Consider the following 49,657-nt stretch of genomic DNA (forward strand, 5'->3'; position numbering starts at 1 on the left):
GTGTGGAGCATATCTGTCGTGTTGAGGGCATAGCCCAGGTGCAGCGGGCGCCCCGCCATCATGAAGAGCAGGGCATCCCCCTCTTCGGCATCCTCGACCCGCCGGAACCGCGGGCGAAGCTCATCCACGGCGCCGCGCCGCAGCGCCTCGGTCATCGTGCAGGCGGGATCAGGGATGACCACGCCGCGCCGGGCGAGGTGCAGGGCAATGAAGAGCCCGAGGCAGTCAAAAGCGGTCGGGCCCCGCCCCCGCACCGCGTAAGGCAGGCCGATCCAAGCATCGGTCCACATCGCAAAAGCTATCGAGGCATCCGCGAGTTCAGCAAGGACACCTGAGCTTTCAGGCAGCCAACTTCGTCCTGAAGGAGGAAGACCAGCTCCCGGAGCTCGCCTCCCTCACGCCGCGCGCGACAACCATGCACCACGCATGCTGCGTCCCGGCATGGGCATGACCCTGCAGAGGCGGCAGCGCTGCTACCAGTTCCGCTCGCCACCGCGTGGCGACCGATGACGTAGGGCACATCTCCGAAATCAGCGTCTTGGCCGCCCTTCATCTCTGCCTTTCGGCCAGCACGGCGCAAGCCGCGCGCCGCGAAGGCCCGCAGGTTTCTGAGCATTTGATTTTCTCCTGTGGTCAGAACAGCGCCGGCGTCGTGCCAGGCGTCATCTCCAGATAGCCAAACTGCTCTTGCAGGATCGGCTCGATTGTCATCACGCCGCTGATGGTAAGGGCGTCATATTCAATGCCGGTGATCTCGACCTCGAACGGCCCGACCTCGACGATTTCGGGATGCGAGGTTAGCACGTAGACCACCCGGCCCAGCACCTCGCCGGTGATTGCCCGGAACTGGCCGATGATCTCGCGCGAAACGTTCGACGCGGTCCACTTGAGCACCGGGAAGCCTTCGTCTTCATCATCCGGAAGAGTGATCTCGAACGGAAACGGCAGGTATTCCTCGCCGGCATGTGCCACCGGCTCGTCGTTTCGAACGAAGCGCACGGGATCGCCCCAGTCAGGATGCGAAAGCTGCACGAGCGGCACCAGGACAGCAGCGCTGGCGTCGGCATACACCGCGGCGAGGAGGCGTTCGCTGACCTGCCTCATGGCAGAATCTCCAACTCGGCGGCGACACTCACACCGAGCTTGTTCGGCGTGATCTTGTACTCGCCCGCAAAGCAATAAGTGTGCGGCTTGCCGGTAACGGGATCAGTTGCCGAGAATGAGAGCACACCGTTTCCGAGGGCGGTCCGGTAAAACTCCTCGAACTGCGCAAGCTGCGCGACGGTGAGATACCCGATTTTTCCCGAGAACGGTCGCCGGGCGGCGCTGGTGCGCAGGCGGCGCTGCGGCGGGCCGACATCCGGCTTGTAGCGCAGGATGTGCCCAGTCGGGCCACTGAGTTGGTAGCCGCTCCGAGCGGAGAAAAACGGCAAGTCTGCTGGCCAGTTGGGCATGCTCATGCTCCTCTCGGTCGGCCCTTCAGGCCGAAGGTTTGGTTCATCATGTTTTGCCCGCGCTCGCTGCGCAGGTAGCCGCCAACCGCATTCTCGACCATGCGAACATTGATACCTGCGGGACTGGCCTGCACTTCGGCGCCTGTCCCCGGCAGCGTCTCGATGTGGACGGGGATTTCGACCTTCGGGGCCGTCTCGCGCCAGGCGCCGCCGCCCGTGGACGCGCCGGGCAGCGCCCCACCTTCGGCAAACTTCGGCACCTCTCGCCTGCGCAGCGCTTCCATGAACTCAAGCCCGTAGTAATCCACCGACGCGGCGGGCTGCATGAACTCGCCCCGCGAGCCCCAGAACAGCAGGTTGTCCTGCTTCTTGCTGCCGGGGCCTCGCAGCATGCCGACCGCACGCGGAACGCTCTGGAAGCCGCCACCCCCCGCGCGGCGCGGCAGCGGTCCGCCCGTAGAGTAAAGCCCACCCGAGACCATTGCGCCGGCACTGCCGGAATAGCCGGAGGTCGCGCCAGAGCCGGAGAACGAGAGCGTGCCACATGGCCCGAACACACCTTCCATGAGCAGGGCGAGTTGCTGCCAGACGGGGTCCCAAGCGATCTGCCAGAGCTTGTCGAGCAGGTAGTCACCGAAGTCGTCGACAAAGCCTCTCCACCCTTCCCTACCGGGCTTGAGGTTTTCGACGAGCCGCGACATCTCATTGCGATAGCGTTCAAGCCGAGCGGCGCGATCTTCATCGGTATCACCGGTTTCTTCGTCGCGCTTGTCAGCCGCATCCCGCGCCGCCACCAGCTTTCCGTAGGCCTCGGCCTGCTCATTGATCACGTCGATCAGTTTCCGCCCATCCTCAGCCAGGGCGGTCTCGGGGTTTATCCCAGCCTCTTTCGCGCGGCGCACCGACTCATATTGGAAGGTGAGCCGCGCCTGCGCCTCGACGCTGCGGCCGGCCAACTCCGCCTCGAGCTGCAGTTGATCGAGCTGTTCGCTGCCTGCCGCGATGACCTTCTGCAGGGCATCGGCGCGCGCGAGCGCGGCCTCTGCCGAGCTGGTGTTGCCAAATGCCGCGGCTTCCTCGAGGCGGCGCTTTTCGTTGATGCCGTTGTTGTGCCCGGCGAGCCCGCCAATCGCATCGGCGACGCCTTGCGAGTTGCCGCCGCGAAGCGCCGAGACAACGCCGCCGAGATCTCCGCCCGCACGGAATTCGCCCGTGCCGTAGTTGTGCAGCAGCGAGGCAAGGCTGCCCTTCTGATCGTCCGACAGCGCGGCGAATGCGGTTTCGCCGATCTGCGCGGTGATGGCATCAAAGTAGTCCCAGATCCGCCGATCAAGATCGAGCTCGGCTTGGGCGCGGGTGATCGTCATGCCCTCGGCGACCCGATGCGCCTTGCCATCCGGCGTGGTGTAGGTGTCCGACCCGTAGCCCGCGCGCCAGCCGCTGTTGTAGCGCTTGCCGTTCTTGTAGGACCAATCGGGATAGGCGTCCGGCCGAAAGTCTTCCTTGTCACGGATCAGCTCTTTGGCGGCGGCCACACCGGATCGGCCGGCGAGGATCGCTGCCTGAGAGCGGCTTTCCTGATACTGCAGGTAGGCCTCCCCTGCCCGCTTCAGACGATCGACCTCCTCGGCGGCGTCACGTGCGCTCTCGGCGGTCTCGTCAAAGGGCCGCTGCGCGGCGAGGCTCTGCTGCAAACCTTCGATCTCGCCGAGCTGCTCGGTCAGTTCCTTTTGCTTCGTTTCAACCTCGACCAGCCCAGCGACGTTCTCGCGGAACCCTTCGAGCTGCTCGGAGCGCACCTGCTTGCCAGCGATCACCGCCTCGTTCATTGCCCGCAGCAGCGCCTCGAAAGCCCGGCGGAGATCGGCTTCGCTGCTGGCGTTGGAGAGCGCCGCGAGTTCCTCCCCGAAGAGACCCGTCCGCTCGGCAAGCTCGGTGACCGCCGACAGGGTCTCGCTGCCACGGATCGGGCCGCCTGATCCAAGCAGATCGGCCATCGCGGTCGAGGCCTGTTCGATTGCGGGGCCCACCGCTTGCACCCGCTCGAAGGCGGTCGCGAACTCTCCAGCGGAGATCTCGAGATCGCCCGCCTGCTCCGCCATGCGCGCAAGCTGAGTGAGGTAACGGTTGGTCGGCATGCCAGGATCGGGCTTGCCGGTCTGCAGGTTGGTGCGAAAGAGCATGCGGTAGCGCGCAGCAAAGTCGTCGAAGCCGTCGCCGTCGAGCAGCGAATCGCCCATGGCCTTCTGTGCGTCCTGCAGCTCGCGGCCTATATCCGCCACCGCCTGCACCAGCGCGGCCCGCGACTGGGTCAGCATCTGCTGGGTCGTCTCGCTGACCTTGCCGCCAAGGTTCGCCTGCTCGTCGGCCGCGCGCTTGCTGGCGTCCTGGTAGGCCAGCAGCGCATCCGCGGCCTTCTGCGCCGAGGTCTCGGCGCGACCAATCGCGTCGGCCGCGGTGTCGGTGTCGATGCCCAGCGAAATCAGCGAAGCGGCCGTCAGCGCCAGCGACAACGGTCCGCCCAGCGTGCCCATGAGCAGGCGCCCGGCCATGCCAAGGCGGGTCAGCGGCCCGACAGCGCGGCTTGCCGCGGTGCCGACGCCTGCCGTGGCCCCGGCAATCTCGATCAGCGCTGCGTGCATTGCGACGCCTTTTGCGATCGCCAGCGTCATGCCCTTGCCGACCAGGTAGACCGTGAGCGCCTGCGCGACCCGCTCCACAACTTCCTGCACCTCGTCGAAGTTCTCTGTGAGAAAGCGCAGTGCATCGGTCAGGCGGCGCACGGCTTCCTCGGCGATCTCGAGCCCACCGCTCTGCGCAGATTGCAGCTGCAGGGCTTCCCAGGCCGAGGCCAGTTCTTTCAGCGCGCCGTCGAGACCGCGCAACCTGACTGCTGCCTGCTCCTCGGCCGACACCTCAGAGATCGCGGAAGCAAGCTCGCGGAATCCCTCGGCGCCGGTTTTTGCGAGCGCCGTCGCAGTCCGGATGGCATCGGTCCCGAAGATCGTCTTGAGCGCTTCATTGCGCGCTTCATCCGACAGACCGGCAAGACCCTCCTGCAGTTCCCCGGCGATCTCCGCCATGGTTTTCATCTTGCCGCGCGCATCGAAGAACTCGAGGCCAAGTTCCTGCATCGCCGCCGCGGCCTGTTTGCTCTCGGGCGTCAGGCGCTGAACGAAGGTCTTGAACGATGTCCCGGCGTCCTGACCGGAAGAGAAGTTCGAGGCCGTGGCGGAGAGCGACGTCAGGAAATCCGTGAGCTCGACGCCGGCCGTGCCGGCCACGCCGCCGGCCTGGCCGATCGCGAGGCGCAGATCGTCGAAGCCGAACTTAGAGGTAAAGGCCGCCCCGGTGACGCGATCGACCACGTCGGGAAGCGCAGCCGCCTCGAGGCTGAACTGCGCCATGAGGTCGGTCACCAGGTCGGCCGACGGGGCGAGCTCCGCGCCGAGCGCGCTGGCCAAGGCGAGCGAGGCATCGAGCGCGCCATCGAGGATGCTCGAGACCGCAACGCCGTTCTTCGCCAGCACTTCGATCGCCTCGGCCGCCTGCATCGCGGTGAAGGCGGTCGTGCCGCCGAGCCGCTTGGCCGCCGCCTCGAGGCTGGCAGCCTCCTGCTCGGTCGCCGCCGTTGCCGCCTGGACGCGCTGCATCATCGCCTGGAACTGCCGCCCAACATCGAGCGCGCCCTTGCCGAAGGCTACAAGCCCACCGGCGATCGCAGTTGTGCCCATGTAGCGGGCCAGGCGCTGCAGGGATGGGAGCTCGGCTGCGACCGAGCCCAGCGATCCCTTGAGCTGCCGCGCAGCGAGATCGGTTTCGCGCAGCCCTGCCCCGGCCGGGCGCGCAGCGCCCTGGATGAGGCGCAGGCTGCGCTCGCCACTGGCGCCGAGCGCGCGCAGGTCCGCCTCGAGCTGCTGCTTGCCAGCCGCCGAGAAGCGGATCGAATACTGGCGTTCCGTTCGGCTCATTCGCTCTTGTCCTCACGCTGCAGCGCCGCGGCCTCGAGAAGCCCGGCTTCCCAGCGCGGCAAGAGCAGCGCTGCAATATCTTCGGGAACGCCGCGCGCCTTCAGCAGCGCGAGGCAGGCGGGCATGTCGAGCCCGGCGTAGCCGCCGGGACCGATCCGCCGCTGGTGGAAGAGCTCGAGCCCGGCCGAGGCGATGGCCCGGCCCTCGATCGAGCGTGGCAGATGGGTGTCTTCGGGGCATGCGCCCTCGCCGCCGAACCTTGCGCAGGCGAAGCCGGGAGCGTCCCGGCAGCCGGCGCAATGGCTCAGCCCTCCGCTGTGGCGGTATCTGGCGAGGGCGCGGAGACGTTTCCCTCCATCTCCAATGCGATCCAGGGCGCCAGCAGCTCGCCGTGCAGCGTGGCGGAGACACCGGGGAAGAGTCGCATGAACTCGTCGAGCGTTTCCGAGATCATCGGAGCGGCGCTGCCGTCCTCGAGCTCGACCCCGGCCCAGCCCACCCCGAACCGCAGGAGAAGCAGCTTGACCACGTATCGCGCGGCGAGGCCCCGGAGGGCTTCGTCGTGTTCCGGTCTGAGATTCTCCTCATCGTGGATCTCGGCCTCGAGTTGCAGCTCCTCAGGCAGGTTCTGCCGGGCAAGCCGCAGCGCGGCCGCCTCGGCCTCGCGATAGTCCGCGTAGCCGAAGGGCTTGCAGGAGACCGTGACGCCGTAGCCGAGGTCGATCTCGCGCGGCTCGGAGCCGCGCCGGTGAAGACGCAGGACCATCAGGCCGGGTTGGCGTAGCTGGCGGTGCTGTTCTTGAGCGTGATGGTCATCAGCTCGGCACCGTCCGCAGGCCGATTGGCCCGCCAGTTGAACGACGACGACAGGATACCGCGCCCCTCTACCGGCACGCCTGTGCGCTCGAGCCGAACGTTCGGACAGACGATCTCGAGCGAGCGGGTCGCGCTGATCTCCCACTTGAAGCCCAGCGAGAAGGACTCGCCGGTATTGGCGAGATCGTAGATCACGCGATCCTGGAAGCGGGCGCCGAGCGTGCCAGAGAGTTCCCAGAAGCCGGACTGCATGGCGGCCGCAGTGGGCAGACCGTTGAGCGCCTCTTGGTCCGGCTCGATTCCGCTGTTCAGCGTCAGCGCCGCCTGGGTCACTGCCCCGGCGACCGCGCCATCCATCAGCAGCGCCGCCTGGAAACCGACCGGCACAGGATCAGGCGCATATTGCACGGGCGTCGCGTCGAGCGTGGTAGGCTTGCCCACCTCCTGGCGACCGGCAAGATTGAAGGTGACCCGCTGGCGCTGGCCGTTCTTCTGCCCCGAGAGCTCGAGCCCGGTCATCGCCAGGCTGTCCTGCACGAAATGCTGATTGATGCCGGTGTGCGAAATCCCGTGCGTCATGAGGCGGATCACCTGCTGGCGCGGCACGTCGAAGACGTGGCTGTAATCTTCGGTCCCGGTGGTCACCGGATCGCCGAAGAGCTGCTGCAGGTGCCAGCCGATCGAGTTCAGCCCCATTGGCACCGTCATGGAGCCCGTGAGGTTCTCGAGCCCCGCGACCACATCGCCCGGCATCGAGTCGCCGTAGGCGGCTTCGTCGTTTGCGAGCTCGCCGGTGGGCGAGACGTTGTAGGAATAGAAGGGCATCAGCCGGAACGCACCATCGGCCGCCGCCTCGGCGGTGCCAAAACTCGCCTGTTGGCGCGACAGCAGCCGCGCCTCGTTTCCACGCGCAAAGGTCATGGGATCACTCCATCGGGTTGTCGGGGGTTTCGTAGTAGATCGTCACCGGCAGCACGGCGCCTTTCAGGCTCTCCGCGCCATCCATGGGCACCACGTCAGTTCCCTGCGGGGCATTAACCCGCAGGTAAGTCACCGCGCCGCCAAGCGAGCGGTCGGCAAGCAGCAGCGCCACCACGCCCTGCATCAAGGCATCGAGGCCCGCGTCGCGCTCCTCGGCGTCCGATCCCTGCACGACGCACTCGAGTTCGATGTCGCGCTCGAACTCGCGCGTCCCGGTGCCGAGATGCTGCTCGCCCTCGTCCGGATCGGCCGGCTGGACATTGATCAGGCCCTCGGCCGGACAGGCATGCGGCAGCTCCGCCTCGCGCAGCACCCGCGCGGGATGCGGGGCCAGAGCTGCGACCAACGCGGCGATCGCGGTTTCATGGGTGCTTGGCATCATTTGCGCCTTCTCTTGCGGCGACGCAGCGTGCGGAACGCCGTGTCGATGTCTTCGGCAAGGCTGCGCATGGCGAGATGCAGGTTCTTGTCGATGTTGAGCCGGCGTTTCAGTCGAACGCGCGGCACCAGGAAGAACATCGGCACGGTCATCAGCCCGTGCCCAGTCTTCAGCGCGCGCTTGCTCTTCGAGAGCGCGTAGCCGCCCCGCTTGCCCTGGCGCTGGCGCTGGTTGTCGACCACCAGCAGTGAGGCGCCGTGCTCGCGATAGACAAAGCGCAGCGGCCCGAAGCGGTGCTCGGGAAAGTTCGACGGCGTGAGCCGCTTGCGCCCCTCGCCGAGCTTGGGGGCATCCGGGGTCGGGATCGCGAGGTAAAAGCCGTCGGCCGAGCGGATCGTTGCGCCCTCATCGAACACACGCAGCAATTCGGGAGCCTTGGTGTAGATGATCGAGGCGGCCGCCAGCGAAGCCTGACCGCGTGGATAGTCCTTCTGACGCCACGACCGCGCAAGGCGCGGACCAAGCCCGCCCGCCAGCACGTCCTGGCGCAGGAGCCGCTTGGCCCGCGCCCCGGCCGAACGGACCCCGGCGGTGATCGCGCGCTCGGCGAGATCGAGTTCCTCTTCCATGAACTCCTCGAGGTTGCCGGTCAGGGCAACGCTGATCCGCTCCTTCATGCAGGCTGCTCCACGGTGTTCAGCAGCACCTTGTAGCGCCGCGGGTCCCGCGTCCGGACGTGCTGCACCTTGCGTAGCTCGGACCCGATGCCGAGGATCGTCCCCTTGGAGAAGCCCTCGAAATCGGAGGCGAGGATCTCGAACATGCCAGCCTCCGACTGCACCTGCAGGCTGCGAAAATCAGCGATCTCATCCGGCCGCGCCGGAAGCAGCCGCACCGGGCGTGCCACGCCCTCGGGATCGAGGACAGCCTCGATCCCGTGACACCGGAAGGTCTCCTCGACGCTGCGAAGAAACGGGGCCATCGCGCTCAGTCCGCGGCGCCGGTATCGGCCGCGCTGGCGCCGGTGCTGGCCGCGCTGACCTCATTTGCACCGCTCGAGGCCGGGGCCGGATCGGTGGCGCCCGCCGTGGCGGGATTGGTCTTGGCGGCCGCAGGCTTTGCCGGGGCTGCCGCCTTGGCCGCAGCCTTCTTCACGGCGTCAGTTTCGGTCTTATCCGCGGCATCGGCGCCGACGCGCGCACCCTTTTTCTCTTTCTCGATCTCATCGGCGACGGCGGCTGGCACGGGGCCCGACCAGCCGGCCGGCAGCGTGCGCTTGGAGCTGGCATCGAGCTTGTAGGTGTGATCGCCGGTCATCTTGACGCGCACCAGATCGCGCGCCTTGGTCTTCTTGGCCATGGGTCTCTCTCCGAAGGAAGGGAAGGCACCGGCGCGGGTTGCGCCGGCGCCGGTTTATCCGATCAACTCAGCCGATCAGTTCGAGGTGTGACCGCGCACCAAGGTCGCGGGGCGGGTGCAGATCTGCGCGTTCTGCATCATCGCCTCGACATCCACGTAGCGATCTTCCTGGCGATCGGGGAACACGGCCGAATAGAAATCCTGGCCGGGGGTGTTCGCCATGCCGACATAATCGGGCGAGCCGTTGAAGGTGCGGAAGGTCTGGCGCGTGCCCACCGGGAAGATCGTCGCCTCACCCGCAGGGATGAAGTTGCGCGAGATAGTGGTGCCATCCTCCTGCGGCACTTCACCCTCGCCGAGGTACTCTTTCCAGCGGATGCCGCCGAAATCGAAGCCATCCGAGACATCATCGCGCAGCGGGTCGCCGCCGTTGGTGTTCTGGAAATACTTGTAGCGCTCTTTGAAATCGGCATGCGCCATGAGCTTGTCGGTGAACTCGGGATGAATGAGTGCCATCACGCCCGACATCACGTCGCCCTTGAGGTTGGTGCGGACATGGCGCGTCACCTCTTTGCACTTCGCGGCGAGATCGGTGGTGCCGGTTCCGAGGGTGAAATCGACCGATTTGCGGGTGACTTCGAACTTGTCGAAAAGATCGATCAGTTCGGAGCCGTCCGCGTCCAGAACTTTGCCCTGCAGGGCGCAGGCGCGGTGATACTCGCGGGTGATGTCGAGCGAGCCGCGCAGCTCGATCTGGCGCTCCATCACCTCGTCCTGCGCCTGCTTGAGCTCGGTTTCCGAGCCAAAGGCGCGAATGTTGTCGATGTCGTCGGCGGTAATGCGCGACTTGAGGCCGAACCGCTCGGTGCGGAAATCGACCATCTTGCGCTTGCCGCGATCTGCGCCGGGCAGCGCAGTGCTGCGCTCGGAAGAGTTAACCAGCTGGATGACGCCGTTTTTCATCTCGACCGAAAACTTGGTGCCCCGGATCGATTTGGCGACGAACAGCCCCAGGCTGCCGATCAGGCCCCACTGGTTCGGGACAACGCGGATCGCCTCGCCGAGCGCCATAGCGCGGAAGGCATCGCCCTTGAAAATATCGATATGAGCCATCGTGGCTCTCCTTTCGTGGAATAGCGCGCGCTGGCGCGGGAGGGATCAGCGCCGGGCGAACGCGGCGCGATGTGGATTAGCCGGCGACGATGCCGACCGATTTCAGTGCCTCGCAGGCACCGTCGCGGGCCGCCTCATCTGCAAAGCTGTTATCGAAGATGAGCCCAAAGCGGCGCACGCGGGTGTGCCGCGCCTGGATCACCGCGTTGACATCGGCCGACGCGGCCTTGGCCTCTGTGCGCAGCACGGCAACGGGGGTTTCGGAGCCGTCTGCGGCACCGGAGGCGCAGCGCACGTATTTGCCGGTGGCGGTGACCTTGCCGAGCACGGTGCCGGGCTCGAGGTCGGCGCCGGCGCCGATCACCGCGACATCGCGGGAATACTGCGCCTCATCGTATTGGACGAAATCGCCGGCGGTGCGGCCTTCAGTAAGGGGAGGCATCGGGGTCTTCCTTTCTGCCAGAGGTCAAAGAAAAAGCGCGGAGAAAGCCCCCGCGCCGGATCAGTTGAAGCGGGCTGCCATGCGATCCTTCATCGAGGGCTCGGCGGCCGAAGCGCCGGGTGCCGGAGCATCAAGGTCGGTGGCCTCGGCGTCGATCGAGGCCGAGAGAGACTGCTGCGCGCCGGCTTTCGGCGAGGCGGAGAGATGCGCGATCGCCTCGGCCGAGGGGATGTCGCTGTTGAAGGCGAAGCTCTTGGCGAGGTCTTCGCGGCCCTCTGCCTCAGGCGAGGTCAGGATCGCCTGGATGCGCGCCTTGGGGTCCTCGCTCGCGGCGGGGGGCACCGGGGCGGTCGCGGCCGGGGCGGCCGGGGCAGGCATGGTCGCGGCCGGCGCACGCGTGGTCGGCACGTCGGCCGAAGGCGCCGGGGTCGGCGCGTCCGCGTTGGGGGCGGGAGTCGGATTGGTCTTGTCGGTCATCAGGCTCTTTCCTTCTGCACTGGTGGAAGGCCGCGCGGGTCTGCGGCCGTAGAGGTCGTCAGCGAAAGCCTCGAAGGCCTCGCGCGGGTTGGCGATCTCGTCGGCGAGGCCCGCCTCGACCGCGTCAGCGCCGATCAGGCAGCGGGCTTCTGTGGCTAGTGCCGCCTCGGCGGTGAGCTTGGCGCCGCGGCCGGCGCCAACCGTCTCGGCGAAAATCGAGCGCAGTTGCTCCATTTCTGCCTGCAAGTCCGCCCGCACGCTCTCTGGAAGCGGGGCATAGGGGTTGCCATCAGCCTTGTGCGCCCCAGCCGAGATCACCGTCACCTGCACGCCCATCTGCTCGAGCAAAGCGCTTTTGTCGGCATGCATGCAGATGACGCCGATCGAGCCTGCCCCGCCGGTGCGCGGCATCACGATCCGGGTTGCCTGCGAGGCGATGGCATAGGCGGCCGAGAAGGCGTGATCGCTGATGAAGGCCCAGACCGGCTTTTTCTCGCGCAGCTCGCGGATTTGGTCCGCAAGCGAAAAGCACCCCGCGACCTCGCCGCCGTGGCTGTCGATCTCGAGCGCCACGCCGCGCACCATGCCGTCACTCGCCGCCATCTCGATTTGCGCCGCGAGCCCCTCGTAAGACGTCTGCCCGGAGCTGTTGCCGATCCATCCGCCCCGGTGGATCAGCGCGCCGGTCACCGGGATCACAGCAATCCCGTCGCGGACCCGGTAGGCACCGAGCCGGCCGCTGCGCATCCCCTCCTCGAGGCGCTCGTCGAGGAGGGACGCGCGCGCCCGGCGAAAGGCCTCGGGCGACGCTTCGGCGCCCACCACCTCAACCTCGGCGCCCACCAGGCGTGGGCCGAGCCCCATGATGAAGGCCGCGGCTTTCGTCGGCGCAGCCAGAAGCGGCGTGTGAAACACACGCTGCGCGATTTGCGGATGATGCATGATGTCAGTCCTCGGGGCTCAAGCTCGGGCCGATGGTCGGGCCCAGCAGCTTCGCGAAGCTTTCCTGCGCCGGGTGCAGCGTGCCCTTGGGCATGGCCGAGACCTCGCGCGCGATTTGCTCCATATTGTCGGCGTAGTCGGTCCCGGTGAGCTCGGCCGCCTCTTCCTCGAGTGTCGAGAGCCCCAGCGACACGCGCATCGCCGCGGCCTGCGCTTCCTTGACCGGATCGACGAACCCTTTGCCGGGTCCGATCCACTTGGCGCGGGCATAAGCCGGCCAGAAGGCGTAGAAGTCAGGCGCGCCGCGTGGCAGGCGCACATGACCATCCATGATCTGCTCTTCGAGCCAGGCCATGAAGAACGGCTGGCAGAAGCCTTGAGCGAAGGCGGTGCGGCGCGCGGTCCAGCCTCGCCAGATCTCGATCATCGCCGCCCGGGCGCTCGAGTAATTCGTCTTCGACCAGTCCGAGGCGAGTTGCTCGTAGCTGATCCCCATGCCCGACGCGATGTGCCGGAGCACCGCCGCCTCGAAATCGGCGAACTGCGCAGCCGGCCGGGCGGTCGGCACCATGCCGATCTCGTCGTTGGGATAGAGCGTGCTGATCCGCGCGCCGCCGATCTTCACCCCGCCCGAGCTGCCGTAGAATTCGTTGCGTCCACTCTGGTAATTGATCAGCGACTGCATGCCCTCCTCGTCGTCGAACATGTCTTTGATCGACTCCGGGCCCATCGGGCTCTTGATGAAGGCCGCGAGCACCGCGTTGATCACCGCCGCCTGCAGCTCGACCCGGCTGTAGTGGTCCTCCATGCGCAGCCGCTCGACGATCGGCGCGAGGCGGCTGATGCCTCTGGTCTGGCCGTCACGGGTCTTGTCGAAGAAGTGGATCACCTGGGGGCGGCCTGTCGCGGACTCGCGCCCGATCCGCTTCCAGGTCATCGCGTCCGACCCATCCGCCCAGCTGGTCGCGTAGTGACCTTGCCGGAAATGGTAGGCCCGCGCGACGCCGTCGCGGGTGATCTCGACGCCGCCGCGCAACCGCGCTTCGTCCGATGCCCCGTTCGGATTGCTCAGCAAATCGGGATCAACGACGCGCATGGTCGTCTTGAACGGCCGCCGGGCCCGCCAGTTGACCAGGGCAATCGCCTCGCCCTCGACGAGATAGGTGCGATAGGCCATGCCGAAGAGCAGCGGCATGGTCTGGCTGCGCGTGGTGTCGCAGAACTTGCGCGGGTCATCCGCGTAGGTCCGCCAGCGCGCCTCGATGGTTTCCTTGAACTCCTGCGCCCAGTCCGCATCGAGCCCGAGGGCGCGCCAGTCCGGCTTCAGGAGCGGCCGGAAGTTTGCGCCGATGACGCCATCCACCTCCTTGGCGATCGCACCGGCGGCCCAGCCATTGTTGCGACCGAGATCGCGGCTGCGCGCGGTGATGCGATCGCGCCCGGGCAGCACCTCGGCGTCGACGGCGCGGTTGGAGGGCAGGAATCCGGCAAGCGTGTCGATGCCAGTGTCGGCCGCGACATAGGGGGTGGAGCCGCCGAACCCGGCATCGCGGAGCGCGCCGCGCTTACGGGGAATGCGCGGGACCTCGGTCAGCGAACGCACCGCCATGTTAGAACCTCACCGGGCGAGACGCGAGGCCACCGCGCGCCAGGCCAAGCTGGCGGCGCAGCGAGGAGATGTAGCGGTGCAGCTCCGCCGCATTGGCCGGAGTGTATTCGGTGCGGTGCCCGTCGTAGCCGACAACCACGGCCTGACCGCCGATCCGCAGCTGGTGCAGCGCTTCCTCGGCCTCGGCCAGACGTTTCGTGAGGGTTTCGTTATCCACCATTTTGCTCCCTCAGAAGATCGGCGAGCCGCGTGGCCTTGCGGGCCGGCTTGCTCTTGGGTTTCGGTTGCGCGCCCGCGAGGAGCGGCAGAGATGCATCGAAAAGGTCCGGCTGTTTGTCCGGCGCTGGGGCCGAGCGCTCGGCGGTCAAGGCATCCCACTGATCGTCGGTCATCGCAGCCCAGCCCTTCCGGAGCGCGCCGGCCTCGGCGTAGTTCATCGTGTCGAGCGCTTCATTGCGGCGCGTCGGCTCGACCAGGACCCAGCGGCTGGTCATCACGCCTTGCTTGTTCCGGCTCAGCACGCGGTTCTCGGCGGTGATCATCCGGTAGTATTCGTCGCCAAGCGCCCGGGCGAACTGGATGAAGCCGCGCTCTTCGGGGTCTTCCTTGCGCAGGTGCGCATAGAGTCCCGCTTTCAGAGACGAGACGTTGAGATTGAAGGCGCGCTTCTGCGCCTTCTTCACCTTGCCGTCCCTGCGCCGATCGAACTTCTGGAGCGCCATCAGCGGGCCGTTCTCGGTGGAGCCGCCCTTGACGATGATCACCCGGCCCCAGGGATGGCGCTTCGCCCAGCTCCACACGTCGTCGGTATAGGCGCCGCCGTCGATCGCGAGGATGTCGAGCGGCACCCGCAGCCCCAGCTCGGTGCGCCACTCCTGGCGCAGCAGCGCGTTCAGCGCGTCCCGACCGGCCTCGTCGCCGATGTGGTGCGGGATCACCTTGTAGTCGATGACCCAGCGCCTCCGGTTCGCACCGAAGGCCACCAAGTGCACTTCGAGGCGGTCATCCTGGCAGTCGACACCCGCCGAGAAGATGAAACCCGTTGCGGGCAGAACGCCGAGCTCGAGCACCGCGCCGGGCTCGGCATGCTCGGTCCGGTCGCGCAGGGTCTCCCAGTCCGGCGCATCGGTCGCCTGCTCATAGGGCAGGCCGAGCACATCGTTGAAGAACACCTGCTCGACCGCGGCCTTGATCGGCTTGGCGGTTGCCGCCTTACCAGGCGCCGCGTCGCTCCCCTGCCCTTCGGCGGCTTTCGAGCGTCCCGCCTCGAGCCGGGTCCAGCCCATCATCTGCGCGTATTCGACCGCGATCGAGGCCCAGTCCCGCTGCGGTGCATAGGCGCGCCAGAGGTGAAAGCCCGGATGATCCCCGCCGCGGTTGTGGCGCACCCACTTGCCGAGGCGGACAATCTTTTCCTTCGACCCGTGACGGATCGGTTCCCGGCACCTCTCGCAGGTAAAGTGCGCAGCATGCAGACGCTCAGGCTCGAGGCTCGCCCTGAAGTTCTCCCAGGTCAAAGGCTGCTCGAAGCCGCAGCTCGGGCACGGCACGTGGAAGAGCCGCTGATCGCTCCGCTCGAAGGCCTCGCTGATCCGGCACGTCCCCTTGATCATCGCCGTGGAGACGCGGAGGATCTTGGCATCATCGAAGCCCGAGGCGCGGCTCTCGGCCAGCTTTTCCGGATCGCCCTTGTCCGAGCTCTCGAATTTCGAGAGGTCATCCATGATCACGAGGCGGCGGCTGGTTCCGGTCAGGTCGGCGGGCGATCCGGACGAGGCGACCTTCAGTGAGCCGTTCCGATCCAGTGTCTCCTGGTTGAAGATGTTGTCGCGGTTCTCGCCGCGCCCTGCTCCGAAGACCCGGATCAGCCCCGGCGCCTGGCGGCGCATCGGCATCCATTTGTTGTTGACCCACTCGCTCGCCGCGCTGCCGGTCGGGTGCACGATCAGCGAGTCGAGCGGCGTGTACTCATGCCAGGCGCCGAGCGTCGGCTGAATGATCGAGACCGTCTTGCCCCACTGCGCCGAGCCCCGGATGGTCACTTCCCGGCTCGGGTGCTCCGGCGAGAGCACCTGGTGAATCTCGCGCAGGAACTCGAAGCGCGCGATGTCGAACAGACCCGAGATCGGCGAGCGCTCGTCAAACTCGATGTTCTCGGTGCACCAGCGGGTGATGTCAGGGGGCGGCGGCGGCGCCATCGCCGCGGCCATGGCCGAGCAGACCACATGTCGCGCCGACGCAAGAAATCCCATCAGAAATCGACCTCGTCCTCTTCGCCGTCCATCGTGGCAGCTGTGGCCTCTTCAGCCATGGCCTCGGCCCGCGCGCCCCGGTGCTCGCGCCAGAGATCGATCACGAGTTTCCGCGCTTCCTTGAAATCGACACCGAGCTCGTCGGCGATCGCTCGAGCAGCGCGGCGCAGGAAGTCTTCGACCTGTGCCAGCTCGCGCGACAGAGCGCGCGTTGCTTCGCGTGCGGCTTTCTCCGCCAGAACCACGCTTCCCTCTTCAAGCATGTTCTGCCGGCGCAAACGCCGCGCCTCTTCCTCGACCTTCTGGATCCGCGCGAGCTCGTAGCGGTCCGGATCATTCCGGGGCAGCTGCCCATCCTGCCTCGGTGTCGGCGCGCTCGCTTCGGGCGCACCCGGTGCAGCTTCACCATCTCGCAGCCGGCGCTTCGTCTCGGCGCCGTTGCCGAGCATCTGGCCGGGGTCCAGCCTCTGCTCGAGGACCGCGCGGACCCTGTCGACGTTGAACCGCCGCGCCCGCCCGGCGCCGGTGAAACACCCGTCGAGCTTGCCCTCTGACACGTACTGGCTGATGCGCCCCTTCGAGAGGCCAAGTTCTTTCGCAAGTTCGGTCGTATTCATCTGCGACCTCCCAAGTCGTTTAGCTTCATCCCCTTGGTTTAGTTAGGAGTTTAGGCTTTTTCAGTTGTTTAGAGAGGCAAAACCCATGCCCTTAGCCGCCCCGTATACGGGCGGTTTCCAGGAGGGACCCATGGATTTCGGCTAGTAGTGGCTTGTAAGCCCGCAGATCGGCCAACCGCAGCGTAGTCGCACACCCACAGGCGCGAGAACCAGCCATTCCGACTCCGAGATGCAATCAGGCGTTGTCAGCTCGGGTTAGAATCTGCCAGCATCGGAACATGAACGGCCAGTGCCGCAAAACACTCACAACCTCGAGCAGTCGATCTTTTCGCAGGGCAGCACCAGTGGAGTGAGCAATGTCGACAGAATGGACAAACATCCAAATCATGGAGTGCCAATCCGAGATTGGCGCGACGGTCACCGTGTTCAAGCAATCCGACGGAGAGCATCAACGCTACGTCTTGGGGAATGGACGCCCTATCGCCGCCCACCAGGATGGAACATTTACCATCCCGAATTCCAATACTGTTCTCAGCATCACGAGCTTCTAAACGAAAACGCCCGGGCGGAATTCTCCCCCGGGCGCAAAAACTTTCGATGATACCAAGATGGCCGGAAGCGTAGCGACTGCGGCTAGCTACTGCTCTATGCGGCTTTCGTCGTTACTCGGTCGGGGCGGTGGTGCCCATACCCGTGCCTTCGGTCCCGTTGTTCATCTCGGTCCCAGTGGCGCCCATAGCATCGCCGGTCGCCGGCGGGGGCGTCTGCTTGTCGCGATACTGGTATTCGGGAGCGGCATCAGCCTCTTCGCGCGTCATCGCCAGCTGAATGGCATCACCATCATATTGGATGTCCAGTTCGCTGTAATCGACTGCGATGTCTTTCTCACCCATGCCAAGGAAGCCACCCACGCCGAGGATAACTGCCGTGATCTGACCATCCTCGGTGATGATGAAGTCCTTGATGCTGCCGATGGTTTCACCATCCGGCGACGTCACGCTGGTGCTGAGCAGCCAGTCACCGAGCATCTCGGCACTATCCTGCTGTGAAACGACTGCATCGGAGGTCGCCACAGGTGCAGCGGCATCATCCGTCGCGTCGTCCATGGTCGCGGTGCCGTCCGTCTGCTCGGCCTGCTCGGCGGGCGCTTCTGCGGGATCCTCGGCGGCGGGCGCGTCGGTAGACATGTCAGCGCCGCTATCCGGTGCCTCGCTTTCCATCTGTTCTGCGGGCGCTTGGTCGGTCGGCGCCAAAGTCGTCTCCTGAGCCCAGAGAGGACCGGCGGCGAAGGGAAGCGCAAACACGGAGATGTACAGATACTTTTTCATGGTCTTCATCCTTCTTGGGTATACGGCAAGAACCCTGAAGCAGGCGTCGACGTTCCGGACCTCGTCGATCCCAAGCGGAATTCCACTGCATTATCCGGCTTCTGGCGGCGAAACCCTGCCCACAATCGCGCCATGCGCCGCGATCCGGAACCAGCTCTGTCATCGAGCGTTCATCGCGCCTGTCGGTATCCAGAAAGCATCGCGCCCGGAGGGATTTCTCCTCCGGGCGCGGAAACTCTCGATGATGCCAAAATGACCAGAAGCGCAGAGGCCGTCAACCCCTCCCGCGCCACACCATCGTCCGCCGCCCTGCCATTCCGTCGACGACGCACAGAAGCGCAGACAGCAGGCCGACGATATCACGCGCCTCGTAGTCGTCGATGACCACCCTGAGCGCCTCGGAGCGCGCTGCCTTGTCGGTATACCCGAGCCAGCCCTCAAGCCGCATAATGGCCGAAGTCGCAGCCCGCTGCTTCTCTTCGTCGGTGCGCTCGTCGATCGGCGGCGTCTCGGCATCAGCTGACATCGCCTCGATGGGGGTGAGCAAGCGTAGACACTTGGCGTGACGAGCCGGTGCCCCAATTGCCCGGTCATGTGCGACCTGCACGCGCCGCATATGCTGGATGGCATCCCAGAGCCTGGCGCGTTCATCGTGATCGCTCACTGCTGCTGCCATAGCTCGTCCGGCAGCGCAGCCATACCAGGGCGCTCGAGCTTCACGTCGCCCGGCGGCGTGGTGCGTCAGGCCGTTTTGACGGCAGCGCACGGCCAGCAGCGCAGCCGACGGGTCTCGATCATCTACCATTCTCTTGGCTCGACCATTCGGCTCGCGCCTCTTGACCGGCGCTAACCCAGGCATCCCGGCCAGTTCTTTCTTCGCTCGGCGCCGCGCGCCCTTGCTATAGATCTTCATCCTGCTCTCGCCCTTTTCCGGCAGTTCTTAATTTTGCGCTTGCGGCAGCAGCGCCATCGCCCGACGCTCCATGCCTTCGTACCAGCGCAGCCACTTCTCATCGCCGTCCCGAGCCATGCCCCTGCGCAACCGATCGCGCACAAGCTCGACCTGACGGTTCCATTCTTCAGCCTTCACGCGGATTGCACGGCGCTCGCCGTCGTTGATCGGCGGGCGTTTGCGCTTTTCCAGAAACCGGAACTCCGCAACCAGCACGCCCTCGAGCAGCGCTTGCGGCCCGCGGGCTGACCGAAACCAGCTGAGGATTGTCGGGTGCTCTTCGATCGGGCGCGGCGCGACGGCATCGGCAACCACGCAGATCGTCGCCATCGACGGCCAAGCATCCCGGGCCTTCCCCTCGCCACGGTACCGCAGCATGTCGCGCAGCGTCCCGAGTTGCTCATCCGTCATGTAGGTCAGCGCGTCGGCGAGCTTCACCAAGAAGGCGTCGTGCGCATTGAGCTTCACATTCCCCGGCTTGCGGAAGCCATGCTCGGTCAGCGGCTCGATCAGCAGGCGCCTCACCCTGCCCCTCTTCGTTTCGGTGGTGGTCTGCTCTTCCGTCATGGCCATCCCCTTCTCTCAGCAAATCCTGAGTTATCCACAGGCGTCAGCGGTCGGTTTGAGGTCCGAGCGGAAATCTCTTTTCATTTCTGTCTCTTCTCCTCTCTTAGAGCCGACAGAATGTCCGAAGTTCTGTCACGCTTCTGAACAGTTCTGTCACACGTGACAAAACCGGTTGTTTCTTCATCTGCGGTAATCGGTGGTCCCAAGGTGCTCCATACCCTCGAGGATGCGCACGGCGGTGCGGTTGCCGTGCGGGTAGGTATCGAGAAGCCAGCGGTGCAGCATCACGATGTAGCGTGGGTTCGAGGCCAGGTTCTTGGAGCCAATATCCTCGACGCTCTTGCGCAGGCGGCTGAGCGCCTGGCGCTCCTGATCGGCCGACTTGCGATCCTGATCCTTGTGCTTCCACTTGAGCGCGTCGAGCGCCACGCCCGTGACAAAGCGGTTCATCAGCCGGATTTCCCCCGTGCCGATGATCCGGCACCGCGTCCAGCCGTGGAGCGGGCTGATCTTCCGGCGCAGGTAGCCTTCCCATCGCGCTAGAGGGATGTCCATCATCCACGCTTGCCGCTGCGGCTCGGCGGGGATTGTGCCAACCGGGTCCTGCAGTTGACACTTGGACCAGAGCGCGAGCGCGAGGCCGATGACCTCCCAGTCTTCGATCTCTTTGCAAGCCTTGAAGAAGTCGCTCTCGAGAAAGGATGTGTGATGGAGCTTGAAGTAGCTGTGGGTCTCCAAGCGCTCGCCGGCCGGAACGGGGTACTCGGGAAGATCGGTGACGTCCGACACGCGGGTCAGGTTCACGGTGTTCATCATGCTCTCCCCTTGGAATACGCCTGAGCGCGCAGCTCCCACAGGGCCGCCATTTCAACCTCGAGCGCGTATTTCGCCGCGCCGAACGCGATGTCGTTGCTGTGCAATCGCGCCGCCATCACCTCGCGGGCGCGGGTGTGCGCAAGGGCGACGTCATCGCCAGGCGCGACATGCGGAAAGGCGTCGAGCGCATCGCTCAGCGCCATGATGGTGCCGCCGCAAAACGTCATGCCGCCCTTGTGCAGGGCAAGCGCCGTCGCGGCGATCACGAAGGATGCGCGAGCGGAGAAGGTCATTGGCCCGCCCTCCGCGCAGCGCCGCCGGTCATTCCGGCCCGATGGAGCATCCGCCAGACGGTGGTTCGCCCGACGCCCAAAGCGGTCGCGATGTCATCCAGCTTTGCGCCGGATCGCCGCATCTTCACCGCGCGGTCATCGCCGCCATTGCGAAGACGGGGCCGAACACCGTTGGGAAGTGGATCGCCGTCACGCTTGAGGGCGCGCGATAGGCGCCCCCGACTGCATCCGGCTCGATCTGCGACATGCTCGAGCGACAAGCCGGACCGCCGCAGCTGGCGGGCCTTCTGAATGTCGATTGACGTAATGTCTGCCATGGCCATCTCCGTCACCAATAGGCAGCGGACAGGTCCGCCCCTCCCTCAGCCGCTTCATCCGCCTCTCTGACGCGGTTGGTGCGGACTCGAACCTGGTGACTCGCGAGACCGCTGGACTTCGCGATTTCACCGCTGAACGTGCCGCCGGCCCGGCTTTTGACGAGTGCGAGGAGCGCCTCATCGTCGGAACGTGTCGGGGTGCGATAAGCCATGGGCGTTCCTCAGAAGAAGGCCGGGGCCGAAGCCCCGGCAGTTCCGACAGGAAAACGCGGGGCATTCAGCCGCACGCGGCCCCGCTTCGCGCCACGCACGGAGAACGGCATCCCCCGAGCGACTGAATTGACGTGCGGGCCGGACACCGCGTTTGCGATGCAAGGCGGCGTCATGCCGCCCTCCGCTCGCCCATCTCCGCCTCAAGCGCCGTCGACAGGGCCGCGCCGTGCTCGACCATGGCGATCAGAACCTTGTCCGCCGACGGGCGGTTGGTGGCGTTCCACCAGTTGCAGGCGGTGGAGAACCGCACCTCGAAATGCGCGGCGACCTCTTCCGGGTTCCGGAATTCGGCGTGCAGGAACCGGCACCAGACCTCAGGAGCTGTCACCCGAACAGCGAACCGGTCCAGAATCTTGGGTCGGGACTGGCGCGGCGTCCGCGCGGCAGGTTGGGCTGGAGACTCATTCGAAGCAACGAGGTGTAATTTCATGCTGCATTCCCTTTCGGTGCATGCGCCAAGGCCAGTTCGTCGGCGGATACCGGTATTCCCCGGGATGCAGCGCCCAAGATTAGCGCATGCCAGTACTTTGAGGGGATGCTCTGCCGCTTCACCCAACGGTGAACCGCAATCAGCGCGAGATCAGAGTCAGCAACGCGTGCATCGTCCAGGACCGCGCGCCGGTCGGGCCATTCTTCCAGAATTTCAGAGACGGTTCGTTGGATCATGACCAAGATGGTTATGACCAATTCGGTCATCTGTCCAGCGCCAATCTTGGTTATTGAGACCGATTTGGTCAGCGAGGATCGTGACCGGATGAAAACTCAGCCCAAAACCCCCCTCCCTCGCGAACTCGCTGAAGCCATGCGACCCGAAAGCATCGGGCACCGCCTCCGCCTACTTCGGGAGTCTCAAGAGCTTTCACCTGCCGAGATGGCAGACCTGCTGGGGATCGAACGCACCTATTGGTCTCGGTTCGAGAATGGGCGGCGAGCCATAAACGAGACCACGGCTGCCCTTCTAGTCGCGCAATTCGGCGTCACCTTGGATTTTCTGATACTTGGAAGATGGGACAAGCTCCCACTCGACCTGGCGACGAAGATGCGAGACCTCGGCGAGAAATAACACTCATCCACCGACGCATCAGCCTCGATGGCGGCCAGCGCAGCCCTGAGCAACCTTGGATTGCCATCCCAATACACTAACAAGCTCCCCCGGAACATTACGTGAACAATTAAGCGGCTACACAACCTGTGGCGCAAGCGATTCGAATGTGAATGACCTTTGTGGTCATTTTTCGGATTGACAGTGACCATATTGGTCATGCAATCTGATCTCCATCAATCAATGGAGACGCTACTATGCCGGACCATACCAAATCGCAGTTCAGCGCGATCGCCGCTGGCCTCACGAACCCAGAACTCCCCCAGACCCTCCCTTCCGCTGCGCACCAGCTCTGGCTGACCGCCAAGGAACTCCGCGGCGCGCCGATTGACGGCGAGCGCCTGCAGCGCCTGGAAGCGATGCCGTCGCATTACCCGATGGCTTCCGCTGGTGAGGCTACGCTTGGAGAGGTCGCAACCGGCCTCGAGCGGGCGCGCCCTGCGATCAGCAAGGCAGTCGAGGAAGCCCGCCCCAAGCACGATGCTCGGCGCGCAGGCTTCCTGACCCGGTTTCTTCCCCACCACCCGGGCGGCGACGCGGCGTGAGCCGCGTCCATCGCTCGACATCACCCCCGCGACCCCATGGCAGGCGGCATCCCGATGCAGGCACGTTCATCCTCCCTCCCATCGCCTGAGCGCGGAGAGGCAGCGAGAGCAGAAGCCACCACTCACGGACACCACGCCCTCTGTCTCTCACAGGCCCGCGCAGTCGTCGCGGATGTCGCCTGCCATGGGATCGCCGAGATCACCCGCGCCTGCGCGGTGATCGCGGATCGCACAGACGATCCCAGCGAAGCGCATTCGGCCCGCGCGCTGCGCGGCATTCTGGAAGGAGAGCAGACGTGATCAGCAACGCCATCCGCCACCGCGAGCGGTATCTCGACGATTTTTTCAGAGGCATGTGCTGGGGCCTCGGCTTCGCGCTCGGCGCGGCCTGCGTCGGAATCCTCGCGGTCGTGGTGCCCTTTCTCTGATGGGGGATCATCCGAACCCCGATGATGTCTTCCGCGCCAACTCAAAGATCGCGCGGGACGCTTTGGACAAGCTCGCCAGGGAACTGCGCACGGAAGACCAGCACGACCGCGCGGCGATCTGCGAGAGCGCCAGCCGCGTGATCGACACCACCAGCCGGGGCTACATGCTCGCGACAGAAGAGGTCAGGCGCCTAAGCCCGATCGAGGATCCGTTCTGGATGGTCTGCCGCAAGCCTCGACACCCTGACGCGAAGACTGAGCCAAAGCGCCGGTTTCCTCGCATCGAGGCTGCACGTGATGAAGCGCGCCGACTGGCATGCGCCCTTGGCGTTTCTTTCGTCATCCTGGTCGCGATCGAGGAGATCGCGCCGCAGGACACCAAACCGGGGCGCCTGCCCCACTGAATGCAGGGCATGAGGCCCACATCCCCTCGCCGCGAGCCAGCATGGATCGTCTCTGCCCCCAAAGACGAACGCGGCGAGGGGCCACAATCCCAAGAGGACTGAGCATGCTGATGCCCCACGATGCCGACTTTCAGGTAGACACCGCAGGCGCCGACATGGCGCGCGCGGCGTCGCGCAAGCGCACCCCCATGAAGGAGACCGCCGAGGACAAAGCGGTTTCCGATGGCGCCTTCGGCGTCGCCGCCGGCGAGCTGAAGCAATTCATCGAACGTTTTGAGCGCCTCGAGATCGAGAAGAAAGAGGTCGCCGACCAGCAGAAGGAGGTCATGGCCGAGGCCAAGGGGCGCGGCTACGACACCAAGGTCATGCGCAAGGTCATCGCCCTGCGCAAGCGGGACCCCAATGACGTCGCCGAGGAAGAGGCGGTGTTCGAGATGTACAAAGCCGCGATGGGGATGGCGTGATGGAGACATTCAACCATCTCCCGCCCGAACATCTGGAAGCCGTCGGACAAGCGCGTCTTGGCGACACCGCTCCCCGGAAGTCCGCAGCCTTTCCGCCCCTCAGAGACCAGGAAGGCCAGGTCTTCGGCGAGGGCTCGCAGGAGCAGCCCCGCGCCGCGCGTGCGCCGTTGCCGTCGGGCTGGTGGGCAGCGGTCCTGATCTTCGGCATCATCGTGACCGGCGGCATATGGGTGATCTGCGCCGGGGTCGAGCAGCTTGGCGTGATGATCCGCGCGATGGCGGCGTTCATCGAGGCGCCCTTCTGATGCGCGACACCTTCGATTTCCCCGAGCCGCCCGATCGCGCCTTCACCGGCCTGCCGCTGATCGTCGACAGCTTCGCCGGCGGCGGCGGGGCTAGCACCGGCATCGAGATGGCGCTTGGCCGCGGGCCCGACATCGCGATCAACCACAACCCGGCGGCGCTGGCGCTGCACGCGGCGAACCACCCCGAGACGCTGCACCTGTCCGAAAACGTCTACCGCGTCGATCCGCTCGACCACCTGGCAGGCAAGCACATCGGCCTGATGTGGTTCAGCCCGGACTGCAAGCACTTCAGCAAGGCCAAAGGCGGCAAGCCAGTGGCGCGGAACATCCGCGACCTCGCGTGGATCATCCCCGGGTGGATCGAGCGCATTCAGAAGAGTGGCGGGCGCGTCGACGTGGTGCTGATGGAGAACGTCGAGGAGTTCGCAGGCTGGGGCCCGCTGATCGAGACCGAGCGCGGCTTGATGCCCTGCCCGGTGCGCAAGGGCGAAACCTTTGACGCCTGGTGCAAGGCGATCCGCAAGCTCGGCGGTAAGATCGAGCGTCGCGAGCTGAAGGCCTGCGACTACGGCGCCCCGACCATCCGCAAGAGGCTCTTCGTCGCCATCCGCTTCGACGGGCAGCGCATCGTCTGGCCCGAACCGACGCATGGAGCGCCAGACTCGGACGAGGTGAAGGCAGGCAAGCTGCAGCCGTGGCGGACCGCCGCGGAATGCATCGACTGGTCGCTGCCCTGCCCGAGCATCTTCGACAGCAAGGCCGAGGTGATGGAAAAGCACGGCCTCCGCGCCGTGCGCCCGCTGGCCGACAACACCCTCGCCCGCGTGGCCAAGGGCCTGCGCCGCTACGTGCTCGACGCCGAGCGGCCCTTCCTGGTCAATCTGACCCATGGGGCGCGGACCGAGGATCTCGACGATCCGATGCGCACCGTTACCGGCGCGAACCGCGGCGAGAAGGCGCTGGTCACCCCGTCGCTGGTGAGCATCGCCCACGGCGACAGCGGCGGGCGCCGGGAATACCCGCTGACCGAGCCGCACGGCGTGGTCACGGCGGGCGGCATCTCGCACGCCGTGGTCGCACCAACTCTGATGCGCCACTTCGGCGCTTCGGTCGCGGCCGACATCGCGGCCCCGGCACCGACGATCGTGGCCGGAGGCGGCGGCAAGACCGCACTCGTCGCCCCGTCCATCGCCAAGTTCATGACCGGCGCCACCGGTAGCGACATCGCAGCCCCGCTCCCCACGGTCACCGCCAAAAGCTACCTAAAGCGCCCGGGTGGCGCGGCACCGCTCGGCATCCTCGCGCCGCTGCTGGCCAGCCTGAAGGGCACCACGCGCCGCATGGGCCCCGTGGCGCAGCCTCACCCCACCATCTGCGCTGAAGGCAACCACAGCGCCGTCGTGGCGCCGGTGCTGACCTACGCGCAGCAGGGCGGACGCTGCCGGTCGATCGAGAATCCGCATCACACGATCTGCGCGAGCAAGAAGGACCAGAACAGCATGATCGCCGCGACCATGGTGCATGTCGGAAACGGCGAGCGGAAGGGCCAGGCGCCCCGCGCGCTCGACATCACCGCGCCGCTGAACACCGTCGTCGCCGGCGGCGTGAAGCAATACCCGGTCGCGGCCTACCTCGCCCAGCAGAACAACGACGGGCGCCGGGCCAACGACTTCAATCCCGGCCGCCCGGCGGACGCGCCGGTCTCGACCGTCACCAGCTCCGGCAGCCACCAGACGCCCGTGGCCGCATGGTTGGCGAAATACTACGGCACCGGCGACGGCGCGCCCGCCACCGAGCCCATGCACACGATCACCACCAAGGACCGGATCGTGCCCATGCAGGCCGAACTCGCCGCGCCGCCCTTCGACGAGGCGCACGCACCCCGGGCCCGCCAGGTCGCCGATCTGCTGCGCCAGCACGGGCTCTGGGATGAACGCGAGTTCGTCACTGTAGAGATCGACGGCACATCCTTCGTCATCGTCGACGTGGGCATGCGGATGCTCACCCCGCGCGAGCTGTTCAACGCGCAAGGCTTCCCGGCCGACTACGTCATCGAGGGCGTCTGGCGCGAGCGCGGCGGTGAGTTGGAGTTCGAGGCCTTCCCGAAGGACGTGCAGGTTTCGTGCGTCGGGAACAGCGTCTGCCCGCCTCTGGCCGAGGCACTGGTGCGGTCGAACTGTGCGCACCTGGTCGAAGCTGAGGAGGTAGCGGCGTGAGCGTTTTCACCACCAAAAGCCCCGGAATGGGGCAAGTGTCCAAACCGGGGCGACTGGTAAAACATAATCAATGGCTTCAATTCATTGCCCTCACTCTCAGCACCGGCGAAATTCCGGCGTTCGTGACCAAGATGTCTGCGGGCTCGTCAGTCCACTCACGGACCTCGTTCACGCTGCGTCACTTTCTTGCCTCAGTCGAGAAGGCTCATCCCCAGATTGCTAAGATTCCTGTGGATAACAACCGCCGGAAAATCCGCTCTCTAGATGTGGTGGGGTTGGCAGCATGACCGTCTACGTCGACGACATGTATCGCTCCCAGATGGGCCGCTTCCGGCACATGAAGATGAGCCACATGATCGCGGACAGCACCGACGAACTGCTCGCCATGGCGGACCAGATCGGCCTGAAGCGGAAATGGCTGCAGAAGGCCGGAACCGCAGACGAGCATTTCGACATCGGCATGGGTCTCCGCGCCAAGGCGGTCGCCGACGGTGCGGTCGAGGTCACCATGCGCGAGCTCGCGATGAAGTGCCAGGCGCGGAGGTCACCACCATGACCGATCTCCTCGCCGCCTTCGTCATCATCTGCGCCGCAATCCGCCCGGTCCACATGCTGATGAGGCTCCCCGCCACCAAAGCGCGCCGCCGCGCGATCCAGCAGTTCTACCAGTCCAGCTAACCCCGATAGAAGGAGCCAGAGGCATGCCCCCCGATCGCATGACCCATGTGCAGCCCGCCGAGTTCGCCGTCGAGGCCCGACCTCTGGCATATGTCAGCGCGAAGACGCTTGGCGTCTTGATGGACATCTCCGAGAGCACGATCTGGGACTGGACGCGCAAGGGCCACTTGCCCAAGCCACGGAAGATGCCGAGCGGTGCGACCCGATGGAAGTGGTCGGAGGTTGAAAAATTCATCGATGGCGCGGCAGAGTCGCCCGACGATGCCGATCCAATCCTGAGGGCAAGCCGTGGCCGGTGACATCCGCCTTGAGAAGTATGTTCAGCGCAAGGTTGCGCGGGGGAGGGAGTACTTCTTCTTCCGGGTGGTGCGTCAGGGTCAGGAGCTCCGCCGCCCGCTCCCGCATCCGTTCGATGCTGAATACCGCGCAGCTTATAACGCGGCGCACCACGAGGCCTTCGGCACCGTCCCGGGAGAGTTCGAGAGCCCAAAGGCCATCGCCCGCCTCATCAGAGACCACAAGGACAGCGCGAGATATGCAAAGCTGCCCAAGGCCAGCCGCCTCCTTCGGGACTACGCTCTAGACTTGATGGTCGACCGCTGGGGCGCCTTCGACGCTGACCAAATCCGACCCATACATGTGCAGGCGGTCTACGACAGCCTTTCCGAACGCCCCGCAACTGCGAACCGCCGCCTTGACGACATGAGCGCAGTGTTCAGCTGGGGCAGGACGAGAGGCTTTGCAGACGACAACCCCTGCCGCCGGATCGAGCGCGTGCAAAGCGAAGAGAGCTACGAGCCATGGCCTGATGACCGGCTCGAAATCCTGATCGGACAAGGCAAACGACACATCGTGAAGGTCGCCCTAGTCGCGCTCTACACCGGGCAACGCCGCGCTGATGTGATCGGCATGTGCGAGACCCAGATTCGAGACGGCATCTGGACCATCGAGCAGGGCAAGACCGGCAACCCGGTGACTGTCCCGCTGCACCCAGTCGTTCTGGCGATCATTGAGGAAGAACGTGCATCACGGCGCAAGGCTCAGATCGTCGCCCCGGCTCTCCCGCTCTTGACCAACAGCCGCGGCAAACCGTGGGGAAAAGGCTTCGGCGCCTCTTGGACCAAAGAGCTGATCCGTCTGAAGCTGAGGCCACAGTCCGTCGAGGAAATCGAAGCCGGGCAGTTCCGCCCGACCTTCCACGGACTGCGCACGACGAACGCAACAGTCATCGCGAACACCGTCGCCAGAAGCCCCGAGCTGTTCGGAGGCATCCAGCGTGTTCAGGCAATGCTCGGGCACCTGTCTGAGCGCATGTCGAAGCACTACGCTAGACGCGCGGAGGTTGAGCACTTGAACCGCGAGACGGTGCTACTGCTACCAGACTTTGGGAAACAGAATCCCGAAAGTGGGAAACATGAAGACGGTGAGGCCGCTAAGTGATTGAAAATGGTGGGTGATGAGGGACTCGAACCCCCGACATCTTCGGTGTAAACGAAGCGCTCTACCAACTGAGCTAATCACCCGTGAAGCGCGGTTTAGACAAGCTTCGGGCGGCTTTCAAGTCTGATCCTTCGTCATCGCATCGATCCAGACGCGCGGCCCCGGGCCCTCTCGACCGCGGCGGTCCGAGGGATTGTAGAGCGGGCAGGTCTCCAGCGACAGGCAGCCGCAGCCGATGCAGCCATCGAGCTCGTCGCGGAGTTGTTCGAGCTGGGCAATCCGCTCGTCGAGCTGCGCTCGCCAGCCGCGTGAGACCGCCTGCCAGTCAGCCTTGGAGACCGCCCTGTCGCGCGGCAGGGCGGCGAGCCTATCACGAATTTCCGCCAGCGGGATCCCGAGCTGCTGTGCCATGCGGATCACCGCGATCCGGCGCAGCTCGCGGCGATCGTAGCGGCGATGGTTCGCCTCGGTACGCCAGCTTTCGATGAGTCCCTCGGATTCGTAGAAATGGAGCGTCGAGACAGCGACCCCCGCGCGGGCGGCAACCTCGCCGACGCTGAGGTCATTGTGGCGCGAACGGCCGGCGGCTCGGGACATAGATATCTCCTCCTGGATGAGAATGGCGCTTGACCTCAAGTGGACTTGAGGATGCAGGATCGCAGGCGTTCCGCGACTCTGCAAGGAGAGAGACAGTGACCGCACTCAGACCAAAGACGACGCAGCCCCGCCCGAGACCTCGGATTGTCGAGCTGTTCCAGCGCTGGAGGACAGCGCGCCGGATTGCACGGCGCAGCGCCGAGCTGCGCAGTGATCCCTGGCTCGCGCGCGACGCGGGGCTGGCCGACGGTGGCCCGCCGCCCCCGCCGCCGCAGCGCTACCGCGGTTGAACCGCTGTGCTGAAACGAGAAGAGGCGCACCTCGGGAAAACCGGACAGTGCGCCTCTTGGAAGAATGGTGGGTGATAAGAGATTTGAACTCCTGACATCTTCGATGTGAACGAAGCGCTCTACCACTGAGCTAATCACCCGGTAGGCGGGCTTTTACTCATATGACATGGGGGGCGCAAGAGGGATCGGGGCAAAAAACCCACAAATTTTTGGGCCTGCCGCCACGACATCCATGGCAGCTTCGGCGCTGCGGCGCACCGCCCCGGCTGGCAGGGATTTCAAGCACCCTTTCGCCGTGATGCTGATGCGGGGCCACACGGAATACGTTGTCCCAGAAGAAGCGCGCAGCCGGGGGCGCGGCTGGCATGGCGCGTGTTCGTGCTGGCGGAGGCAGCGGGTGAAACGCGAAGGGGCGGACCCGAAGGTCCGCCCCTGAAGCTCTGTGCGGTGGCGCCGGTTAGTGCGCCGTGGCGCCGGTGGCCTTGTCTTCGTTGGCGCGCAGGGCGGCTGCGGCCTCTTCGGCCTCCTCGTCCCACTCGATGGGTTCGGGCTTGCCGATGAGCGCCATTTCCAGCACCTCGGAGACGTGCTTGACCGGGATGATTTCGAGACCCGTCTTCACGTTCTCCGGCAGCTCGGCGAGGTCCTTCTCGTTCTCCTCTGGGATGAACACCGTCTTGATGCCCCCCCGCAGGGCCGCGAGCAGTTTCTCCTTGAGCCCGCCGATGGCGGAGGCATTGCCGCGCAGGGTCACTTCGCCCGTCATGGCGATGTCCTTGCGCACCGGAAGGCCGGTCAGCACCGAAACGATCGCCGTCACCATCGCGAGGCCGGCTGAAGGGCCGTCCTTGGGCGTGGCACCATCCGGCACGTGCACGTGGATGTCCATCTTGTCGAACTTCGGCGGCTTCACCCCGAGCTGCGGCGAGATGGAACGGACGTAGCTGGACGCTGCCTCGATCGACTCCTTCATCACGTCGCCGAGCTTGCCGGTGGTCTTCATCCGGCCCTTGCCCGGCAGGCGCAGCGCCTCGATCTGCAAGAGGTCGCCGCCCACCGAGGTATAGGCGAGGCCGGTGACCACACCCACCTGGTTCTCATCCTCGGCCAGACCGTAACGGAACTTCTTCACGCCAAGGAAGTCGTCGAGGTTCTCGCGCGTGACTTCCACGTGCTTGGTCTCGCCCTTGACGATCTTGGTCACGGCCTTCCGGGCGATCTTCGCCACCTCGCGCTCGAGGTTCCGCACACCGGCCTCGCGCGTGTAGTAGCGCAGGATGTCGGTGAGCGCCTCGTCGGTGATGGTGAACTCGCCCTTCTTCAGGCCATGCGCCTTGATCTGCTTGTCGAGCAGGTGGCGCTTGGCGATCTCGAGCTTCTCGTCCTCGGTGTAGCCCGAGAGCGGGATGATCTCCATCCGATCAAGCAGCGGCCCGGGCATGTTGTACGAGTTCGAGGTCGTCACGAACATGACGTTCGACAGATCGTATTCCACTTCGAGGTAGTGGTCGACGAAGGTGCCGTTCTGTTCGGGGTCGAGCACCTCGAGCATCGCCGAAGCCGGATCGCCACGGAAGTCCTGACCCATCTTGTCGATCTCGTCGAGCAGGATGAGCGGGTTGGTGGTCTTCGCCTTCTTCAGTGCCTGGATGATCTTGCCCGGCATCGAGCCGATGTAGGTCCGGCGGTGGCCGCGGATCTCGGACTCGTCACGCACCCCGCCCAGCGAGATGCGGATGAACTCGCGCCCGGTGGCCTTGGCCATCGACTTGCCAAGCGAGGTCTTGCCCACGCCCGGAGGGCCGACGAGGCAGAGGATCGGCCCCTTCAGCTTCTGGCTGCGCGCCTGCACCGCGAGATACTCGACGATGCGTTCCTTGACCTTGTCGAGGCTGTAGTGGTCGTGATCGAGGATCTCCTGGGCGCGACCAAGGTCCTTTTTCACGCGGCTCTTCACACCCCACGGAATGGACAGCATCCAATCGAGGTAGTTCCGCACCACGGTGGCCTCGGCGGACATCGGGCTCATGTTGCGCAGCTTCTTGAGCTCGGCCTCGGCCTTTTCCTTGGCCTCCTTCGAGAGCTTGGTGGCCTCGATCTTCTCGGCCAACTCGTTGATCTCGTTCTGGCCGTCCTCGCCGTCGCCGAGTTCCTTCTGAATGGCCTTCATCTGCTCATTCAGATAGTACTCGCGCTGGGTCTTCTCCATCTGCGACTTGACGCGGGTCTTGATCTTTTTCTCGACCTGCAGGACCGAAAGCTCGCCCTGCATCAGGCCGTAGACTTTCTCGAGCCGCTCGCTGACCGGCAGGGTTTCCAGAAGCTCCTGCTTCTGTTCCACCTCAATGCCGAGATGGCCCGCGACGAGGTCGGCGAGCTTGGCCGGATCGGTGGTTTCCGAGACCGCAGAGAGCGCCTCTTCGGGGATGTTCTTCTTGACCTTGGCGTAGCGCTCGAACTCCTCGCCGACGGTGCGCACCAGCGCGGTGATCGCGGCGGGGTCGCCCGGCATCTCGGAGAGATATTCGGCCTTGGCTTCGAAGAAGCGCTCGTTCTCAAGGTATTCGGTGATCTTGACGCGCGCCTGCCCCTCGACCAGCACCTTCACGGTACCGTCGGGCAGCTTCAGCAGCTGCAGCACGTTGGCGAGCACGCCGGTCTTGTAAATGCCGTCGGAATCGGGGTCGTCGACGGCAGGGTCGATCTGGGCGGCAAGCAGGATCTGCTTGTCGTCCGCCATCACCTCTTCCAGCGCGTGCACCGATTTCTCGCGCCCTACGAAGAGCGGCACGATCATGTGCGGGAACACGACGATGTCCCGCAGCGGCAGCACCGGATAGGATGTGTTGAGAGGCTGTTGCATACGCATTCCTTGCTACTGGCAGGACGGTCCGGCCCCGGATATCGGCGACCTCTGCCGTCCCCTGTCGAGGTATTCAGGTGGGGCGCATCCGTTAACTTTTCAAGCGCGCCAGACCCGTTTCCCACCAATGTGACGCTCCGCTGCGCCGGGTGCAAGCGGGCAATTCGTGGAAGGCGGGAGATTGCGGGGGGCGCGGTGCCAAAACCTTGAAACAGCCTTAACGGCAACACAGGAAAGCACCGGCGCCGCGCCCCCCGCCGGCCTCAGGCGGCCTCGGTCAGCGTCGGGTAGTCGGTATAGCCTTCCGCCCCACCGCCGTAGAAGGTGTCCTGATCGCCCTCGTTGAGCGGCGCCGCCTTTTCAAGGCGCGTCACGAGGTCGGGGTTCGAGATGAAGGGCCGGCCGAAGGCGACAAGGTCGGCCTTGCCCGAGGCGACGGCCTCGATGGCCATCTCGCGGTCGTAACCGTTGTTGCCCATCCAGACCCCCTCGTAGAGCGCCTGCAGCTTGTCGAGGCTCTCGCCCTCGTTCAGTGCGCGCGGGCCACCGGTGGTGCCTTCGACCACATGCAGATAGGCCAGCTTGTAGGCGTTGAGCTTGCCCACGACATACTCGAAGAGCGGCTGCGGATCGGCGTCGGTGATGCCGTTCGCGGGCGAGAAGGGCGACAGACGCAGGCCGGTGCGATCGGCGCCGATCTCGTCGGTGACCGCGTCCAGCACTTCGAAGAGGAAGCGCGCACGGTTCTCGATCGAGCCGCCGTACTGGTCCTCGCGCTGGTTGGCCCCGGTCTTGAGGAACTGGTCGATCAGATACCCGTTGGCGCCATGCACCTCGACGCCGTCAAAGCCCGCCTCGATGGCGGCTCGGGCGGCGTGGCGGTAGTCGGCGACGATGCCGGCGATCTCATCCGTCTCCAGCGCGCGAGGCGTCGAGGTCTCTTCGAATCCGTTCAGCGTAAAGGTCTTGCCGCCTGCCGCAATGGCCGAGGGCGCGACGGGCGCCTGCTCATCGGGCTGCAACGACGTGTGGCTGATCCGACCGACATGCCAGAGCTGGATGACGATCTTGCCGCCTTTGGCGTGTACGGCGTCAGTCACCTTCTTCCAGGCTTCCACCTGCCCCGGCGAGTAGATGCCCGGGGTCTGGATATACCCCTTGCCCTGCGGCGAGATCTGCGACGCCTCGGTGACGATGAGGCCGGCGCCGGCGCGCTGGCGGTAGTATTCGACGTGCAGCTCGTTCACCTCGGCGGTGTCATTGTCTGCGCGATTGCGGGTGAGCGGAGCCATCACCACGCGGTTCGCCATCTTGATGGCACCGGCGGTGAAGGCGGTAAACAGGGCCTCGGTCATGGAGCGTCTCCCTTGCATTGGGCCTAGGTAGCGCCGGGCTGACCCCGGCATCGGAGTGCAAAGATAGGAACGTGCTGCGCCGCGGCAACCGCGCAGTGCGCTGTGCGGAAATGCACGGAGGATATGGCTGGGAGCGGTTGGACCCACACGCAGAGGCGGCGCCACGTTCCCGCGGCGCCGCCTGTTGATCGATCCGGACCCCTTGCTTGGGGTGTCGCTTCAGAGCGGGGGAATGTCACCCTCGGCGCGCTGCGCGTGGAATTTCTCTTCGAAGCTGGCGAAGGTGCCGCCCGCGATGGCGTCGCGCATCCCCTGCATAAGCTCCTGGTAGTAATGCAGGTTGTGCCAGGTCAGCAGCATGCCCGAGATCATCTCCCCGGCGCGGTAGACGTGGTGCAGGTAGGCGCGCGAATAGCTGCGGCAGGCCGGGCAGCTGCAATCTTCGTCGAGCGGGCGCGGGTCGTCCTGGTGGCGGGCGTTCTTGATGTTGACCATGCCGTGCCGGGTCCACGCCTGGCCGGTCCGACCGGAACGCGAGGGCAACACGCAATCCATCATGTCGATGCCGCGCTTCACCGCGCCGACGATGTCGTCGGGCTTGCCGACGCCCATAAGGTAGCGCGGCTTGTCCTCGGGCAGCTGGCCGGGCGCGAAATCGAGCACCTTGAACATCGCCTCCTGCCCTTCGCCGACGGCGAGGCCGCCCACCGCGTAGCCGTCAAACCCGATGGAGGTCAGCGCCTCGGCGCTTTCGCCGCGCAGGTCTTCCTCGAGCCCGCCCTGCTGGATGCCGAAGAGCATGTGGCCGGGCCGGTCGCCGAAAGCGTCGCGCGAGCGCTGTGCCCACCGCATCGACAGGCGCATGCTCTGCTCGATGCGCTCGCGGTCGGCGGGAAGCGCCGGGCATTCATCGAAGCACATGACGATATCCGAGCCGAGCAACCGCTGGATCTCCATCGAGTTTTCCGGTGAGAGCATGTGCTTGGAGCCATCGATATGGCTTTTGAATGTGACCCCCTCCTCGGTGAGCTTGCGCAGCCCCGAAAGGCTCATCACCTGGAAACCCCCGGAGTCGGTCAGGATCGGACGCTCCCAGTTCATGAACTTGTGCAGCCCGCCAAGCCGCGCCACGCGCTCCGCGCCGGGGCGCAGCATCAGGTGATAGGTGTTGCCGAGCAGGATGTCGGCGCCGGTGGCGCGCACGCTCTCGGGCAGCATCGCCTTGACGGTGGCGGCGGTGCCGACGGGCATGAAGGCGGGGGTGCGGATCTCGCCGCGCGGGGTAGAGATCACCCCGGTGCGTGCGGCCCCGTCCCGGCCATGAAGGGTAAAGGAGGTCAGGCTCATGCAGTTCCTCTGCCCCAAAGCGGGGGATTTGCCAAGGGGCCAGCCCACCTGCGCGGCGCAAACCAGCCCGCGCGGAGCGTATTCGGCCGTCTCGGGTCCGGCCCGCTCACCCTTCGCCCTCAGGCGCGCGGCACGGCCTCGACACGCGAGCCGCGGAGCAGCCAGAGCCCGTAGATCAAGTTCGGCAGGACAATTAGCAGCGGCAGCACCAGAAGCCCTGGCGTCAGCTCAATGCCGCCCGCCGCCTGCAACTCCTTCAGGTCTCTCATAGCCCCCGCGCTCACCACCACGAGGAAGGTCGCGCAGTCCCAGAGCGCATGAACGAGGATGGCTACCCAGAGCGAGCCGGTGCGCAACAGGATCGCCATCAGCATGAGCCCAGTGCAGGAGGCCGCCAGCGCCTGCATCACCGCGAGGACGAAGCTGCCGGTCAGAAAGCCGTTGAGCACATGCACCAGGCCGAAGGCGCCGGTGGTCCAAAGGATCGCCGGCCAGGGCCGCAGCCGCTCGCGCAGCGCGCCGAAGAGCACGCCGCGGAACATCATTTCCTCCGAGAAGCCGACAAGAAGCGTATTGACCAGCACCAGAAGCATCACACCCGGGGCGGGCAGCCCCAGCGCCGCCGCCAGTCCGAACATCGCGAGCACGATCAGCGCCGGCAGCCAGAGCAGCTTCAGCGTGCCGGGCGCCGGGGCGCGGAAACCCAGGTCGCGCCATCCGCGCCAGACAATCACGCAGACCAGCAGCACGCCCGCTAGCGCGATCTGCCAGGCGATGCCCTGCGTCGCGATGTCCTCGAGTTCGACCGGCTCGCCCAAGACCCCTGCCCCGAAGACCGTCACCGCCACCCATGCGATCAGCGTGCCAAACGCGATGCCGATCCGATGTCCGCCGCCTGAGGAGTGCGCCAAGTCCGTCATGCTCGGTACTCCGTCCCACGACCCCGGCTCATTCAATCTTCACCACCAGCTCGAAATCCTGTGCCGTGCTCTGTGAGTTGACCACCTCGAGATTGATGTCGCCGGACTGCGGCAGCTGGCCCTTGAAGGGAACCGCGGCATCGGTGCCTGCGAGCAGGATCGAGCCGTCCGGGTTGCGCAAGATATAGTACATCTTTCCTCCCTTCGGATCGAGGCGCAGGTCGAGCACCTGCCCCGCCCGCGCGCCGAGCGCGAATTGCTTCGCACCCCCGGGCTCGAGCGCCCCGCTCAAGGTGGCGCCGCTGGTGCCCGGAGCGAAGCTGATGCGCTCGGGCGCAAACGCCGCCTTCTCCGCCGCGCGAGCGAAGGCGCCCTCGGCCGCATCTGCGTCGGCCAGTTCGAGCGACTCGACGGTCCCGTCCCGGTAGCCGAAACACTGCCAGATGCGCCCGTCGCCATCCTTCAGGAAGACCATCGTACCGGCCTCGGAGTACATGGTGTCAATCACCTCGCCGCCGGGCTGCGTGGCGGCACCGCTTGCAATCAAACTGTCTATGCACCCGTCGATCACCGGCTGGACAAGCGGGTCCTCTGCGCGGGCGGCATGGCCAAGGCAGAGCGCCATAAGAGCCAAGGGCAGTGTCTTCATGCTCATTCCTCCTCGGGGACTATCCATCCTTACCACAGAGACTTGGCGCAACCTACGGAACTTGCGGGCGAGACGGGTGCCTCACTTGCGGCACGACCGGGTCGGCCCACCCCGCATGACGCTACCTGCTACGCTCCGCACGATGAGGGACGACCTCGACGCCAGACCTCGCACGCGCAGCCGAAACAGGCGCAGTCATGCGGTCAGGGGAACCTGGTTTGTTGCCTGGGAGCTGCTCCTCGCGGCAGCGGTGACGATCCTTCCGCAAAGCCAGCGGCTCTGCCTGACGCCTCGTGCCTTTGGCCCCGCGCGCTGATCATCACGAGCGCGGGCCGGGCCGCCGGTCGCAAAGCGCCCCGGGGGCCTCGGCCCGCGCCTTGCTTTCAGGTCTTGATCAGCATCTTGCGCGGGATGTCGCAGAAGACCTCGGGTGCGCCGTCAGCGGTGATGGCGATGGACTCGGTGGTCTCGTAGCCCCAGTTTTCCATCCACAGGCCGGTCATGAAGTGAAAGGTCATCCCCGGCTGCAGCACCGTTTTGTCGCCCCGCCGGATCGACATGGTGCGCTCGCCCCAGTCCGGCGGGTAGCTCAGACCGATGGAATAGCCCGCGCGGTTGTCCTTCTCGATGCCGTGCTTTTCCAGCGTGCCGAAGAAGGCCTTGGCGATGTCCTCGCAGAGGTTGCCCGCCCGCGCGGCTTCGAGGCCGGCGTCCATCCCCTCGAGCACCGCCTTCTCGGCATCGAGGATCTCTTGCGGCGGCGTGCCGAGGTAGATCGTGCGCGACAGCGGCACATGGTAGCGCTGGTAGCAGCCGGCGATCTCGAAGAAGGTGCCTTCGTCCGGCTTCATCGGCAGGTCATCCCAGGTCAGATGCGGCGCAGCGGCGTCCGGGCCCGAGGGCAGCAGTGGCACGATGGCCGGATAGTCGCCGCCATGGCCGTACCATTCGTCGTAGCGCAGCCCGGCGTCGTAGATTTCCGCCACGAGGTCGCACTTGCGGATGCCCACTTCGACCTTGTCGGCGATGCGGTGGTGCATGCGCTCGACGATGCGCGCAGCCTGCCGCATGTACTCGAGTTCCTTGTCGGATTTCACCGCACGCTGCCAGTTGATGAATCCGGTGGTGTCCTTGAACTTCGCGTTGGGCAGCCCGCTCTGCAGCCGCTCGTAGGCGCGGGCCGAGAACCAGTAGTTGTCCATCTCGACGCCGATGGTGCCCTTGTCCCAGCCACGCTCAGCGAGCTTGGCGCAGAGATAGTCCATCGGGTGGCGCTCGGTGGACTGCACGTAGTGGTCCGGATAGCCGATGACATGCTCGGGCTCCATCCAGACCGTGCGGTAGGCACCGTTGGCGTCCTGCCCGCGCCCGTACCAGACCGGCGGGCCGTCGGGGCCAACGAGCACGCATTGGTGCACGTAGAAGGACCAGCCGCCGTAGCCCGCGACCCAGGCCATGTTGGAGGGATCGCTGAGGATCAGCAGATCGAGCCCCTCGCGCTCCATCCGCGCGCGGATCTTCTCGAGCCGGGCCTCGTATTCTTCGGTCGTGTATCGCTCTGGCGTTCTTTGGAGTTCGGGCATTCAGACCTCTGTTGAAGATGCGGCGAGCGCATGGGTTGCGATGGCGGTGTCCTGCACACCGGTCCCGGTCAGATCGGCGATGGTGATCTGATCGGGGTCCGTGCGGCCGGGGTGGCGGCCGAGGACGATGTCTCCCAGCTCGGGAATGCTGTCGGGGTCCGGCGCGCAGCCGGCGTCGAGCGCGGCGCGCAGTTCACCCATGAGCCGGGTCTGGCTCACCCTGTCAGCGACATAGAGGCCGGCGCGGGCGAGGCACTCCGGCTCCAGCTCGGACTTGCCGGGCTGGTCGCTGCCCATTGCGGTGACGTGATGGCCGGGGCGCAGCCAGTCGGCGCGCAAAATGGGCTCGCTCGTCGGCGTTGTGGTGACGATCACATCGGCAAACCCGGCTGCCTCCTCGGGGTCGGTGCTGGCACGGACTTTCAGATCACCCGTGGTCAGCTCCGCCGCCAACGCCTGCGCCTTGGCCGCGTCGCGCGCCCAGATCACCGCCTCGGAGATGGGGCGCACGAGGCAGAGCGCACGCAGTTGCATCCGCGCCTGCAGCCCGGCGCCGAAGATCGCGGCGCGGCTGGCGTCCTCTCGCGCCAGGTGCCGGGCCGCCACGCCGCCAGCGGCAGCGGTACGCACGTCGGTGAGATAGCCATTGTCGAGCAGCACCGCCTGCACGCGGCCGGTTTCCGACGACAGCACCACCATCAGGCCGGAGGTCGAGGGCAGACCTTTGGCGGGGTTATCGAAAAACCCCGGCGAGAGCTTTACCGCAAATCCGGGCAACCCCGGCACATAGGCCGTCTTCACGTCAAGTTCGCCGTTCACCTCGGGCATGTGCATCGACAGAATGGGAGGCATCTCGACCCCACCCCTTGCCAGCGTGGCGAAGGCGCTCTCCACCACGTCGATCGCGGCGGGATCGAGTGCGACGCAGGCGCGCAGCTCGGCTTCGAGCAAGATCCGAATGTCGCTCATGTTTCCTCCCCGACAATCGCGGCGTGGCGTGCCGGGTCGATATTGCCGCCCGAAAGCAGCAGAACCAAGGGGCCGTCTTCCGCGCGCAGCTTGCCCGCGAGGATCGCCGCCGCGCCGACCGCCGCCGCGCCCTCGACGGTTTCGCCGTCCTCGCGGGCGAGGTGCCTCAGGCCCGCGGCGATCTCGGCCTCGGTGAGCAGGATCAACGCGTCCATCAATTCGCGGCACATTCCGAAGGTCAGGCGGTTGTCCAGCCCGATGCCGCCGCCGAGAGAGTCGGCCAGCGTCTCGAGCTCTTCGACCTCGACCGGCTGCCCGGCGGCAAGGCTCGCAGCCATCGCGGCGCCGCGCTCCATCGAGAGGCCGATGATGCGGATATCCGGCCGCAGCGATTTTGCCGCCAGCGCCACCCCGCCCAGCAGGCCGCCGCCGGAAAGCGGGACGGCCAGCGCCGCGGCCTCGGGAAGTTGCGACAGGATCTCCAGCCCCAGCGTCCCCTGCCCCGCGATCACGTCGGGATGGTCGAACGGCGGCACCAGCGCGAAGCCTTCGTCACGCTCCAGCCGCCGCGCCTCCTCGAAGGCCTCGTCCTGGCTGGCGCCGATCACCCGCGCCTCGGCGCCAAGGGCCTCGATGGCCTCGAGCTTGTTCTGTGGTACCAGCCGCGAGACGCAGATCACTGCGGGCAAACCAAGTTGCCGCGCCGCATGGGCCAGTGCGCGGCCATGGTTGCCGGTCGATGCGGTGGTGACACCGGCCACCTTCCCAAGCCGGGCGGCGGCATTGGACGCGCCGCGCAGCTTGAAGGCTCCGGTCTGCTGCTGGTGCTCGCACTTCAGCCAGACCGCGCCGCCCGCGCGCTCGGACAGGCTGGGCGAGCGCTTCACCGGCGTCTCCCGAACCATGCCGCGAATGCGACCCGCCGCCGCCTCTATGTCGTCGCGCGTCACCATCTGTGCACCTTGAACAACCTTCCCGGACCGTCGCCCGAGAGCCCCGCCGTGTCCAGCATCGACCAGAATGACACCTGGTTGGAGCTGAGCACCGGTTTTCCGAGCATCATTTCAAGGCGGTCGATCACCGGGACCGCCGGGAGTGCGGTGCAGGAGAGAAACAGCGCGTCGGCGCGCGGGTGGTCGGCCGCCAGTGCCGCCTCGATCACCGCCTCGGGCGTCAGCATCCCCATGTCGCGATCGTCCGCATGGCCCATCGAGCTTTGCGCCACCACCTCGACGCCATGGCGCGCCAGATGCCCGGTGACGAGCGTGGTGGTCTCCGCCCTATAAGGGGCGAGCAGCGACAGCCGCCTGACCCCCAGCGCCTCGCAGGCCCGCAGCGCGGCACTGAGCGGCGTGGTGACCGGGGCGCGCGGGCCGATCAGCGCGGTCACCTCGTCCCCCAGCACGGCGCTGGCAGATGTACAGCCGAAAAGCATCCCCTCGAGCGCCACGCCGGGCAGGATCAGCTCGGCGGCGTTTCGTAGGCGCGGGCCGGTGCGGCGCAGGCTCTCGGGAGTGGTCGGATTCTCGAAGGCGATGCGCGTGACATGCAGCTGCGTGCCCGGCGGCATCAGCCGCGCGGCATCGCCCTCGATCGTCAGGTCAGTGGCGAGGGCAATCATCCCGAAGCGCCGCAGGTGGTCCCGGCGCAGGTCAGGGGCGGACATGGCTCAGACCACCAGCACCGGCGTGTCGGTCAGGCTGGTCACCTTGTGGCTCACCGAGCCCAGCATGTAGCCCTCGGACGAGCCCAGCCCGCGCGAGCCGACGACGATCAGATCGCAACCCCTCTCCCGCGCGAAACTGACGATGGTGCGGGCATAGTTGCCGCCCTTGATGAAGGCTTGCACCTTCTCGGCGCCCAGCTCTTTCGCCTTTGCCTTGGCTTCCTCGGCCGCCTCGCGAGCGACGGCTCGCATGGTGTCGTCAAGGCTGCCGCCCTCGCGGTCGCTGCCGCGCACCATCGACAGCGACGCCTCGAGCATCGAGTGGTGCCGGTAGACCGTCAGCACGAGGATCTCTGCGCCGGTGATCTTCGCCAGTTCCGCAGCCTTTTCGATCGCCTCCCAGGCGCCGTTCGAGCCGTCGTAGGCCACGAGCATCCGTTTGAACATATCGGCTCCCCTCACTTCGCGAAGGCGAGGTCGCGCAAGAAGAGCGCGATCTGCGGGAAGAAGATCAGCAACACCGCCACCGCCAGCAACATCAGAATGAAGGGCGGCGTGCCCTTAACCACTTCCGCGTAGGGCCGCTTGAACACCGCTATGGCGGTGAAAATGTCGCAGCCGAAGGGCGGTGTCGCGCTGCCGATGGCCACTTGGAGTGTGATGATCGTGCCCACCAGCACCGGGTCGAGCCCAACGCTTTGGACCACCGGCGCGAAGATCGGCACGAGGATCAGGATCACCACGATCGGATCGACAAACATGCAGCCGACAAAAAAGGCGATGGAGATGGTGAAGAGCACGCCATATTGGCCCATCTCGTCGATGCCGATGCTGCCCAGCACCTGCTGCGGGATTTGCGCAAAGCTGATGACGTAGGAAAACGCCGCACCCGCGCCCACGAGGATGAAGACCACCGCGGTGATCAGCCCGGTCGACTTGGCGGTGGCGTAGAGCTGCTTGACGCTCATCTCGCGGAACACGCCCATCTCGAGGATGAGCGCGTAGAGCACGCAAGCGGCGGCCGCCTCGGTGGGCGAGAAGATACCCCCGTAGATGCCGCCGACGATGATCACCGGAAAGCCGAGCGGCCAGAGCGCCCGGCGGATGGCCCGGCCGCGCTCGGACCAGCTCGTTTTCGGCTCGGTCGGCACGTCGTTCCGGACGGCGTAGATGTAGGAGTAGATCGAGAAAAGCACGAGGATCAGCAGCCCGGGCCCGATGCCCGCGATGAACAACTCCGAAATCGAAGTCCCCGAGACCACGCCGTAAATGATCATGCCGATAGAGGGCGGGATCAGAAAGGCGATGTCCGAGGAATTGACGATCAGCGCCAGCGCAAAGCTGTCCTTGTAGCCGGCCTTGAGCATGCGCGGGCGCAGCGGCCCGCCAACCGCGACCACCGTCGCCTGCGTCGAACCCGAGACCGCGCCGAAGAGCGTGCAGGCCGCGGCGGTCGAGACCGCCAGCCCGCCCTTGAGATGGCCGACGAACGCCATGACAAGGTCGATCAGCCGGTTGGCAGACTGGCCGCGGGTCATGATATCGGCCGCGAAGATGAACATTGGGACGGCGATCAGGCTCGCCGGGCGTATGCCGCCGAGGATCTGCTGCACCATCGTGTCGAGCTGGCTGACCCCGCCAAACAGCGCGACAAAGCCGATCAGCGAGCCGGCGATCAGCGGGATCATCATCGGAAAGCCCAGCAGCAGCAGCACAATCATCGTGCCGAAGATGGCAAGGGACATGTCTCAGACCTCCTCTTCGCCGGTGTCGTCATAGCCTTCGAGCGTGCTGGTCGAGAGCCAGATATCGTCGTGCAACAGGTTCTTGATCGCGGTGAGCGTGTATTGCAGCCCGGTCAGGAAGAACCCCAGCGGCGCCCAGACGATGATCCACCAGACCGGGACCTGCAGTGCCGGCAGCAAGCGCCCGCGCGAGGCCTGCGCCCTCACGTAGTCGAGCGCGTACCAGGCCAGCAGGAACATCGCCGCGGCGGTCACCGCCGCGATCAGCACCATCAGCGCCTTGCGCAGCTTCGGCGGGGCGGCGTCGAAGAAGGCCGACATCCGGATGTGGCGGCCATGGCGCGCGGCATAGGAGATACCTGCGAAGGTGATCAGGATGATCAGCGCCTGGTTCACCTCCTCGGAAAAGAACAGGCTTTGGGAGAACAGGTAGCGGCCCACCACGTTGGCGATGGTGTTGAGCGCCATGAGCAGCACGCCGAGTGCCAGAAGCACCGCCTCGATGCGCGCGACGGCCCCGTCGATCACCCCAAGAATGCCAGGGAGGCCCGAAACATAGCCAGAATCGTCGATGTCATCGTCCACAGCCGAGGTTTGAACCTCGGCGAGAATGTCAGGGTCGAGCTCGGGCGCGCCGTGTCGGTCAGTCTTCATGCCGCTGTCCTTGTTGCTGTCGCGAAACCGCTCATGGCCGCGCCGACCGACCCTCTCGGGCAGCCGGCGCGACCTTTGGCTCTGCTGCGTTGGCGGGCGTTCAGCCCTCGGCCGCCGCGGCGAGGTCGGCCTTGAGCTGATCGAGGATTTCCTGCGCCTGCGGCCCGCCGATCTCGAGGAACTCCTGCTCGACCGACTCTGCCGTGTCCATGAAGGGCTGGCGCTGCTCTTCGGTGAGATCGGTGATGGTCATCGAAGGTTTGGCCGCCATGATCTTCTCCAGCGACTCCTCGGTCAGGCCCTTCTGGTAGTCGATGATGTAGTCGAAGGCGGCGCTGATCGCGTTGTCGATCATCGTCTGGTCTTCTTCCGAGAGCTCGTCATAGAACTCCTTGTTGGCCATCACCGCGGTGGTGAAATTGTTGTGGCCGGTGCGGGTGATGTAATCGGTCACCTCGTACATCTTGGTCGACTCGATGAAGAAGGCCGGGTTCTCCTGCCCTTGGATGATGCCGGTCTGCAACGATCCATAGACCTCGCCCCAGGGCAGCGGCGTCGGCGTGGCGCCGAAGGCCTGGTAGCTTTCTACCAGCAGCGGGTTGGTCATCACCCGGAACTTCACCTCGTCGAGGTCGGCGGGGGACTCCACCGGCTCGGTGGTGGTCATCATCACCTCGCCCTCGGGGAACATGGTCAGCAGCTCGAGCCCCTGCTCGGCGTAGAGCGGCGGGAACATCTCGTTGATTGCCTTGGAATTCTTGAAGAAGGAGGCAAGCTGTGCGTCGTCCTGCGGCAGCAGGTAGGGCACGAAGAAGACCTGGGCCTCGGGGATCAGCGCGCCGGTGAAGCCCGGCGACTGGTCGACGAACTGCAGGATGCCGGACTGGGCCTGCTCCATCGTGTCGGCGGATTCGCCCAACGTGCCGAAGGGAAAGAGCTGGATCTCATGGTCGGAATTGGCCTCGACCTCTTCCTTGAATTTCTGGGCGAACTTGCCCTGGACCTCGTCCATCGCCTCTTCGAACGCATAGCGCCAGGTGTCGGCCAGAGCGGCGCCCGAGCCGAGAAGGAGCGCCGCGGCGCTCGTTGCGAGAACTGTCTTGTAGGTCATGTCGTACCCCCTGTCGGTCTGCCCCGTCGCCTGCGGCGTCAGGGCTTGGTTTCAGGTCGCGGATCACGATCCGCGCGGATGCGCCCAACCTCGGAGTCGAAAATACTCAAGTCAATGTCTATATTAAATCATGACAATTCGAGGAGAATCGCAAATCGGCTGTCAACCCTGGGGTTGTCCGGGCGCTGGCAGCAGCGCCGCGAGAGCGCCCAAGGCCTGTTCCAAGTCGCCTCTCCCCAATCCGCCGAGGCAGACCCGCACCGCCGGTCGACGGTCTGTCACGGCGAAGTTTGCGCCCGCCGCTACGGCCACGCCATTGCGCAGCGCCTGGCGCTGAAAGGCCCGTTCCGAAAGGCCTTCCGGCAGCAGAAGCCAGCGGTGCAGCGCGTAGGCAAATCCGCCGTTTCCCGGCCCGAGGTGGCGCTGCGCGAGTCGGTTGCGGGCAACAAGTTCCTTTCGGTGCACCTGCAGCAGCGCGTCGGCGACGCCACTCTCCATCCAGTCGGTGGCGATCTCGGCAATGATCGGCGTCGCCATCCACGACACCGACAGATGCCTGTTGACAGTGCGCTCTGACAGGTGATCAGGCATCGCGAGAATACCGAAGCGCAGCCCGGGCGACAGGCATTTGGTCAGCCCGGTGAAGTAGAAGCTCCGCTCGGGAGCGAAGCTTGCGAGCGGCGGCGGACGACGCGGCACAAGCGGCCCGAGCGGGTCGCACTCCAGGATGAAGAGCCCCGCAGAGCGCGCTGCCTGGGCCAGATCCGCGCGGCGCTCGCGATCCATCAATTTTGCGTAGGGCCCGGCCCCCGATGGCAGCAGATAAACCGCCTTCATCTGCCCCGCCGAGGCGGCGGCGGCCTCGCTCAGCGCCTCGGGGAGCATCCCGCGCGCGTCCTGCGCGATGCCCTGCAGACGCAAGCCGAGCTGGCGCGCGGCGGGTTTCAGCGCGTGGCTTGTCGCCGCCTCGCAGGCGACGACATCGCCATGCCGCGCGACGGTCATCAGCGCGACGAACATCGCGGGCGTGACACCGTTGGTCACCAGCGTGCGCCCGGGCCGAGCGAGCAGCCCGCAGCGCGCCAGCCAGCCCGAGGCGGCGGCATCGTAGCGCGCCAGCGTCTCGCCCGGCCGCAGGGCGAACATCGTCTCATGCGGCGGGTTCTCTGCAATGCGCCGCATCGAACAGCGCCAGGCCTCGGCGACCTGCGGCAGGTGCACCGGGCTCATGAGCGACAGGTCGAACCGCGGCCGGCTTTCCCTTGTGCGGTGCCAGGGAAGGTTGACCGTCTCGCGCATCCCTGACTTCACGAAGCTGCCGCGCCCGACCTCGCCCGAGATCATGTCGGCGCGGATCAGCTCCTCGTAGGCGCGGCTCACCGTCTGTACCGAGATGCCGAGCTGCCAGGCCAGTTCGCGATGCGCCGGCAGCCGGTCGCCGGGTCTGAGCTGGCCCGAGCTGATGGCGGCGACAATCCCCTGCGCGACGCTGCGATAGGCGGGGCGGGTGACATCCTCGGAGGTGAGCGGCCAATGTGACATGGCTGGCAGAGTCCTGCACGATCCGGGACTTGTCCAGATTGACATGACGGGTTTTCACCGGAACAAGCGTGTCATGGACACCACCCGCCTCGACAGCAGAGACATCGCGATCCTCGCCACGCTGAGCCGCGAGGGCCGCATCGCCAAGACCGAGCTCGCGGCCCGCGTGAACCTCTCGCCGACCCCCTGCTGGGAGCGGATGAAGCGGCTCGAAAAGGCTGGGCTGATCACCGGCTACCGCGCCGAGATCGACCTCGCGGCGCTCGGCCCGCACGTGCAGGTCTTCGTCACCGTCGAGCTCGACAGCCACCGGGCCGAGAGCTTCCAGCTCTTTGAGCGCACCGTGGCACGGATCGACGAGATCACCGGCTGCTGGGCCATCGGCGGCGGCTACGACTACCTGATGCAGGTCGTGAGCAGCGATGTCGCGGCCTTCCAGGCGCTGATGGACGGTCTGTTGGAAAGCCGCGCGGGGGTGCGCCGCTATTACAGCTACATCGTCACCAAGCCGGTGAAGAACGACCCGCCCGCGCTAGGACTGCTGCGGCGCTAGGAAAGCGCTGCGGGGGCCAGAGAGTTTCTCTCCGCCAGCCCGCAAGCGCAGAGAAAATTTCTGCCGCCTGACCGAAGTCCCGGGGAACTCTCTGCCCGCCCTGCCCCATGCTTGAGCCATCCAAGGAGGTGCGCAGGCATGAGCGATCTTTCGAACAAACCGGCGTTTGGACTGTCCGACCCGGAGCTGCTGCAGGGGGTCGGTGATTTCGCCGGGAACGGGCGTCTCGCCGTGCGCGATCCGGCCAGCGGCGCGCTGATTGCACAGGTTGCGATCAGCGATGCCCATGGCGCGCGCGCCGCGGTCGATGCCGCAGATGCCGCCTTCGGGGGCTGGGCGAGCACCCTGCCGCAGGACCGCGCCGAGATCCTGCACCGCTGGCACGCGCTGATCGTCGCGGCCAAAGAAGACCTCGCCCGCATCATGGTCGCCGAGCAGGGCAAGCCGATCAGCGAGGCGCGCGGCGAGATCGATTATGCCGCCAGCTTCGTGCAGTTCTACGCCGAGGAAGCGCTGCGCCCGAATATCGAGGGGGTCACCAGCCACCTGCCCGACGCCGAGATGGAGCTCTGGCGCGAGCCGGTGGGGGTTGCCGCGCTGATCACGCCATGGAACTTCCCTTCGGCGATGATCACCCGCAAGGCCGCCGCGGCGCTCGCTGCCGGGTGCACCGTGGTCATCCACCCCTCGGCTGAAACCCCGCTCTCGGCTTTGGCACTGTCGGTGCTCGCGCGCCGCGCGGGGTTTCCGCCGGGCGTGGTCAACACAGTGATCGGCGACGCCGCCGCCATCGTCGGCGAATGGACCTCGGACAAGCGTGTGCGGGCGCTGTCGTTCACCGGCTCAACCGAGGTCGGTCGCCTGCTCTACCGCCAGTCGGCTGACACGGTCAAGCGGCTGGTGATGGAGCTTGGTGGCCACGCCCCCTTTATCGTCTTCAAGGGCGCCGATCTAGACCGCGCGGTGACCGAGGCGATCAAGGCCAAGTTCGCCACCTCGGGTCAGGACTGCCTCGGCGCCAACCGCTTCTACATCCAGCGCCCGATCTACGAGGAGTTCTGCACCAGGTTCACCCGGGCTGTCGAGGCGCTGTCCCTCGGCCGCGGCATGGATGACCCCGACATTGGGCCGCTGATCCATGAGCGCGCCATCGCCAAGCAGCAAGCGCATGTGGACGACGCGGTTGCCAAGGGCGCCCGACTGCTCACCGGCGGCTCCATCGACGAAGGTCTTGGCAAGCTCTTCTACAGGCCCACCGTGCTGGCCGATGTGCCGGGTGAGGCCGCCATCATGTCCGAGGAAACCTTCGGCCCGGTCGCGCCGCTTTCGGTCTTCGACACCGAGGAGGAGGTGATCGCCCGCGCCAATGCCACCGAATACGGGCTCATCGCCTACGTCCACAGCCTCGACCCTCGCCGCATCTACAGGCTCACCCGGGCGCTGCAGTTCGGCATGGTCGCGGTTAACCGCACCAAGGTCACCGGCGCGCCGATCCCGTTCGGCGGCAGCAAGCAATCCGGGCTGGGCCGCGAGGGCGCCCGCCAGGGCCTCGAGGCCTTCACCGACATCAAATACGTCTGCCGCGATTGGGGGTGATCCCTCCCGCAGACCCGAATGACTACCGAAGGAGACGACATGCTGACCAACGACCAACTCGCCAAGTGGGACCGCGAGAACTTCTTCCACCCGTCGACCAACCTCGGCCAGTTCGCCCGGGGCGAGGGCGCGCAGCGCATCGTCACCGGCGGCGACGGGGTGCATATCCGCGACCGCGACGGCACCCGTTTGCTCGACGCCTTCGCCGGGCTCTACTGCGTCAATGTCGGCTACGGCCGCACCGAGATCTCTGAGGCGATCGCCAAGCAGGCCTATGAGCTGGCCTACTACCACGCCTATGCCGGACACGGCTCAGAGGCCTCGATCACCCTGTCGAAGATGGTCATGGACCGCGCGCCGAAGAACATGGCGCGTGTCTACTTCGGTCTCGGCGGGTCGGACGCCAACGAGACCAACATCAAGCTGATCTGGTACTACAACAACATCCTCGGCCGCCCCGAGAAGAAGAAGATCATCTCGCGCTGGCGCGGCTACCACGGCTCGGGGCTGATGACCGGCTCGCTGACCGGGCTGGAGCTCTTCCACAAGAAGTTCGACCTGCCGCTGGCACAGGTGATCCACACCGAGGCGCCCTACTATTTCCGCCGCCCCGACCTGACCATGTCGGAGGCCGCGTTCACCGCCCATTGCGTTGCGGAACTGGAAGCGTTGATCGAGCGCGAGGGCGCGGACACCATCGCCGCCTTCATCGGCGAGCCGGTGCTCGGCACCGGTGGCATCGTACCCCCGCCCGAGGGCTACTGGCCGGCGATCCAGAAGGTGCTCGACAAGCACGACATCCTGCTGGTGGTCGACGAGGTGGTGACCGGCTTCGGACGTCTCGGCTCGATGTTCGGCTCGGACCACTACGGGATGACGCCTGACCTCATCACTTCGGCCAAGGGGCTGACCTCGGCCTATGCGCCGCTTTCGGCCTCGATCGTCGGCCAGCGCATGTGGGACGTGCTGTGCCGGGGCACAGATGAAAACGGCGTGCTCGGCCATGGATGGACCTATTCCGCCCACCCCATCGGTGCCGCTGCGGGCATCGCCAACCTCGAGTTGATCGACAAGATGGGTTTGGTTGAGAACGCTGCAAAGACAGGTTCTTACCTGATTGACACTATGCGCGACGCGCTCGGCGATCACCCCAATGTCGGCGAGGTCCGCGGCAAGGGCATGCTCTGCGCGGTCGAGCTCGTCGCCGAGCGCGGGGGTCGCAGGTTCTTCGATCCGTCCGAGGGCAAGGGCGCAAAGGTCGTCGCCGCGATGCTTGAGCGCGGCGTGATTGCAAGGGCCATGCCGCAGGGCGACATTCTCGGCTTCGCCCCGCCGCTGTGCCTGACCTCCGAGGAGGCCGACAAGATCGTTTCGGTGACGCGCGACGCGGTCGACGCAATCCTGGGCTGAGCAAAATCTGCGGCACGGGCCGGATCTGCGCTGATTGCAGGTCCGGCTCCAAGCGCCCCTTGCGCGCCGCTCGAACACAAGAAACGCCCGCGGCATGCACCGTGGGCGTCAAACGCTTGAGACCTTGGAGTGTCCCTGCCCACGGCTCGGAAACGGCACGTGGCTTGGGTCATCGTTTAGGAGAGATACTGTGGGTTTTACTAGGTTTGGCGGTGACCTACTCTCCCACGTCTTGAGACGCAGTACCATTGGCGCGGCAGCACTTAA

59 protein-coding genes and 2 tRNA genes are annotated in these 49,657 nt (G+C 65.9%); 18 read left to right on the forward strand and 43 right to left on the reverse strand.

Translation table 11 applies throughout. The features are described from left to right. The 19 genes from G0D83_RS18540 to G0D83_RS18625 all read right to left on the reverse strand — a co-directional run. Positions 1 to 290 (reverse strand): NlpC/P60 family protein (locus tag G0D83_RS18540; protein WP_164196255.1); only part of this gene is annotated, 290 nt, incomplete at its 3' end. Between the two features lie 343 nt (positions 291 to 633). Continuing rightward, the gene (locus G0D83_RS18545; RefSeq protein ID WP_164196256.1) at positions 634 to 1,104 is read right to left on the reverse strand and encodes a DUF1833 family protein; all 471 of its coding nucleotides are present in this window, start codon (positions 1,102 to 1,104) and stop codon (positions 634 to 636) included. Next, complete coding sequence (locus G0D83_RS18550; protein WP_164196257.1) at positions 1,101 to 1,454, reverse strand: hypothetical protein; 354 nt, start codon at positions 1,452 to 1,454, stop codon at positions 1,101 to 1,103. Before G0D83_RS18550 ends, G0D83_RS18545 begins: the two co-directional genes overlap by 4 nt. Before the next feature lie 2 nt (positions 1,455 to 1,456). Beyond that, positions 1,457 to 5,425 (reverse strand): phage tail tape measure protein, encoded by a 3,969-nt coding sequence (locus G0D83_RS18555; protein ID WP_164196258.1) that lies wholly within the window; start codon positions 5,423 to 5,425, stop codon positions 1,457 to 1,459. Further along, entirely contained in the window at positions 5,422 to 5,550 is a 129-nt protein-coding gene (locus tag G0D83_RS32540) for a hypothetical protein (protein ID WP_255455852.1), read from the reverse strand. The genes G0D83_RS18555 and G0D83_RS32540 overlap by 4 nt, the downstream gene beginning before the upstream one ends. A 179-nt stretch (positions 5,551 to 5,729) precedes the next feature. Beyond that, positions 5,730 to 6,191: a hypothetical protein gene (locus G0D83_RS18560; protein ID WP_164196259.1), complete on the reverse strand. Its 462-nt coding sequence runs from the start codon at positions 6,189 to 6,191 to the stop codon at positions 5,730 to 5,732. Beyond that, the gene (locus G0D83_RS18565; protein ID WP_164196260.1) at positions 6,191 to 7,162 is read right to left on the reverse strand and encodes a phage tail tube protein; all 972 of its coding nucleotides are present in this window, start codon (positions 7,160 to 7,162) and stop codon (positions 6,191 to 6,193) included. Before G0D83_RS18565 ends, G0D83_RS18560 begins: the two co-directional genes overlap by 1 nt. Before the next feature lie 4 nt (positions 7,163 to 7,166). Then, complete coding sequence (locus G0D83_RS18570; protein ID WP_235958135.1) at positions 7,167 to 7,604, reverse strand: hypothetical protein; 438 nt, start codon at positions 7,602 to 7,604, stop codon at positions 7,167 to 7,169. After that, positions 7,601 to 8,278: a DUF6441 family protein gene (locus G0D83_RS18575; protein WP_164196261.1), complete on the reverse strand. Its 678-nt coding sequence runs from the start codon at positions 8,276 to 8,278 to the stop codon at positions 7,601 to 7,603. The genes G0D83_RS18570 and G0D83_RS18575 overlap by 4 nt, the downstream gene beginning before the upstream one ends. After that, positions 8,275 to 8,583, reverse strand: a complete 309-nt coding sequence (locus tag G0D83_RS18580; protein ID WP_164196262.1) for a hypothetical protein — start codon at positions 8,581 to 8,583, stop codon at positions 8,275 to 8,277. The genes G0D83_RS18575 and G0D83_RS18580 overlap by 4 nt, the downstream gene beginning before the upstream one ends. A gap of 5 nt (positions 8,584 to 8,588) precedes the next feature. After that, on the reverse strand, positions 8,589 to 8,960 hold the full coding sequence (locus G0D83_RS18585) for a hypothetical protein (protein ID WP_164196263.1): 372 nt from the start codon (positions 8,958 to 8,960) through the stop codon (positions 8,589 to 8,591). Positions 8,961 to 9,035: 75 nt separating this feature from the next. Then, on the reverse strand, positions 9,036 to 10,073 hold the full coding sequence (locus G0D83_RS18590; RefSeq protein ID WP_164196264.1) for a major capsid protein: 1,038 nt from the start codon (positions 10,071 to 10,073) through the stop codon (positions 9,036 to 9,038). Between the two features lie 76 nt (positions 10,074 to 10,149). Continuing rightward, positions 10,150 to 10,515 carry a head decoration protein gene (locus tag G0D83_RS18595; protein ID WP_164196265.1) on the reverse strand — a complete coding sequence of 122 codons (366 nt, stop codon included), beginning with the start codon at positions 10,513 to 10,515 and terminating at the stop codon, positions 10,150 to 10,152. Positions 10,516 to 10,575: 60 nt separating this feature from the next. Next, positions 10,576 to 11,934: a S49 family peptidase gene (locus G0D83_RS18600; protein ID WP_164196266.1), complete on the reverse strand. Its 1,359-nt coding sequence runs from the start codon at positions 11,932 to 11,934 to the stop codon at positions 10,576 to 10,578. Between the two features lie 4 nt (positions 11,935 to 11,938). Beyond that, the gene (locus G0D83_RS18605; protein ID WP_164196267.1) at positions 11,939 to 13,543 is read right to left on the reverse strand and encodes a phage portal protein; all 1,605 of its coding nucleotides are present in this window, start codon (positions 13,541 to 13,543) and stop codon (positions 11,939 to 11,941) included. A 1-nt stretch (position 13,544) separates the two neighbouring features. Further along, entirely contained in the window at positions 13,545 to 13,760 is a 216-nt protein-coding gene (gene gpW, locus G0D83_RS18610) for a gpW family head-tail joining protein (protein WP_370457267.1), read from the reverse strand. Beyond that, positions 13,753 to 15,795 (reverse strand): phage terminase large subunit family protein, encoded by a 2,043-nt coding sequence (locus G0D83_RS18615; RefSeq protein ID WP_164196269.1) that lies wholly within the window; start codon positions 15,793 to 15,795, stop codon positions 13,753 to 13,755. The genes gpW and G0D83_RS18615 overlap by 8 nt, the downstream gene beginning before the upstream one ends. After that, complete coding sequence (locus G0D83_RS18620) at positions 15,795 to 16,412, reverse strand: helix-turn-helix domain-containing protein (RefSeq protein ID WP_164196270.1); 618 nt, start codon at positions 16,410 to 16,412, stop codon at positions 15,795 to 15,797. The genes G0D83_RS18615 and G0D83_RS18620 overlap by 1 nt, the downstream gene beginning before the upstream one ends. A 662-nt stretch (positions 16,413 to 17,074) precedes the next feature. After that, the gene (locus tag G0D83_RS18625) at positions 17,075 to 17,740 is read right to left on the reverse strand and encodes a PRC-barrel domain-containing protein (RefSeq protein ID WP_164196271.1); all 666 of its coding nucleotides are present in this window, start codon (positions 17,738 to 17,740) and stop codon (positions 17,075 to 17,077) included. Here G0D83_RS18625 and G0D83_RS18630 point away from each other — a divergent pair. Next, positions 17,739 to 17,996, forward strand: a complete 258-nt coding sequence (locus G0D83_RS18630) for a hypothetical protein (protein WP_164196272.1) — start codon at positions 17,739 to 17,741, stop codon at positions 17,994 to 17,996. The two genes, G0D83_RS18625 and G0D83_RS18630, sit on opposite strands and share 2 nt — an antisense overlap. 18 nt (positions 17,997 to 18,014) lie before the next feature. Here G0D83_RS18630 and G0D83_RS18635 read toward each other — a convergent pair whose 3' ends face one another. The 7 genes from G0D83_RS18635 to G0D83_RS18665 all read right to left on the reverse strand — a co-directional run bounded on the left by G0D83_RS18635 (position 18,015) and on the right by G0D83_RS18665 (position 21,286). Next, positions 18,015 to 18,653 (reverse strand): hypothetical protein, encoded by a 639-nt coding sequence (locus tag G0D83_RS18635; protein WP_164196273.1) that lies wholly within the window; start codon positions 18,651 to 18,653, stop codon positions 18,015 to 18,017. Positions 18,654 to 18,680: 27 nt separating this feature from the next. Further along, entirely contained in the window at positions 18,681 to 19,259 is a 579-nt protein-coding gene (locus G0D83_RS18640; protein ID WP_164196274.1) for a hypothetical protein, read from the reverse strand. A 180-nt stretch (positions 19,260 to 19,439) separates the two neighbouring features. After that, entirely contained in the window at positions 19,440 to 20,072 is a 633-nt protein-coding gene (locus tag G0D83_RS18645; protein ID WP_164196275.1) for a hypothetical protein, read from the reverse strand. Beyond that, a complete protein-coding gene (locus G0D83_RS18650; protein ID WP_164196276.1) occupies positions 20,072 to 20,368 on the reverse strand; it encodes a hypothetical protein in 297 nt (98 codons plus the stop codon). Before G0D83_RS18650 ends, G0D83_RS18645 begins: the two co-directional genes overlap by 1 nt. Then, a complete protein-coding gene (locus G0D83_RS18655) occupies positions 20,365 to 20,685 on the reverse strand; it encodes a helix-turn-helix domain-containing protein (protein WP_164196277.1) in 321 nt (106 codons plus the stop codon). Before G0D83_RS18655 ends, G0D83_RS18650 begins: the two co-directional genes overlap by 4 nt. Before the next feature lie 11 nt (positions 20,686 to 20,696). Next, a complete protein-coding gene (locus G0D83_RS18660) occupies positions 20,697 to 20,897 on the reverse strand; it encodes a hypothetical protein (RefSeq protein ID WP_164196278.1) in 201 nt (66 codons plus the stop codon). 170 nt (positions 20,898 to 21,067) lie between these two features. After that, positions 21,068 to 21,286, reverse strand: a complete 219-nt coding sequence (locus G0D83_RS18665) for a hypothetical protein (RefSeq protein WP_164196279.1) — start codon at positions 21,284 to 21,286, stop codon at positions 21,068 to 21,070. 336 nt (positions 21,287 to 21,622) lie between these two features. Between G0D83_RS18665 and G0D83_RS18670 the strand changes: the two genes are divergently transcribed. From G0D83_RS18670 to G0D83_RS32800, 13 genes are all read left to right on the forward strand, one after another. Continuing rightward, entirely contained in the window at positions 21,623 to 22,021 is a 399-nt protein-coding gene (locus G0D83_RS18670; protein ID WP_164196280.1) for a helix-turn-helix domain-containing protein, read from the forward strand. 236 nt (positions 22,022 to 22,257) lie between these two features. Beyond that, on the forward strand, positions 22,258 to 22,605 hold the full coding sequence (locus tag G0D83_RS18675) for a hypothetical protein (RefSeq protein ID WP_164196281.1): 348 nt from the start codon (positions 22,258 to 22,260) through the stop codon (positions 22,603 to 22,605). A gap of 54 nt (positions 22,606 to 22,659) precedes the next feature. Then, positions 22,660 to 22,905 carry a hypothetical protein gene (locus tag G0D83_RS18680; protein ID WP_164196282.1) on the forward strand — a complete coding sequence of 82 codons (246 nt, stop codon included), beginning with the start codon at positions 22,660 to 22,662 and terminating at the stop codon, positions 22,903 to 22,905. After that, positions 22,902 to 23,033, forward strand: coding sequence for a hypothetical protein (locus tag G0D83_RS32545; protein WP_255455853.1), 132 nt, complete (start codon positions 22,902 to 22,904; stop codon positions 23,031 to 23,033). Before G0D83_RS18680 ends, G0D83_RS32545 begins: the two co-directional genes overlap by 4 nt. Continuing rightward, a complete protein-coding gene (locus tag G0D83_RS18685; protein ID WP_164196283.1) occupies positions 23,033 to 23,437 on the forward strand; it encodes a hypothetical protein in 405 nt (134 codons plus the stop codon). The genes G0D83_RS32545 and G0D83_RS18685 overlap by 1 nt, the downstream gene beginning before the upstream one ends. Before the next feature lie 155 nt (positions 23,438 to 23,592). Then, positions 23,593 to 23,901, forward strand: a complete 309-nt coding sequence (locus G0D83_RS18690) for a DUF2312 domain-containing protein (protein WP_203595624.1) — start codon at positions 23,593 to 23,595, stop codon at positions 23,899 to 23,901. Further along, positions 23,901 to 24,206: a hypothetical protein gene (locus G0D83_RS18695; RefSeq protein ID WP_164196284.1), complete on the forward strand. Its 306-nt coding sequence runs from the start codon at positions 23,901 to 23,903 to the stop codon at positions 24,204 to 24,206. The genes G0D83_RS18690 and G0D83_RS18695 overlap by 1 nt, the downstream gene beginning before the upstream one ends. Next, a complete protein-coding gene (locus G0D83_RS18700; RefSeq protein WP_164196285.1) occupies positions 24,206 to 26,422 on the forward strand; it encodes a DNA cytosine methyltransferase in 2,217 nt (738 codons plus the stop codon). Before G0D83_RS18695 ends, G0D83_RS18700 begins: the two co-directional genes overlap by 1 nt. Further along, complete coding sequence (locus tag G0D83_RS18705; RefSeq protein WP_164196286.1) at positions 26,419 to 26,709, forward strand: hypothetical protein; 291 nt, start codon at positions 26,419 to 26,421, stop codon at positions 26,707 to 26,709. The genes G0D83_RS18700 and G0D83_RS18705 overlap by 4 nt, the downstream gene beginning before the upstream one ends. After that, complete coding sequence (locus G0D83_RS18710) at positions 26,706 to 26,978, forward strand: DUF4031 domain-containing protein (RefSeq protein ID WP_164196287.1); 273 nt, start codon at positions 26,706 to 26,708, stop codon at positions 26,976 to 26,978. Before G0D83_RS18705 ends, G0D83_RS18710 begins: the two co-directional genes overlap by 4 nt. Then, positions 26,975 to 27,100 carry a hypothetical protein gene (locus G0D83_RS32550; protein WP_255455854.1) on the forward strand — a complete coding sequence of 42 codons (126 nt, stop codon included), beginning with the start codon at positions 26,975 to 26,977 and terminating at the stop codon, positions 27,098 to 27,100. Before G0D83_RS18710 ends, G0D83_RS32550 begins: the two co-directional genes overlap by 4 nt. 23 nt (positions 27,101 to 27,123) lie before the next feature. Then, entirely contained in the window at positions 27,124 to 27,399 is a 276-nt protein-coding gene (locus G0D83_RS18715) for an AlpA family transcriptional regulator (RefSeq protein WP_164196288.1), read from the forward strand. Next, a complete protein-coding gene (locus G0D83_RS32800) occupies positions 27,389 to 28,540 on the forward strand; it encodes a tyrosine-type recombinase/integrase (RefSeq protein ID WP_164196289.1) in 1,152 nt (383 codons plus the stop codon). The genes G0D83_RS18715 and G0D83_RS32800 overlap by 11 nt, the downstream gene beginning before the upstream one ends. Before the next feature lie 7 nt (positions 28,541 to 28,547). Here G0D83_RS32800 and G0D83_RS18725 read toward each other — a convergent pair. Both G0D83_RS18725 and soxR read right to left on the reverse strand, forming a co-directional pair. After that, positions 28,548 to 28,623, reverse strand: a tRNA-Val gene (locus G0D83_RS18725). Between the two features lie 34 nt (positions 28,624 to 28,657). Continuing rightward, positions 28,658 to 29,137 carry a redox-sensitive transcriptional activator SoxR gene (gene soxR / locus G0D83_RS18730; RefSeq protein WP_164196290.1) on the reverse strand — a complete coding sequence of 160 codons (480 nt, stop codon included), beginning with the start codon at positions 29,135 to 29,137 and terminating at the stop codon, positions 28,658 to 28,660. A gap of 95 nt (positions 29,138 to 29,232) precedes the next feature. Here soxR and G0D83_RS18735 point away from each other — a divergent pair, with 95 nt between their 5' ends. Next, on the forward strand, positions 29,233 to 29,427 hold the full coding sequence (locus G0D83_RS18735; protein WP_164196291.1) for a hypothetical protein: 195 nt from the start codon (positions 29,233 to 29,235) through the stop codon (positions 29,425 to 29,427). A gap of 65 nt (positions 29,428 to 29,492) precedes the next feature. Here the strand turns inward: G0D83_RS18735 and G0D83_RS18740 are convergent. The 15 genes from G0D83_RS18740 to G0D83_RS18810 all read right to left on the reverse strand — a co-directional run bounded on the left by G0D83_RS18740 (position 29,493) and on the right by G0D83_RS18810 (position 45,831). Then, positions 29,493 to 29,567, reverse strand: a tRNA-Val gene (locus tag G0D83_RS18740). A gap of 317 nt (positions 29,568 to 29,884) precedes the next feature. Next, positions 29,885 to 32,290 carry an endopeptidase La gene (lon, locus tag G0D83_RS18745; RefSeq protein ID WP_164196292.1) on the reverse strand — a complete coding sequence of 802 codons (2,406 nt, stop codon included), beginning with the start codon at positions 32,288 to 32,290 and terminating at the stop codon, positions 29,885 to 29,887. A 263-nt stretch (positions 32,291 to 32,553) separates the two neighbouring features. Continuing rightward, complete coding sequence (locus G0D83_RS18750; protein ID WP_164196293.1) at positions 32,554 to 33,645, reverse strand: alkene reductase; 1,092 nt, start codon at positions 33,643 to 33,645, stop codon at positions 32,554 to 32,556. Positions 33,646 to 33,864: 219 nt separating this feature from the next. Next, the gene (gene tgt / locus G0D83_RS18755) at positions 33,865 to 34,992 is read right to left on the reverse strand and encodes a tRNA guanosine(34) transglycosylase Tgt (protein WP_164196294.1); all 1,128 of its coding nucleotides are present in this window, start codon (positions 34,990 to 34,992) and stop codon (positions 33,865 to 33,867) included. A 119-nt stretch (positions 34,993 to 35,111) separates the two neighbouring features. Then, entirely contained in the window at positions 35,112 to 35,912 is an 801-nt protein-coding gene (locus G0D83_RS18760; RefSeq protein WP_164196295.1) for a CPBP family intramembrane glutamic endopeptidase, read from the reverse strand. Between the two features lie 28 nt (positions 35,913 to 35,940). Beyond that, positions 35,941 to 36,561, reverse strand: coding sequence for a hypothetical protein (locus G0D83_RS18765; RefSeq protein ID WP_164196296.1), 621 nt, complete (start codon positions 36,559 to 36,561; stop codon positions 35,941 to 35,943). A 383-nt stretch (positions 36,562 to 36,944) separates the two neighbouring features. Next, positions 36,945 to 38,144, reverse strand: a complete 1,200-nt coding sequence (gene doeA / locus G0D83_RS18770; protein ID WP_108968616.1) for an ectoine hydrolase DoeA — start codon at positions 38,142 to 38,144, stop codon at positions 36,945 to 36,947. After that, entirely contained in the window at positions 38,145 to 39,113 is a 969-nt protein-coding gene (eutC, locus tag G0D83_RS18775; protein ID WP_164196297.1) for an ectoine utilization protein EutC, read from the reverse strand. Next, positions 39,110 to 40,066: a hydroxyectoine utilization dehydratase EutB gene (gene eutB, locus G0D83_RS18780; RefSeq protein WP_164196298.1), complete on the reverse strand. Its 957-nt coding sequence runs from the start codon at positions 40,064 to 40,066 to the stop codon at positions 39,110 to 39,112. The genes eutC and eutB overlap by 4 nt, the downstream gene beginning before the upstream one ends. Beyond that, entirely contained in the window at positions 40,060 to 40,779 is a 720-nt protein-coding gene (locus G0D83_RS18785; protein WP_164196299.1) for an aspartate/glutamate racemase family protein, read from the reverse strand. The genes eutB and G0D83_RS18785 overlap by 7 nt, the downstream gene beginning before the upstream one ends. 3 nt (positions 40,780 to 40,782) lie before the next feature. Further along, positions 40,783 to 41,226 (reverse strand): universal stress protein, encoded by a 444-nt coding sequence (locus tag G0D83_RS18790; RefSeq protein WP_108968608.1) that lies wholly within the window; start codon positions 41,224 to 41,226, stop codon positions 40,783 to 40,785. Between the two features lie 11 nt (positions 41,227 to 41,237). After that, on the reverse strand, positions 41,238 to 42,524 hold the full coding sequence (locus G0D83_RS18795; RefSeq protein WP_108968606.1) for a TRAP transporter large permease: 1,287 nt from the start codon (positions 42,522 to 42,524) through the stop codon (positions 41,238 to 41,240). A gap of 3 nt (positions 42,525 to 42,527) precedes the next feature. Further along, entirely contained in the window at positions 42,528 to 43,178 is a 651-nt protein-coding gene (locus G0D83_RS18800; RefSeq protein ID WP_164196300.1) for a TRAP transporter small permease, read from the reverse strand. A 100-nt stretch (positions 43,179 to 43,278) separates the two neighbouring features. Then, positions 43,279 to 44,289 carry a TRAP transporter substrate-binding protein DctP gene (dctP, locus tag G0D83_RS18805; RefSeq protein WP_164196301.1) on the reverse strand — a complete coding sequence of 337 codons (1,011 nt, stop codon included), beginning with the start codon at positions 44,287 to 44,289 and terminating at the stop codon, positions 43,279 to 43,281. 162 nt (positions 44,290 to 44,451) lie between these two features. Continuing rightward, on the reverse strand, positions 44,452 to 45,831 hold the full coding sequence (locus G0D83_RS18810; RefSeq protein ID WP_164196302.1) for a PLP-dependent aminotransferase family protein: 1,380 nt from the start codon (positions 45,829 to 45,831) through the stop codon (positions 44,452 to 44,454). Positions 45,832 to 45,904: 73 nt separating this feature from the next. Here G0D83_RS18810 and G0D83_RS18815 point away from each other — a divergent pair, with 73 nt between their 5' ends. The 3 genes from G0D83_RS18815 to G0D83_RS18825 all read left to right on the forward strand — a co-directional run bounded on the left by G0D83_RS18815 (position 45,905) and on the right by G0D83_RS18825 (position 49,390). Beyond that, entirely contained in the window at positions 45,905 to 46,384 is a 480-nt protein-coding gene (locus G0D83_RS18815) for an Lrp/AsnC family transcriptional regulator (protein ID WP_164196307.1), read from the forward strand. A gap of 138 nt (positions 46,385 to 46,522) precedes the next feature. Then, positions 46,523 to 47,980 (forward strand): NAD-dependent succinate-semialdehyde dehydrogenase, encoded by a 1,458-nt coding sequence (locus G0D83_RS18820; RefSeq protein WP_164196303.1) that lies wholly within the window; start codon positions 46,523 to 46,525, stop codon positions 47,978 to 47,980. Positions 47,981 to 48,019: 39 nt separating this feature from the next. Next, a complete protein-coding gene (locus G0D83_RS18825; protein ID WP_164196304.1) occupies positions 48,020 to 49,390 on the forward strand; it encodes an aspartate aminotransferase family protein in 1,371 nt (456 codons plus the stop codon). Positions 49,391 to 49,657 lie beyond the last annotated feature (267 nt).

This window comes from Salipiger sp. PrR003, from assembly GCF_010500785.1.
Taxonomy (GTDB): domain Bacteria; phylum Pseudomonadota; class Alphaproteobacteria; order Rhodobacterales; family Rhodobacteraceae; genus Salipiger; species Salipiger pacificus_A.

What these genes read in the sequence shown, in the direction of transcription:
- doeA (WP_108968616.1), bottom strand. Translation starts at nt 38,144, where the DNA reads ATGCCCGAACTCCAAAGAACGCCAGAGCGATACACGACCGAAGAATAC.
- eutC (WP_164196297.1), bottom strand. Translation starts at nt 39,113, where the DNA reads ATGAGCGACATTCGGATCTTGCTCGAAGCCGAGCTGCGCGCCTGCGTC.
- G0D83_RS18630 (WP_164196272.1), top strand. Translation starts at nt 17,739, where the DNA reads ATGGTCTTCATCCTTCTTGGGTATACGGCAAGAACCCTGAAGCAGGCG.
- soxR (WP_164196290.1), bottom strand. Translation starts at nt 29,137, where the DNA reads ATGTCCCGAGCCGCCGGCCGTTCGCGCCACAATGACCTCAGCGTCGGC.
- dctP (WP_164196301.1), bottom strand. Translation starts at nt 44,289, where the DNA reads ATGACCTACAAGACAGTTCTCGCAACGAGCGCCGCGGCGCTCCTTCTC.
- G0D83_RS18675 (WP_164196281.1), top strand. Translation starts at nt 22,258, where the DNA reads ATGCCGGACCATACCAAATCGCAGTTCAGCGCGATCGCCGCTGGCCTC.
- G0D83_RS18590 (WP_164196264.1), bottom strand. Translation starts at nt 10,073, where the DNA reads ATGGCTCATATCGATATTTTCAAGGGCGATGCCTTCCGCGCTATGGCG.
- G0D83_RS18615 (WP_164196269.1), bottom strand. Translation starts at nt 15,795, where the DNA reads ATGGGATTTCTTGCGTCGGCGCGACATGTGGTCTGCTCGGCCATGGCC.
- tgt (WP_164196294.1), bottom strand. Translation starts at nt 34,992, where the DNA reads ATGAGCCTGACCTCCTTTACCCTTCATGGCCGGGACGGGGCCGCACGC.
- G0D83_RS18555 (WP_164196258.1), bottom strand. Translation starts at nt 5,425, where the DNA reads ATGAGCCGAACGGAACGCCAGTATTCGATCCGCTTCTCGGCGGCTGGC.
- G0D83_RS18600 (WP_164196266.1), bottom strand. Translation starts at nt 11,934, where the DNA reads ATGCATCATCCGCAAATCGCGCAGCGTGTGTTTCACACGCCGCTTCTG.
- G0D83_RS18595 (WP_164196265.1), bottom strand. Translation starts at nt 10,515, where the DNA reads ATGCCTCCCCTTACTGAAGGCCGCACCGCCGGCGATTTCGTCCAATAC.
- G0D83_RS32550 (WP_255455854.1), top strand. Translation starts at nt 26,975, where the DNA reads ATGACCGATCTCCTCGCCGCCTTCGTCATCATCTGCGCCGCAATCCGC.
- G0D83_RS18575 (WP_164196261.1), bottom strand. Translation starts at nt 8,278, where the DNA reads ATGAAGGAGCGGATCAGCGTTGCCCTGACCGGCAACCTCGAGGAGTTC.
- G0D83_RS18655 (WP_164196277.1), bottom strand. Translation starts at nt 20,685, where the DNA reads ATGGCAGACATTACGTCAATCGACATTCAGAAGGCCCGCCAGCTGCGG.
- G0D83_RS18670 (WP_164196280.1), top strand. Translation starts at nt 21,623, where the DNA reads ATGACCAAGATGGTTATGACCAATTCGGTCATCTGTCCAGCGCCAATC.
- G0D83_RS18695 (WP_164196284.1), top strand. Translation starts at nt 23,901, where the DNA reads ATGGAGACATTCAACCATCTCCCGCCCGAACATCTGGAAGCCGTCGGA.
- G0D83_RS18580 (WP_164196262.1), bottom strand. Translation starts at nt 8,583, where the DNA reads ATGGCCCCGTTTCTTCGCAGCGTCGAGGAGACCTTCCGGTGTCACGGG.
- G0D83_RS18660 (WP_164196278.1), bottom strand. Translation starts at nt 20,897, where the DNA reads ATGGCTTATCGCACCCCGACACGTTCCGACGATGAGGCGCTCCTCGCA.
- lon (WP_164196292.1), bottom strand. Translation starts at nt 32,290, where the DNA reads ATGCAACAGCCTCTCAACACATCCTATCCGGTGCTGCCGCTGCGGGAC.
- G0D83_RS18760 (WP_164196295.1), bottom strand. Translation starts at nt 35,912, where the DNA reads ATGACGGACTTGGCGCACTCCTCAGGCGGCGGACATCGGATCGGCATC.
- G0D83_RS18625 (WP_164196271.1), bottom strand. Translation starts at nt 17,740, where the DNA reads ATGAAAAAGTATCTGTACATCTCCGTGTTTGCGCTTCCCTTCGCCGCC.
- G0D83_RS18570 (WP_235958135.1), bottom strand. Translation starts at nt 7,604, where the DNA reads ATGATGCCAAGCACCCATGAAACCGCGATCGCCGCGTTGGTCGCAGCT.
- G0D83_RS18550 (WP_164196257.1), bottom strand. Translation starts at nt 1,454, where the DNA reads ATGCCCAACTGGCCAGCAGACTTGCCGTTTTTCTCCGCTCGGAGCGGC.
- G0D83_RS18750 (WP_164196293.1), bottom strand. Translation starts at nt 33,645, where the DNA reads ATGACCGAGGCCCTGTTTACCGCCTTCACCGCCGGTGCCATCAAGATG.
- G0D83_RS18685 (WP_164196283.1), top strand. Translation starts at nt 23,033, where the DNA reads ATGGGGGATCATCCGAACCCCGATGATGTCTTCCGCGCCAACTCAAAG.
- G0D83_RS18785 (WP_164196299.1), bottom strand. Translation starts at nt 40,779, where the DNA reads ATGTCCGCCCCTGACCTGCGCCGGGACCACCTGCGGCGCTTCGGGATG.
- G0D83_RS18790 (WP_108968608.1), bottom strand. Translation starts at nt 41,226, where the DNA reads ATGTTCAAACGGATGCTCGTGGCCTACGACGGCTCGAACGGCGCCTGG.
- G0D83_RS18690 (WP_203595624.1), top strand. Translation starts at nt 23,593, where the DNA reads ATGGCGCGCGCGGCGTCGCGCAAGCGCACCCCCATGAAGGAGACCGCC.
- G0D83_RS18645 (WP_164196275.1), bottom strand. Translation starts at nt 20,072, where the DNA reads ATGAACACCGTGAACCTGACCCGCGTGTCGGACGTCACCGATCTTCCC.
- G0D83_RS18585 (WP_164196263.1), bottom strand. Translation starts at nt 8,960, where the DNA reads ATGGCCAAGAAGACCAAGGCGCGCGATCTGGTGCGCGTCAAGATGACC.
- G0D83_RS18700 (WP_164196285.1), top strand. Translation starts at nt 24,206, where the DNA reads ATGCGCGACACCTTCGATTTCCCCGAGCCGCCCGATCGCGCCTTCACC.
- G0D83_RS18680 (WP_164196282.1), top strand. Translation starts at nt 22,660, where the DNA reads ATGCAGGCACGTTCATCCTCCCTCCCATCGCCTGAGCGCGGAGAGGCA.
- G0D83_RS18565 (WP_164196260.1), bottom strand. Translation starts at nt 7,162, where the DNA reads ATGACCTTTGCGCGTGGAAACGAGGCGCGGCTGCTGTCGCGCCAACAG.
- G0D83_RS32540 (WP_255455852.1), bottom strand. Translation starts at nt 5,550, where the DNA reads ATGCCCGCCTGCCTCGCGCTGCTGAAGGCGCGCGGCGTTCCCGAAGAT.
- G0D83_RS18820 (WP_164196303.1), top strand. Translation starts at nt 46,523, where the DNA reads ATGAGCGATCTTTCGAACAAACCGGCGTTTGGACTGTCCGACCCGGAG.
- G0D83_RS18810 (WP_164196302.1), bottom strand. Translation starts at nt 45,831, where the DNA reads ATGTCACATTGGCCGCTCACCTCCGAGGATGTCACCCGCCCCGCCTAT.
- G0D83_RS18815 (WP_164196307.1), top strand. Translation starts at nt 45,905, where the DNA reads ATGGACACCACCCGCCTCGACAGCAGAGACATCGCGATCCTCGCCACG.
- G0D83_RS18765 (WP_164196296.1), bottom strand. Translation starts at nt 36,561, where the DNA reads ATGAAGACACTGCCCTTGGCTCTTATGGCGCTCTGCCTTGGCCATGCC.
- G0D83_RS18545 (WP_164196256.1), bottom strand. Translation starts at nt 1,104, where the DNA reads ATGAGGCAGGTCAGCGAACGCCTCCTCGCCGCGGTGTATGCCGACGCC.
- G0D83_RS18650 (WP_164196276.1), bottom strand. Translation starts at nt 20,368, where the DNA reads ATGACCTTCTCCGCTCGCGCATCCTTCGTGATCGCCGCGACGGCGCTT.
- G0D83_RS18640 (WP_164196274.1), bottom strand. Translation starts at nt 19,259, where the DNA reads ATGACGGAAGAGCAGACCACCACCGAAACGAAGAGGGGCAGGGTGAGG.
- G0D83_RS18560 (WP_164196259.1), bottom strand. Translation starts at nt 6,191, where the DNA reads ATGGTCCTGCGTCTTCACCGGCGCGGCTCCGAGCCGCGCGAGATCGAC.
- G0D83_RS18795 (WP_108968606.1), bottom strand. Translation starts at nt 42,524, where the DNA reads ATGTCCCTTGCCATCTTCGGCACGATGATTGTGCTGCTGCTGCTGGGC.
- G0D83_RS18715 (WP_164196288.1), top strand. Translation starts at nt 27,124, where the DNA reads ATGCCCCCCGATCGCATGACCCATGTGCAGCCCGCCGAGTTCGCCGTC.
- eutB (WP_164196298.1), bottom strand. Translation starts at nt 40,066, where the DNA reads ATGGTGACGCGCGACGACATAGAGGCGGCGGCGGGTCGCATTCGCGGC.
- G0D83_RS18800 (WP_164196300.1), bottom strand. Translation starts at nt 43,178, where the DNA reads ATGAAGACTGACCGACACGGCGCGCCCGAGCTCGACCCTGACATTCTC.
- G0D83_RS18635 (WP_164196273.1), bottom strand. Translation starts at nt 18,653, where the DNA reads ATGAAGATCTATAGCAAGGGCGCGCGGCGCCGAGCGAAGAAAGAACTG.
- G0D83_RS18710 (WP_164196287.1), top strand. Translation starts at nt 26,706, where the DNA reads ATGACCGTCTACGTCGACGACATGTATCGCTCCCAGATGGGCCGCTTC.
- G0D83_RS18620 (WP_164196270.1), bottom strand. Translation starts at nt 16,412, where the DNA reads ATGAATACGACCGAACTTGCGAAAGAACTTGGCCTCTCGAAGGGGCGC.
- G0D83_RS18605 (WP_164196267.1), bottom strand. Translation starts at nt 13,543, where the DNA reads ATGGCGGTGCGTTCGCTGACCGAGGTCCCGCGCATTCCCCGTAAGCGC.
- G0D83_RS18825 (WP_164196304.1), top strand. Translation starts at nt 48,020, where the DNA reads ATGCTGACCAACGACCAACTCGCCAAGTGGGACCGCGAGAACTTCTTC.